The following is a 54,745-nucleotide window of genomic DNA, read 5'->3' as shown; positions in this document are numbered from 1 at the left end:
TCAGGCGCGCAATGTGATGAATCAGCGCATCTCCAACAAGACGACGTTGCAGACCGACATCGGCCGCATCGATGTCGACAGCTGGTTCGTCCACAATTACCTCTATCACCCGATTTTCGTCGTGATCGAGCAGGAGGGCGAGACCTGGGGCTTCTCGCCCAAGCTCACAACGCAATTGGAGATCGCCGGCCATAAGGACGAGCTCGTCGTCGGCGGCCGCATCTGGGGCGGCGGCTCCACCGATAATTGGTTCGTCAACTACAACGGAATGAAACTCAATCCCGGGGGAGGATCGTGGACCAATTGGGTCGCGATGAGCAATCCGGGCAGCGATCCCCGCATCCGCAACAACAGGATGACCTCGCTCAATCTCGAGGCCTTCTTCGAGAACCGCTTTTATGTGACGCCCGAGCTCGCCATGCTGCTCGGCGCCAAGATCTTCAGCGACGACCGCCGCTATTCGGTGATCGGCGGCATTCCCTTCGAGCCGCTCGCCAATCACTCCGAGCAGAATTATCGCGGGATCGTGCCCAAGGTGGGCCTGATGTTCGAGCCGCAGAAGGATCTGCAATTCTTCGCCGCCTTCACCGGCAGCCGCGACGTTCCCGACTTCGTCGATCTGACGCAGGGCTTCTTCCCGCCGACGGCCGGCTCCAATTTCACGCCGCTCGCCGCGCAGAAGGCGTGGACCGGCGAGATCGGCTCGCGCGGCAAATGGGACCGCTTCGCCTGGGACGTGACCTATTATCACTCCGAGCTTCAGGACGAGCTGCTGAAGTTCAACGCCAATCCCGGCATCGGCATTCCGGCGACCACCTTCAACGCCAAGCGCACCATGCATCAGGGCGTCGAGCTCGCCGCCAGCGTCGATCTTCTGCGCGATGTCACGGCGCCGGGCGCCGGCGATCTCCTGAAGCTGTCGCAGGTGTGGACGTGGAACGACTTCCGCTTCGTCGGCGACGTCAATTATGGCGACAATCCGCTGGCCGGGATCCCGCGCCATGTGCTGCGCACGACGCTCGCCTACAGCCGTCCGGACGGACTCTACGTCGCGCCGGCGGTCGACTGGGTCCCGGAAGGATCTTATGTCGACTACATGCACACGCTGCAGACGCCGGGCTATCTGCTCGTCGGCGCGCAGGCGGGCATGAAGCTGCCCTATGGCTTCTCCATCTACGTCGACGCGCGCAATCTCACCGACCGCCATTACATCAGCGATGTGACGACGATCATCGACGCGCGCGGCTCCACTCCTGCCGCCTTCTATCCAGGCTATGGCCGCTCGGTGTTCGCCGGGCTGAAATGGGCGTTCTGATCACGGCGGCGGATCGTCGAGAGCGCTGCGCTCTCGACGATCGTTTCGCGTCAGGCCGGCGAGGGTTTTTCGTCGAGCGGCGCAGAGTGCGCGGCCTCGTGCTCGCGCTCGGCGCGCGCCTCGGCGATGAGATCGCCGGCGGCGTCGGTCACATTGGCGAGGGTCGTCTCATAGAAGCCGATGCCCGCCTTGATCGCGCCTTTGGCGACCGGACGAAGCGCCCGCCGCACGCCGGGAAACAGAGCCGGTATCACCAGCAGGGCTCCGACGCCGATCGCCACCGGGCCGAGCGCCTCCTCGAAGACATCCTCTAGCAGCGCCATGCTGTCCTCCTTCAGAGTTGTCGTCGATGCGGCATCTATCCATTCGCGACGGAGGTTCAAGGCCGTGCGACGTCACGCGGCGGCGCGAGCGGGGAGACGCCCGCGCTCGAGAAGGAGACGCTGCTTCACGATTTTGCCGCCGACATAGAGAAGCAGCAGCATGGCCGCGGAGGCGGGATTGCCGCGCGCCAGCTTCACGACGAGGAAGAGCATGAGGACGAGAGTGGCGGAGGCGCTTTTCGCGTCGACCCGGCCGCCGCTCCATCGGCGCAGGCTCGCATCGGCCGTCGCGGCGAGAGGAGAAGGACCCGCGCGCGGCGCGAGCTTCTGCGGCTCGCCGATGATCGTCACGATCTCCTCGCGCTTCAACATCTCGAGCACGCCGTCGGAATCGCGCGAATGAATGACGACGCACGACGTCGCCGCATTCACATCGACGCGCATCTGCGGCGCGCCGTGGCGTACACGCTCGCGCAGCGCCTCGAGGGCCGCGCGATCGCGCTTTCCCTGCACGACGAGGCGCAGTCGTTTCGGCGTTTGATGGGCGATGCGACATTCCGTGATCGCGGCCATTGCGCGGAGCCTCCCGACGAGAGCGAACGGACAGATCGAGGATAATGTCGCGTCTCGCGCCTTCAAGGGCGACGAAGGGCCGCGCTTTTCGTGAAAAGCGCCGTCAATAGCGATTCCCCCGTCATTGCGAGCGGAGCGAAGCAATCCAGAGCCGCGGGGCGGCCCCTTCGTCGCTTCGCTCCTCGTAATGACGCCGCCCAAATAGTTGCGGCTTCGCGCGGAGTAGAACTAAAGGCGAGAGAACATCACGCGATCATGCGGATGAGCGCGCCGGCCGAACGGCCGAGCACATGCTTCATCACCTCGCCGGCGACAGCCTCGGCGATGGCCTCCGTCGCCGCCGAGCCCGGAGCGCCGGCGGCGCGGGGAGGGGCGGCGGCGCTCTGCGGCTCGGCGTCGATATAGCCGAGCCGGCGCAGCACCGACCATAGCGCCTCGGTCGCGAAGGCGGCGCGATCGTAGAAGATCGTCACGCTGCCCGAGTGAATGTTGATCGAGGCGGAGTTCACGCCGGCGATCGCGAGCAACTCCGAATGCAGAGGAACGATGGCGCGCGCATGTCCCTTCAATCGCGCGAGGCGGACGCGCAATCGGCCCGGGACGTGATGGAGTTGCAGCACCATGGAAGGGAGGGCTAGCCGGCCCGCGTTGCGGAAGTGTGACGGCTCGAGGACTTCAGAACCTTTCCACCCTGTAGGGCGCCGGATCGGTGAAAGGCTCCTCGCCGGTCATCATTTCGGCGAGCAGTCGTCCGCTGACCGGGCCCAGTGTGAAGCCGTGATGCTGATGGCCGAAATCGAACCAGAGCCCCTCATGGCGCGGCGCCTTGCCGATGATCGGCAGCATGTCCGGGAAGCAGGGCCGGCAGCCCATCCACGGCTTGGGGTCGAGCCGCTCGGCGATCGGAAACAAGGTGCGCGCCAGCTGTTCGTCGCGGTCGACCTGCACGGGGGTCGGCGGCGCGTCGCGGCGGGCGAATTCCGCTCCGGTCGTCAGCCGCACGCCGCGCGTCATCGGCGCCAGCACATAGCCATTGTCGGCGTCGAGCACGGGATGCGAGAGGCGGGCGCCGTCGGCGACGCCGTAATGCATGTGATAGCCGCGCTTCACCGCGAAGGGCAGATCATAGCCGAGCGGACGGAAAATCTGGTCGGACCAGGGACCGAGCGCGACGACGATGTCGCGCGCAATCAGCGCTCCGTCATGCGTCGGCACGCTCCAGCGCCCGTCGCGGGTCTGCTGCAGGGCGCGCACGTCTCCGGCGAGGAAGCGGCCCCCGCGCCGCTGAAACAGCTCCGCATAGGCCTGGGCCACCGCGCTCGGATCGGCCACGGAGGCGGTGTCGAGGAAATGCACGGCGCCCTTCACCGGCGCGAGATCGGGCTCGAGCGCGGCCAGAGCGTCGGCGTCCAGCGTCTCGATGCGCAGGGAGAAGCTGCGCAGCTTTTCGGCGTCGGCTATGCCCTTGGCGAGCGTCTTCTCGCTGCGATAGAGCTTGATCCAGCCGATGCGCCGGACGATGTCGCCGGCTCCAGAGAGCTGGATCAGCGCGTCATGCTCCTCGAGGCAGCGCTCGACCAGCGGCAGCGCGTCGTGCGCGTGGCGCATGGCGCGATCCGGCGCGCTCTCGCGAAAATAGCGCCACAGCCAGGGCGCGACGGCGGGCAGAGCGGAAAAATGATAATGCGCCTGCGGCGAGAGGTTGAGCGCATAGCGGAAGAGATCGCTGAGGTCGCGCGGGAAGAGATAAGGGAAGATCGAGGCGCGCTCGATGAGCCCGGCGTTGCCGAAGCTCGTCTCGAGCCCGGCGGCTCCGTGCCGGTCGACCAGCGCCGCGTCGCGGCCGCGCGCCTGCAGATGCAGCGCGGCCGACACCCCGACCATTCCCGCTCCGAGCACGACGACATCGGCGGTCTGCTGCATGCGACTCTCCAAAGAAGCGGAATGAATGGAATATGGCCGCGGCGCGCCGCAAACGCCAGCCTGGGCTAGGGATCATGCGCAGCAATATTCCGGCCAGAGGCGCCCGTTCCTCCCTCTGGGCAGCGCGGCCCGCGCGCTTTATACGGATATCACGCCCCCGACCACGGAGATCCGATGCTCGCCGCCTTTCGCGCCTTTCTCGACGAAATCTCCGGCGCGCCGGCGCGCCCGCGGCCGTTCGAAGCGTCGGACTATCGGCTCGCCGCCGCGGCCCTGCTGGTGCATCTCGCCTCGATCGACGGCGTCTATGACGCCGGTGAGCAGCGGGCGCTGCATCGGCTCGTCGAGACCCGCTTCGGGCTCGATTCCGCCGAGGCCGGCGCGCTCATCGCCGCCGCCGCCGAGAGCGAGCGCGAGGCCGTCGATCTCTACCGCTTCACCAGCGTGCTGAAGCGCACGCTGGATGAGGACGGCCGCCGCGCCGTCATCTCCATGTTGTGGGAAATGGCCTATGCCGACGGCGAGATTCACGAATTCGAGGAAAATGTGATCTGGCGCGTCGCCGAATTGCTCGGCGTCTCGACGCGCGACCGGGTGGAGCTGCGGCAGGCGGCCAAGGACGCCTCGCGGCCGATCCAGCCCGGGCCGTGGGGGAAATAGCGGCTCGCGTCAGCCAATATGACGTCCCTCGAGAGCGAGCCTGAAGGCTCGCGGTCCAAGCGCGGCTCCTGGATCGCGAGCCTTCGGGCTCGCTTTTCGCCCGGCGCCTGGTCTGACGCAGATTACGGGAGGATAGATTGAGCGAGAACAAAACCGCGATCGTGACCGGCGCCTCGGACGGCATCGGGCTCGAGCTCGCCCGCATCTTCGCCCGCAAGGGCCATCATGTCACTCTGGTCGCCCGTCGCGGCGATCGGCTCGAGACGCTCGCCGCCGAGATCGTCGCCGCCGGCGGCGAGGCGCCGCTCGTCGTTCCGCTCGACCTTTGCGCCGAGGGGGCGGCGGAGCGGCTCGAGGCCGCGCTGGCCGAAGCCGGGCGCTCTGTGGAGTTTCTGGTCAACAACGCCGGCTTCGGCCTCATCGGCCGCGCCGCCGAGCTCGACGCCGCCGAGCAGCTCGCATCCGTCGATCTCAATATTCGCGCGCTGACGGCGCTGACCTTGCGCTTCCTGCCGTCGATCGTCGCGGCGCGGGGCGGCATATTGAACGTCGCCTCGGTCGCCTCCTTCATGCCCGGGCCGGGCTTCGCCGTCTATTACGCCAGCAAGGCCTATGTCCGCTCTTTCAGCGAGGCCCTGGCCGAGGAGCTGAAGGGCGTCGTGCGCGTCACCGCGCTCTGCCCCGGCCCCGTGCGCACGGGATTCCAGGCGCGCGCCGGATTCGATTTCAACGGCGAGATGATGGCGATGCGGCCGGCGCTCTTGCCGGCGAGCGAGGTCGCGCTCCAGGGCTATGAGGCGCTGGCGGCCGGGCGGCGCGTCGTCGTGCCGGGGCTCGTCAACAAATTCTTCGTGCTGACCGGGCGTCTCGCCCCGCGCGCCGTGCTGATGCCGCTGCTGGCGCGGGCGCAGCGGGCGCGCTGACGCTGTTGGACATGCTCTGGAAAAAGGTGAGGGGCCGGGTGAGCAAGCGGGGATCGCGGCGGACGTGCGGTCACTTGCTCTGGATCGACGTGATATAGGTCAGCAGAGCGTCGATCTGCTCGGGCGAGAATTGGAAGCGCGGCATCTCGAGGCCGCCATGGCCGACGACGATGCCCTCGGCCAGCGCCTCCTCGAGATTCTCCAGCGGATATTTGCCGGCGAGCGTGCGGAAGGGCGGCGAGGCCGGGTTGGGACTCTTGCCCGTCTTGCCGATCGCATGACAGCGGCTGCAATTGGCGGCGGCGATCGCTCGGCCGCGCGCGGCCTCGTCGGCCGCAGTCGCCGCGGCGCAGGTGAAGATAGCCAGAAGGACAACGGCGAGGCGCATCATGTCAGGCTCCCTCGAGATCGCGCCGGGCGCGGCCGCGTCCGGCGTCTTGTGAGGTTCTCGCGACGGCCGAGGCGCCGCGCTGCGCCGCGTCACTTCATCGTGGCCATATAGCCGGCCAGAGCCTCGAGCTGCCCATGCGAGAGCGCGACCCGCGCCATTTGCGCATGGCTCTCCACCGCATCGCTGAACATGTCCTCGAGATTGTCGAGCGAGAGGCGTCCGACCATCTCGTGGAAGGGCGGCGCGTCCGGATGCGGGCTGACGCCCAGCGGGCCGACGGCATGACAGCTGCCGCAATAGGAGGCGGCGATCGCCTTGCCTTTGGCGATGAGGCTCTTGGAGGCGAAAGCCGGCGAGGCGGCGGCGACAGTGAACGAGGCGACGAGAATGAGACGAGCAAAACGCATGGGATGAGCTCCTGACGAAAAAGGTCGTCGCCGCTCGCGACGACCGGCTCACCCACGCGCCTGCAGCGGCACCACATTGTGCAGCGTCTGATCGGCGCTCTCGAAGAAGCGCCGCAGATTGCGCGCCGCTTGGCGGATGCGCTGCTCGTTCTCGACCAGCGCGAGACGCAGGTAGCCTTCGCCATGTTCGCCGAATCCGACCCCCGGCGCAACCGCGACATCGGCCTTCTCGATGAGCAGCTTCGAGAAGTCGAGGCTGGTCATGCCCGCAAAGCGCTCTGGGATCGGCGCCCAGACGAACATCGAGGCGTCGGGCGCCGGAATGCGCCAGCCCGCCTGCGCGAAGCTCTCCACCATCACGTCGCGGCGCTTCTTATAGGTGGCGCGCATCTCCTTGATGCAATCGTCCGGCCCGTTCAGCGCCGCGGTCGCGGCGACCTGGATCGGCGTGAAGGCGCCATAGTCGAGATAGCTCTTCACCCGCGCCAGCGCCGCGCAGAGCCGCTCATTGCCGACCGCGAAGCCGATGCGCCAGCCGGCCATCGAATAGGTCTTCGACAGCGACGAGAATTCGACGGCGATGTCGATCGCGCCTGGAACCTGCAGGATTGACGGCGGCGGATTGTCGTCGAAATAGACCTCGGCATAGGCGATGTCGGAGAGCACGAAGATGTCGTGCTTCTTGGCGAAGGCGACGAGGTCCTCGTAGAAATCGAGGGAGGCGACCGTCGCCGTCGGATTGGCCGGATAGCACACGACGATGGCGATGGGCTTCGGGATCGAATGCGCGACCGCCTTCTCCAGCCAGGAGAACAGCTGCGGCGTCGGGTCGGCCGGCACCGAGCGGATGACGCCGCCGGCCATCAGAAAGCCGAAGGCGTGAATGGGATAGGAAGGGTTGGGCGCGAGCACGACGTCGCCCGGCGCGGTGATCGCCTGCGCCATATTGGCGAAGCCCTCCTTGGAGCCGAGCGTCGCGACGATCTGCGTCTCCGGATCGAGCTTCACGCCGAAGCGGCGCTCGTAATAGCCGGCCTGGGCGCGGCGCAGTCCCACAATGCCCTTGGACGCCGAATAGCGATCCGTGCGCGGGCGGCCGGCGGTCTCCACCAGCTTCTCGATCACATGGCGCGGCGCGGGAAGATCGGGATTGCCCATGCCGAGGTCGATGATGTCGGCCCCGGCGGCGCGCGCCTTGGCCTTGAGCCGATTGACCTGCTCGAAGACATAAGGGGGAAGGCGCTTGATGCGATGGAAATCCGACATGGGGCGTCGATCCGCTCGGGGTTGCCTGGAGAAGCGCCGCTCGGCGCTCCGGGGATGAAACGAATCCTAGCGGCCGCCTCGGGCCGAAAGGGCGATGATGGCGCGAAAGCCTTTCGAAATAGCTAGAGCGCTTTCCGATGGAGCGGAATCGTTCGATCGATCAGAATTCGCTCGAACGAAAGAATTCTAGAGCGCTATCCGATCCAATGGATCGGATAGCGCTCTAGGGCCGCCTCGCCGCGCCGTCGCGCGATTTCGTCGGCGCGTCGGGCGTCTTGACGCGCGCGGCGCGGGCCCTCGCGGCGGCGGCGGCGGCCTCGAGCTCCTTCTGCATGGCGTCGGCTTCGGCGCGAACGGTTTTGAGGTCGGGTCGCGTCACTTTTGGTCCCAGAGGCGTGTAGTCGAGATCGGCCGGGCGCGAGCGCTCGACGAAATCGACGCGCGGCGGCGGCGCGTTGCGCAGCCCGACGCCCTCGAAGAAGCGGCCGATCGTCGCGCCGACAGAGGACGACGCGTCCTCGGCGCGCGTGGGCGCGGCGAGCAGCAGGGCGATCGGCGCAAGCGCGAAAATTCGTCTCATAGGGGCGGGCTCCAGCGGCGCGTTTCGTCATAGAGCGACAATGCGGTTTTGATAAGTGCGGCGAGACGGCGCGCGTCGGCGCTCGCGGCCGACCTTCCGTCGCGCCCGACCTTCACTCGCGGCTATGCCGCGCTTAAGTATTGAAGGAACGGATTTCCTGCCCGGAGCGGCTTTCCGTACCTCTGCGGGATATGCTCTAAGGAAGATGACGAGAGGCGGCCGGGCGAAAGCCGCCGCGGCGACAGGACGAGGACATGACCGCAGGACGCCGCTCAACGGCCGGAGCCAAACGGCGGCCGCCCCATTTGCGAGATGCGGCGGAGACCAAACTCGTGGTCGAGGAGCCGCCGCCGGCTGAGAATGCGGATGTTTCGCTGCTGGAAGCGCCGCGCGTGAACGGCGCACGCGTGGCCGCCGCCGCTCCGGCGCAAAAGAAAAAGACCGGCAAGGTTAGGGCAAAGCCGCGGGCGCCGGTCCAAGAGCCGCCGGTCCAAGAGCCGCCGGTCCGAGAGCCGACGGCGGAAGCGCCGCGCGAGGCCATGATCGCCATCGCCACGCCGCCCGCCGCCCCGACGGCGGAGGAGCGCCGGCTCGAGCTACAGGCCGCGGCCGCTCTGGTCGCCGGCGCCGCCGCCGAATTGACCGAGGCGCAGCGCCGCAGCCTGATGGGACAATTGCAGGCGCTGGAGCCGGCGCCGCCGGCGCCTGCGCCCGTCCTGACGCCCGCCGCTCCGCCCGAGATTCCGGCTGCGCCGCAACGCAAGCCGGCGCGCGACTATCAAGCCGGCGCGGCCGAATCGACCGCGCATGATTTCGAGATCATCGCCGAAAATCTGGCCCGGCTCGTCGACCAGGGCCGTAAGGCGCTCGCCGCCGCGGTGGGCGGCATGGAGCCGGGCGACACGCGCAGCGAATTGGCGAGTAATGTCGCCGACGCGACCAAGACGCTCGGCGCCGTCGCCGAGCGCTGGATGGCCAAGCCCGAGCAGGCGGTGGCGGCGCAGGCCGATCTCCTGACCGGCCTCAGCGCGATCTGGAGCCAGACCCTGCGCCGCTTCTCCGGCGCCGATGTGCCGCCAGTGGTGCCGGCGGACCCCAGCGACAAGCGCTTTTCCGCGCCCGAATGGCGCGACAATCCCTTCTTCGATTGCCTGCGCCAATCCTATGCGCTGACGACGCATTGGGCGAGCGAGGCGGTCGAGCGCACCGACGGGCTCGATCCGCAGACGAAATCCAAGGCGGCCTTCTACACGCGCCTCATCGCCAGCGCTTTGTCGCCGTCCAATTTCGTGGCCACCAATCCCGAGCTGCTGCGTGCGACGCTCGATGCGCGCGGCGAAAATCTCGTGCGCGGCATGAAGATGCTGACCGAGGATCTCTCCGCCGGGCGCGGTATGTTGAAGCTGCGCCAGAGCGACGAGAGCAAGTTCGAGCTCGGCGTCGACATGGCGTCGACGCCCGGCAAGGTCGTCTACCGCACGCCGGTGATGGAGCTCATCCAATATGCGCCGTCGACGGAGACGGTCTATGAGCGCCCGCTGCTGATCGTGCCGCCCTGGATCAATAAATTCTACGTGCTCGATCTCAATCGCGAGAAGAGCTTCGTGCGCTGGGCGACCGGCAAGGGCCTCACCGTCTTCGTGGTCTCCTGGGTCAATCCCGACGAGAGCCAGGCGGACAAGGGCTTCGACGCTTACATGAAGGAGGGCGTGCTGGCCGCGCTCGACGCGGTGCAGAAGGCGACCGGAGCGCCGCATGTCGCCGCCGCGGGCTATTGCGTCGGCGGCACCATGCTCGCCGCGACCCTCGCCTATCTGGCCGAGAAGGGCGACGACCGCATCGACAGCGTGACCTTTCTGGCGACGCAGGTCGATTTCACCGACGCCGGCGACATGCAGGTGTTCATCGACGAGGCGCGGCTCGCCGCGCTCGACGAGGCCATGTCTCGCACCGGCTATCTCGAAGGCGTCAAAATGGCGACGACCTTCAACATGCTGCGGCCGAACGAATTGTTCTGGACCTATTTCGTCAACAATTACATGAAGGGCGTCGAGCCCGCGGCTTTCGACCTGCTCACCTGGAACTCCGACTGCACGCGCATCCCGCGCGCCAATCATCTCTTCTATCTGCGCTATTGCTACATCGAGAACGCGCTGTCGCAAGGCCGCATGGTGATCGACGGCGTGACGCTCAATCTGCGCAAGGTGAAGATCCCGATCTATGAGCTGGCGGCGAAGGAAGACCACATCGCGCCGGCGCGCTCGGTGTTCACGGGCGCCAAATATTTCGGCGGCGAGGTGCGCTATGTGCTCGCCGGCGCCGGCCATATCGCCGGCGTCGTCAATCCGCCCGACAAGCACAAATATCAATATTGGACCGGCGGCCCGCCGATGGGCGCCTATGAGGATTGGGTGAAGGCGGCCAAGGAGAGCAAGGGCTCCTGGTGGGACGACTGGCACGACTGGATCACGTCGCAGGCGCCGGAGCAGGTCGCTGCGCGCATTCCCGGCGAGGGCGGATTGAAGGCGCTGTGCGACGCGCCGGGAGACTATGTGCGCGTGAGGGCGTGAGGGGCTGTTGATTTTCAGCGTCGTCGCCGCCTCGGTCCGAAGCTTTCGAGCATAACCGCCCAGCCCCTCACCTCACCTCTCTCCGCAAGCGGGGAGAGGAGGCTGCGGGCGCTGGCGCCTCTGTCCGAAATGTGCGAGAGGGCGGGTCCTATTTCGCCAGCACGGTCGCGACGCGCGTGCGGATCTGGTCGGCGATCACCTTGGCGTCCCTGATCTCGCTGTCGCGCGCGGCGCGGACATTGGCGAGACGATTGCTGAAGCGGTCATAGGACGCCACGCCGAAGGCGACGCCCTCGGTAATGACTTTCTCGTCGGCGATCGAGATCAATTTGTAGTCGGCGTCGATGATGACGGTCGCCGAGGTGGCGCGGCCGGTGACGGTGTCGAGAATCGGCGTCTGCACCCGCTCCTTCAGCTCGACGAACAGCCGATAGCGCGGCGCGACCTCAGAGCCCGTGCCGTTGAAGGCGAAGATCAGCTCATTGCGCACATAATGGCCGGCGCGCTCTGGAATGGGCGCGACATCGACCGCCTGCAGCTCCGCCGCCAGCGGCGCGCCGGCGCCGATCGGCCCGTAGAGCGGCCGAATCTCGTTGCAGGCGGAGAGAAAGAGCGCGAGCGCGGCGCAGAGAACTGCGCGGCGCCGGCAGGCCGTTGAGTCAGACGACGACATTGACGATCCTCTTGGGCACGAGGATGAATTTCTTCAGCGGCTTGCCGTCCATGGCGCGGACCACGGCCTCTTGGCTCAGCGCCTCCTCGCGGATGACGGATTCGGGAGCGTCATGGGCGACGACGAGCTCCGCGCGCTTCTTGCCATTGACCTGCACCGGCAGCACGATCGTCTCCAGCGCGACCAGCGCCGGATCGGCGACCGGCCAGGGCGTCTCGACGAGGAGCGTCGCATGGCCGAGATCGCGCCAGCATTCCTCGGCCACATGCGGCGTCATCGGCGCGATGAGCAGGGCGAGCGTCTCGGCAGCTTCTCTGAAAGCGAAGGCGAGATCATCGGCGACCGGCGTCGCCTCGATCTTGTCGAGCGCCGATGTCAGCTCATTGGCGAATTCACGAATGCGGGCGATCGCCGTGTTGAAGCGCAGGCGCTCGATATTGTCGCCGACCGCGGCGATGGCGCGATGCGTCGCCTTGCGAATGTCGAGCGCCGCGGCGCCGAATTCCGCCGGCGCGCGCGCGCCGAGCGGCGCCGCGACATTGGCGAGCTCGCCGGCGAGGCGCCAGACGCGATGCACGAAGCGCGAGGCGCCCTGCACGCCCTCTTCCGACCACACCACATCGCGATCGGGAGGCGAATCGGAGAGCACGAACAGGCGCGCGGTGTCGGCGCCATAGCTCGCGATGATGTCGTCCGGGTCGACCGTGTTGCGCTTCGACTTCGACATCTTCTCGATCGAGCCGATCTCGACCTCCTCGCCGGTCTCGATCAGAAAGGCGCGGCGGCCCTTGTCATTGGCCTCGAAGCGCAGCTCGGTCGGCGCGATCCATTTGCCCGAGGCGGCGCGATAGGTCTCATGCACCACCATGCCTTGCGTGAAGAGGCCCGCGAAAGGCTCGGCGACGCCGCCATGTCCCGAGTCGCGCATGGCGCGCGAGAAGAAGCGCGAATAGAGAAGATGCAGGATCGCATGCTCGATTCCGCCGATATATTGATCGACCGGCAGCCAGCGCGCGAGCTGCTCAGGATCGGCCGGCGCCGCCTCGTTGTGCGGATCGGCAAAGCGCGCGTAATACCAGGACGAGTCCACGAAAGTGTCCATCGTGTCGGTCTCGCGCCGCGCCGCCGCGCCGCACTTCGGACAGGCGACATGCTTCCATGTCGGATGATGGTCGAGCGGATTGCCCGGCCGATCGAAGGTCACATCCTCCGGCAGCTTCACCGGCAGATCCGCGTCCGGCACGGGCACGACGCCGCAATCGGGGCAATGGATGATCGGTATCGGACAGCCCCAATAGCGCTGCCGTGAGACGCCCCAGTCGCGCAGCTTGTAATTGATCTTGCGCTCGCCCTGCGGACGGCCGTGCAGCTGCGCCGTCTCGAGACGCTTGGCCGCCTCCTCCTTCGCCTGCGCGACGGTCATTCCATCGAGGAAGCGCGAATTGACGAGAACGCCCTCGCCGTCGAAAGCCGTCTCGCCGATGACGAGGCTCGCCGGATCGACGCCCTCGGGGCAGACCACAGGCGTCGCGCCGAGGCCATAGGCGCGCGAGAAGTCGAGGTCGCGCTGGTCATGCGCCGGACAGCCGAAGATCGCGCCCGTGCCGTAATCCATCAGAATGAAATTGGCGACATAGACCGGCAGCGTCCAAGCGGGATCGAAGGGATGAACGACCTTTAGGCCGGTGTCGTAGCCCTTCTTCTCGGCGGTCTCGATCGCCGCGACCGAGGTGCCGATGTGGCGGCATTCTTCGGCGAATGCGGCGAGCGCCGGATCGCTCTCGGCGGCCTTGCGTGCGAGCGGATGGTCCGGCGCGAGCGCGACGAATTTGGCGCCGAACAGAGTGTCCGGCCGCGTGGTGAACACCTCGATCTCGCCCGCGGGATCATTGGCGAGGGCGAAGCGGACCAGCAGCCCTTCCGAGCGGCCGATCCAATTGCGCTGCATCAGCCGCACCTTCTCCGGCCAGCGCTCGAGCGTATCCAGGGACCCGAGGAGGTCATCGGCATATTTGCCGATGCGCAGGAACCATTGGGTCAGCTCGCGCTGCTCGACCAGCGCGCCGGAACGCCAGCCGCGCCCGTCGACCACCTGCTCATTGGCGAGCACGGTCATGTCGACGGGGTCCCAATTGACCTTGGACTGCTTGCGGTCGACGAGCCCGTGCGCGAGAAAATCGAGGAATAGTTTTTGTTGATGCTTGTAATAGGCCGGGTCGCAAGTGGCGATCTCGCGCGACCAGTCGAGCGAGAGGCCCATGGATTTCAGTTGAGTCCGCATCGAGGCGATATTGGCGTAGGTCCATTTCGCCGGATGCGAGCCGCTCTGCTGGGCCGCGTTCTCGGCCGGCAGGCCGAAGGCGTCCCAGCCCATCGGATGCAGCACGTCGAAGCCCTTGGCGCGCTTGTAGCGGGCGATGACGTCGCCCATCGAATAATTACGCACATGACCGACATGGATGCGTCCCGACGGATAGGGAAACATCTCCAGCACGTAATATTTCGGCTTTTGCGGATCGCCGCAGGCGAAGGCTCGCCGCTCCTCCCAGAGCGCACGCCATTTGGGCTCGGCCGCGGCGAATTCGTAGCGTTCAGGTCTCATGGGCGGAAGGCGGGTCCTGCTCGAAAAATCGGGGTTTCGCCTGTAATGCAGGGCGTCGCTCCGCTTGTCAAAGCAAGACGGCGCCGGGCCGGCCGAATCGGCCTATGTTGAGGCGCGCCCGCGCGGGGCCCGAAGCCGGAGGCCGCCATGATCTACGATCTTCTCATCGTCGGAGGCGGGGTCAATGGCTGCGCCATCGCCCGCGACGCCGCTGGGCGCGGCCTTCGCGTTCTCCTCGTCGAGCAGACGGATCTCGCCGCCGCGACCTCCTCGGCCTCGACCAAGCTGATCCATGGCGGGCTGCGCTATCTCGAGCAATATGAGTTCCGTCTCGTCCATGAGGCGCTGGCCGAGCGCGAGCTGCTGCTCGCCGCCGCGCCGCATATCATCCGACCGCTGCAATTCATCCTGCCGCACGAGCCCTCGGTGCGCCCGGCCTGGCTGGTGCGGCTCGGGCTCTACCTCTATGATCATCTGGCGCGGCGAAAGCGCATTCCCGGCTCGCGAGCCGTCACTCTGGCTGGCTCGGCGTTCGGCGCGCCGCTCGCGGGCGCCTATCGTCTCGGTTTCTCCTATTATGACTGCCGGGTCGATGATACGCGCCTCGTCGTGCTGGAGGCGATCGATGCGCGCGAGCGCGGCGCGGAGCTGCGCATCGGCGCCAAGCTCGTCGGCGCGCGCCGCGACGGCGACGTCTGGCGCGCCTCGATCTCCGGCGCCGACGGCCGGATCGAGAGCGTCGGCGCTCGCGCGCTCGTCAACGCCTCGGGTCCCTGGGTGCAGGAGACGCTGACGCAGCGGCTCGATTTGCGTTCCACGAAGCATGTGCGGTTGGTCAAAGGCTCGCATATCGTGACGCGCCGGCTCTATGCCGGCGATCACGCCTATCTGCTGCAGCGGCCGGACAAGCGCATCGTCTTCGCGATTCCGTTCGAAACGGATTTCACGTTGATCGGCACCACCGACGTTCCCTTCTCGGGCGCGCCGGGGCCGGTCGCCATCGACGCCGAGGAGACGGATTATCTCCTCGACAGCATCCGTCATTTCTTCCGCGTCGAGATCGGCCGCGGGGATGTCGTCTGGAGCTATTCGGGCCTGAGGCCGCTCTTCGACGATGGCGCGCTGAAAGCGTCGGTCGTCACGCGCGACTACGCCTTCGATCTCGCGCGGGCGGAGGGCGCGCCGGCGCTGTCGGTGTTCGGCGGCAAGATCACCACGGCGCGTCGGCTCGCCGAACATGCGCTGGAGACGCTCGCGCCCTTCTTTCCGCGGCTCGGCCCCGCCTGGACGGCGCAGGCGACGCTTCCCGGCGGCGATCTCGGCCCCGGCGGCTTCGACGCTTTTCTCGCCGAGGTGACGCGCGCCAAGCCGTTTCTGCCGCCGTCGCTGGCGCGCCGCCTCGCCGGCGCCTATGGGACGCGGCTCTGGCGTTTCCTGGAACAGGCGCGATCAATGGACGATCTCGGCGAAGATCACGGCTGCGGCCTCACCGAGGCGGAGCTCGCTTTTCTTCGCGCCGAGGAATGGGCGCGCTCGGCCGAGGATGTGCTGTGGCGAAGGTCGAAGCTCGGCCTGCGCCTCGACGGCGCGCAGCAGGCGCGGCTGGGGCGCTGCTTCTGATTTACTGGCGCTTTCGACCTTGCGGCATCGCTTCTGACGCACTTCATCGATAGTCAATCGGCAGGTCGCGGGTTCGAGCCCCGCCGCCTCCACCATTTATGGGGGTGTAGCTCAGTCGGAAGAGCAGCCGCTTGATTTTCATCCAAACGGCTCGGCTTTTTTGCCGAGCCGTTCTTTTTTCGGATAGTGGCCTACGTCCCCGGATTGCTGACCATGTGATGGCAACTACTTCGTGTCGCCTTGCTTCGGAGGCTTTTTTTGCGAAGGCCAGGGCGCTTCAGAGCGTTCACTGAGGTGCGATTGCGCGAATTCGAGCGGCAGGTCCAGGTTCCAGGTCGATTTCACCTGCAACCCCGCCAGCTTCGCGAATGCGACTTGCCGGCTGTCATCGGAATAGAAGATCGTAGCCGACCGAGAGACGGCTATTGCGACGATCGCTCTGTCCATCTTCACATGCTGCCAGTCGCCCGTCTGCCCGGATCGCTTGTCGCCCGCCAGCTTTGCGCTGCGAATGATCCTTCCTAATTCGAACGCGGCCGGACCGTCGAATGGCGCGAGCTCTATGCATGCAAACTCCAACAGCGCGCTGAAATAGGCCTCGACCGAAGCGCTTATGCACAGCGCCTCCGCGAGGGCGGGCGTGGGAATGAGGAGCGTTCCGTTCGTGCGTGAGAGGTCGTCGATCAGTGCTTCGATTCTGTGTCTGCAATAGGGAATCGGCTGGCCGGTCGCCGGGTTCGGCCTTGCGATCGCCGCCGGATTGAGCAGCAGCGTGAGAAATGTATTGTCTATTGCTGCGATCAAGCGGCGCCGTCCCGCTCGTCGAGCCGCGTCCACTCCGTCAGAGGATCGTCCGGCCAGTCGACCTCTATGCTCCTCAAGGCGTCGATGGCGTCGCGCAAAGAAACGTCCTTGACCGGACTGACGCTTTGAATGTGGAGAGATTGGCAAGACCACTCGCCGCTCGTGGCGCGTCGCCACGCGCCACGGCCTTGGACCCGAACCGTCTCCAAGAAAAAGCCCCGCAATGTCGCGCCGAGGATACGATCGGCGGTGCAGGCTACGTAGCTGCTTCCGCCTCTCGGTCGAATACGCGCTCTGATTCCGCCGGAAGGCTCTTCGGAAAGAGCATAGAGCTTGCCCGTGACGGTCGCCTGATCGACGAAGCCGAAGGCGGCTTCCGTCACGCCGCCCCTTCCAGGGAATCGCAAAATAGACGTTGCGCCAAAGCTTATTCGGGCGACGCCTTTGTCTTCGCCGACCATTTCGTTGATGCGACGGGCGGCGTGCATCGCGTCCGGGGGCGCACGACGATCGCGCACGGCATAGATACGGGCCTGGACCTTGTGAGACGCGCCGCCGAGCGGCAGCTTCGCCACGATCTTCGTGCAGGCTTTCTCGACTCGATCGAAATGAACGGATTCGAACTCGCCGAACAGGATGGCGAGGAGCCGCATATATTCGGCTAGGCGCGCCATAGGAATTTCGTCGGGGGAGCGCCCTTCCAAAATCCAGCAAATTTCATGGTCGGCGCGCATTCCGATGATCCGACATTTACCCGAACTCGGGTGGCCCGTCTCAGATCGAGAACATTTGGATAACACTAAAGTTGCGCTCTGTCCTTTCTTTCAGGCGCGCCGACTGAACCTCGCCAATTTGTGCCAGGTGAAGGCCGCGACCGGCTCGGCCGCGAGGCCCGCCGCCTGCGCCTGAGACGCGAGCGTCGCAAAGGTCTCGGGCAGGTCGTTGGCGGTCAGATGCGCGCAGGTCGCCTCGCGCTCCTCCTCGGTCAGCAGGCCCCAATCGCTGCGCAACCAAGACGTGTAGCGACCGAAATAAATGGGCAGCGTTTCGTCCTCCTCGCGCATCACATCGGTGAGCAGCAGCAGGCCGCGCGGGGTGAGCCGGGCGGCGGCGAGGCGGAAGAACTCGGCCTTACGCTCGGTCGGCAGATGATGCAGCGCGAAGCTCGTGTGGATGAGGTCGAAGCGCTCGTCGCCTTCGGCGAGCGCTGTCAGCAAATCCTCGCGGCGCAGCTCGGCGGGGCAGGGAAGCGCTTTCGCATTCTCCGCGGCGAGGCCGAGCGCGGTCTCGGAGAGATCGACGCCGACATAGCGCGAGGGCGCAAGGCGCGCGAGCCGCGGCGCGAAGGTCGAGGCGTCGCCGCAGCCGAGATCGAGCACCGAGAAACCGCTATCGCCGAAGGCGGCGCGCAGCGTCTCCTCGATGCGCGCGCCGATCTCGCGGTGATACATGTAATTGGCGTCCACGATCTTGCGGTAGGTGCGCCAAGCGGAGAAGAATGCGTCTGTGGCGGAATCGGACATGGCCTTCTCGAGGTTTCTTCACGCGAGATTCGCCCTCATAGCATGATTTGCCGGCGCGTCACGCCGAGGACGCCGGAAGCTTCGGCATATTCTCGTCGCAAAGCTGTGGCCGAGTGCGGGCGATGAGATGATGCGGAAAGGGGAGAGAATGGCGGAGAAGCCGCGCATGGACCGTCCGACCTTCACCGACAAGGAGGCGCTGCTCTATCATTCGCGCGGCCGGCCTGGAAAGATCGCCGTCGTCCCGACCAAGCCGATGTCGACGCAGCGCGATCTCTCGCTCGCCTATTCGCCCGGCGTCGCCGCGCCGGTGCTGGCGATCGCCGAGAACCCGTCGCTCGCCTATGACTATACCGCCAAGGGCAATCTCGTCGCCGTCATCACCAATGGCACGGCGATTCTCGGCCTCGGCAATCTCGGCGCGCTCGCGGCGAAGCCCGTGATGGAGGGCAAGGCGACTTTGTTCAAGCGCTTCGCCGATATCGATTCGATCGATCTCGAGATCGACGCGCAGGATGTCGAGCAGTTCATCGCCGCGGTGCGCTATCTCGGCCCCTCCTTCGGCGGCATAAACCTCGAGGACATCAAGGCGCCGGAGTGCTTCATCATCGAGGAGCGCCTGCGCGAATTGATGGACATTCCGGTCTTCCACGACGACCAGCACGGCACCGCGATCATCTCCGCCGCCGGCCTCATCAACGCGCTGCATCTCACCGGCCGCGACATCGCCGATACGAAGCTCGTCTGCAACGGCGCCGGCGCCGCGGGCATCGCCTGCCTCGATCTCGTCAAGGCGCTGGGCTTCGCGCCGCAGAATGTCGTGCTCTGCGACACCAAGGGCGTCGTCTATCGCGGCCGCGTCGAAGGCATGAATCAATGGAAGAGCGCGCATGCGGTCGACACGAGCGCGCGCACGCTCGCCGAGGCGCTGGAGGGCGCCGACATTTTCTTCGGCCTGTCGGTGAAAGGCGCGCTGACGCCGGACATGATGACGACGATGGCGGCGAATCCGATCGTCTTCGCCTTGGCCAATCCCGATCCGGAGATCACGCCGGAGGACGCGCTCGCCGCGCGGCCCGACGCCATCGTCGCCACCGGGCGCTCCGACTATTCGAATCAGATCAATAATGTCCTGGGCTTCCCTTACATCTTCCGCGGCGCGCTCGACGTGCGCGCCAAGACGATCAACATGGAGATGAAGATCGCCGCGGTCCATGCGCTCGCCGAGCTCGCGCGCGAGGATGTGCCGGACGAGGTCGCCAACGCCTATCAGGGCGCGCGGCCGCGTTTCGGCCGCGATTATCTCATCCCCGCGCCTTTCGATCCGCGTCTCGTCTCGGTCGTGCCGCCGGCGGTGGCGCGCGCGGCGATGGACTCGGGCGTGGCGCAACGGCCGATCGTCGACATGAACGCTTATCGCGCCGAGCTGACGGCGCGGCGCGATCCGGTCGCCGCGCTGATGCATACGATCTACGATCGCGTGCGGCGCGATCCCAAGCGCGTCGTCTTCGCCGAGGGCGAGGAGGAGCAGGTCATTCGCGCCGCGCTCTCCTTCGTCGCGCAGGGGCTCGGCCGCGCGATACTGGTCGGCCGCGAGGAGAGGGTGGCGCAGACGGCGCGGAGCGCCGGTCTCGAGCTCGGCGAGATGATCGAGGTGCATAACGCGCGGCTTTCCTCGCGCAATGGCGTCTATGCGCAATTTCTGTTCGAGCGCCTGCAGCGCAAGGGATTCCTGTTCCGCGACTGCCAAAGGCTCATCAACAACGACCGCAATCATTTCGCCGCGGCGATGGTGGCGCAGGGCGACGCCGACGCGATGGTGACCGGCGTCACGCGCAATTTCTCCACCGCGCTCGAGGATGTGCGCCATGTCGTCGATCAGAAGCCGGGACATCGGCTGATCGGCGCGTCGCTGGTGCTGGCGCGCGGCCGCATCGTCGTCGTCGCCGACACGGCGATCACCGAAATGCCGGAGGCGGGCGAGCTCGCTGACATTGCTATCGAGGCGGCGGGGCTGGCGCGGCGCATCGGCCTCGAGCCGCGCGTCGCTCTTCTCGCCTTCTCGACCTTCGGCTATCCGCCGGGCGAGCGCACCGCGCGCGTGCATGAAGCCGTGCGCGTGCTCGATTCGCGCCGCGTCGATTTCGAATATGAGGGCGAGATGGGAGCGGACATCGCGCTCAATCGGCAAGCGATGGCCGCCTATCCTTTCGCGCGCCTCTCCGACACGGCTAATGTGCTGGTGATGCCGGCGTTCCATTCGGCGGCGATCTCGACGAAGATGGTGCAGGAGCTGGGCGGCGCCACGGTGCTCGGGCCGCTGGTGGTCGGGCTCGACAAGGCGATTCAGATCGTCCAGCTCGGCGCCACCGACGCCGAGATCGTGAACATGGCGGCGCTGGCGGCCTTCGGCGTCGGGGGGTAGAAGCGCGACGACGCTGCTTTTTTCGGCGCGGCCGAAGCGATGCTCCGGCCGCTCTGCTCGGTCATGGGTCGAGGTCATTGCGACGCGACCCATGGCGATTGTCCACGAAGCTCAGCGCCAGTACCGCCCGTCGTGGCGCCGGGGATAGACGCGTCCGCGGTTATAGGGGTAGCCGTAACCACTGCGGTGCTCCCAGCGACCGCGGCCCGGCCTGTAACCGCCGTAGCCGCTGCGGTGCTCCCAGCGGCCGGCGCTGCCGTAGATGGGGCCGCGCGGACCGCGACCGCCACCATATGACGGGCCGCCTCCGGGCCATTTCCCGCCGGACCCGGCCTGCTTGCCCGGCCAGCCCCCGCCGGACTGCCCGCTCTGCTTGCCCGGCCAATTCCCGCCAGACTTTCCGCCCTGGTCGTTCGATCCTTGCGTGCCGGTCTTTTCGGTCTTGCCCGATCCGGGCCATGCGCCGCCACCGGCTTTCGAAGAGCCGGGGACGTTCTTGCCCGGCGCCGGAACCGTGCCGGTCCCGCCGTAGCCATCGCCCCAGCCATAAGCCCCGACCGGGAAAGCCAGGGCCGCGGCCAATGCTGCGACCAGAGAGAGCTTCTGCTTCATCGACAACTCTCCTACATCCGAGGATTCCCCGAACTCTGCGTGAATTCCGAGGCGCTCGGCTCATCTAGGCCAGCTCTCGCGCAGGGCAATGCGCGCCCTCGGCGCTGCTAAAGCCTGCAAAACGTTTATTTTCTCGGAGCGCGCCATTTGTCGACGCCCGCGATTCGGCATCCTGCTCGCGCCGACGGCGTCGCGTCGGGCGCGGTTTTTTGGCCTTGATGGTAAGGTAATACTGCCTTACCTTGCTTGTCTTGAAAACCAGAGAGGCGCGCTATGACGACGCTCACGGTCACGAGCAAAGGGCAGGTCACTTTGCGCAAGGAGCTGCTCGAGCATTTGGGTGTAGAGCCTGGCGAGAAGATCCTCGTGGACAAGCTTCCCGATGGTCGGATCGAAGTGCGAGCGATCCGGCCGACCGGCAGAATTTCGGACATCTTCGATTTCCTGAAACGCGAGAACGGACCATCGCTATCCATCGAAGAGATGAACGAGATCATCGAGCAAGGCTGGGCCGGCAAGAGATGAAGGCGACGGCGGACACCAATGTGCTCATCCGCGCGATCACGGGTGATGACGCGAAACAAAGCAAGCACGCCAAAGATGCGCTGGCCGGCGCCGATGTCATCGCTCTGACGTCGCCCACTCTGTGCGAACTCGTCTGGGTTCTGGCGAGGGGCTACAGGGTCCCGTCCTCCGATATCTGCGAAGCCATCCGCCGTCTCATGAACACGGCGAATGTCGCGATGAATCGACCTGCGGTGGAGATGGGTCTCGCTGTTCTCGAAGCCGGCGGCGATTTCGCCGATGGAGTGATCGCCCATGAAGGACGCCGCCTCGGTGGCGAGGTCTTTCTCTCCTTCGACAAGAAAGCGACCGAGCTGCTGGAAGCGAGAGGCGCTCGCGTGCGTCTGCTGTCATAATGGGGTCGAGCTCTCGGGCGAAACGCCTCGCGTCGCCATCGTCGCCCGACGTCACATATGCGCTGCGACGGCGAGCGAGGTGAGCGCCGAGGCCGGCGCGTCCTCGCCGAAGAGGTCGACCGCGGCGTCGCGCGCGTTCTCGGCGCTGTCGAACACCCGCCCCTCGAGCGCGCGAAAGGATCGCTTGGCCGCATAGAAGCGATAGCCGTCGTCCTCGCGCGTCACCAATCCGACCGGCTCCACTCCGAGCTCGAGGATATAGGCGTCGGACATGGAGTCCTCCTGTTCTCGTTCTCGCCGCGCGGGCGATTTCTTTTCAAACCTTGTGCGAAGCGATGGTCCGCCGCTTCGCTCATGTCGTCAAATGAAATGATTTTCATAAACGGGACGTTCGCCCCGATGTCACGCGCGTGTCGCCTGTCGCTGGTTTGTGAGCGTGTTCTTCGTTCTCAGGAGTTTCTCCATGACCTCCCTGGCAAGCAGCGTCGATCTCGCCGAAGATCGCGAGGGGCATGATCCCAAGCCGAAGCTGGATCATCCGCTCGATATTCGCGCGCTTCTCGTCTTCCTCGCGGTGATCGCGCTCGGCCTCGCCTTCACCGCCTGGAGCATTTATCAGGACCTTCTCGAATCCGGCGCGCCGGTGACGACCTTTCTGCCTTTCGTGCTGCTCGGCGTCGCGCTCTTCATCGCGCTCGGCTTCGAGTTCGTGAACGGCTTCCACGACACCGCCAATGCGGTGGCGACCGTGATCTACACCCACTCCATGCCGGCGCCGGTCGCCGTCGTCTGGTCGGGCTTCTTCAATTTCCTCGGCGTGCTGTTCTCGACCGGCGCGGTCGCTTTCGGCATCGTGTCGCTGCTGCCGGTGGAGCTGATCCTGCAGGTCGGCTCGCAGGCGGGCTTCGCCATGGTGTTCGCTCTGCTCATCGCGGCGATCATGTGGAATCTCGGCACCTGGTGGCTCGGCCTGCCGGCCTCCTCCTCGCACACGCTGATCGGCTCGATCATCGGCGTCGGCATCGCCAACGCGCTCATGCGCGGCCGCGATGGAACCTCCGGCGTCGATTGGGGCAAGGCCATCGATATCGGCTATGCGCTGCTGCTGTCGCCGGTGGTCGGCTTCGTCTCCGCGGCGCTGCTGCTGCTCGCGCTGAAATTTACGGTGCGCAAGCCGGAGCTGTATCAGGAGCCCAAGGGTCAGGCGGCGCCGCCCTGGTGGATTCGCGGTCTGCTGGTGCTCACCTGCACCGGCGTCTCCTTCGCTCATGGCTCCAACGATGGTCAGAAGGGCATGGGCCTCATCATGCTGATCCTGATCGGCACGGTGCCCACTTCCTACGCCCTCAACCGCGCGCTGCCGCCGAGTCATATGGCGGCCTTCTCCAAGGCGTCGCACGAGGCCTCCGAGGTCGTCGAGACGAAGGCGGCTGGTTATAATGTGCTCGGCGATCCGCGCCCGGCGGTGACCAATTATGTCGCGCAGCATCAGTTGAACGAAGGAACCTATCCGTCGCTCGCCGTGCTGATCCGCGACATCGCGAATCAGATCGAGACCTATGGCTCGATCTCGAAGATTCCCTTCGCCGCCGTCGGCAACACCCGCAACGACATCTACCTCGCCTCCGAGGCGCTGCGCTTCCTCGCCAAGGACAAGGCGGCGGAACTCTCCGACGCCGACAAGAAAGTGCTGAAGGAGTATAAGGATCAGATCGATCAGGCGACGAAGTTCATTCCGCTGTGGGTGAAGATCGCCGTCGCCATCGCGCTCGGCCTCGGCACCATGATCGGCTGGAGGCGCATCGTCGTCACCGTCGGCGAGAAGATCGGCAAGCAGCATCTCACCTATGGTCAGGGCGCTTCGGCCGAGCTCGTCGCCATGGGCACGATCGCCGCCGCCGACATGTACGGAATGCCGGTGTCGACCACCCATGTGCTGTCCTCCGGCGTCGCCGGAACCATGGCGGCCAATGGGGCCGGCGTGCAGATGGCGACGATCCAGAAGCTGCTGATGGCCTGGGTGCTGACGCTGCCGGCCGCGATCACGCTGTCGGCGTCGCTCTACTTCCTGCTGCGCCAGGTCATGTAAGGCCGGGGGCGGCTCTCCGCCGCTCCCCATTTCCGGTCTTTCTCGTTGGTGGCGCTGCCGGTTCGGCGGGGCAAAATCGGCGTTCGCTCCTGTCGAAGGAGCATCGATTCTTGTCGGAGGCTCGGCCGATTATGAAAGTCGGCGTCTCGCAGTCGCGAAATGGCGCATTTGGGTCTATTGTCCCGCCCACGGAAGGAGGCTGCCCATGAGCGCCAAAGAGCCCATTGAAGAAGACATCACGCAAACGACGGCCAGCTTCGCCCTGTACAGCGCCTACAGATTGATCGTCGTCGTCGCATTGGCGGGAATTCCGCTGGACGAGAGCCGGTTGCGGGACCTCGAGACCGAGGCGCTCATCGACGCAGCCGAGGTCATGGAGGACATGCGACCCAAAGCCAGCCGGGAGGCGATCTCCAGCGGCTTGTCGGTGGCCCGGGAGTTGTTCGAGAAATATCGAAGCTGGCGCAACAGCGCCTGATCTTTTCCGGCGAGGCGGCGGGCCGCCGCCTCACGGCTCATTCTTGCGAAGTCCGTCGACCTTCGCGGGCTCAATGCGAGATGGAAAAGCTCTCGTCGCCGCTCCCGTGCGACGACGCTTGCGCCGCCGTTCCGCCGCCATTGAGCGACAAGCCACGTACATTCTTCAGCTCGACGGTGATTCCCGAATCGGCCGCGGCCTTGATGAAGTCCTGCAGCGTTTCCAGAATATCCTGATCGATGAAGGACGCTTTGGCGCCGTCGACGATCAGATAGCCATTTTCCTCGACGCGCGCGAGATAGCCGCGCAGCAGCGCCTTATTGAGAAAGGATACATCCTTCTGCAGTCGCAGCAGATAATTATTGCCGTCGCGCGTGAGGGTGATGGCCTCATGATAATTGGCGCGCAGCACGAAGAACAGGCCGACCGCCATGCCGATCGCCATGCCGAGCAGCAGATCGGTAGCCAGGATCGCCACCACGGTGACGACGAAGGGCGCGAACTGATCGAAGCCTTTCTCATAGACGCTCTTGAACAGAGTGGGCTTGGCCAGCTTATAGCCGGTCAAGAGCAAGATGGAGGCGAGGCAGGCGAGCGGGATGAGATTGAGCACGGAGGCCAGGAACATCGCGCTCATGAGCAGCAGAACGCCATGCACGAAGCTCGACACCTTGGTGTGGGCGCCGGCGTCGATATTGGCCGAAGCGCGGACGATGACGGCGGTCATCGGGAGGCCGCCCAGCATTCCGCTGACGATATTGCCGACGCCCTGCGCCTTCAGCTCCTGATTGGTCGACGCCGTGCGCTTCAGCGGATCGAGCTTGTCGATCGCTTCTAGGCTGAGCAGCGTCTCGAGGCTGGCGATCAGCGCCAGAGTGGCTGCCGTCACATAGGTCGACGGATTGGCGAGCGCGCCGAAATCGGGAAAGGTGAGCTTTCGTCCGAACTCGATCGGTCCGAAGATCGCCGGCAGATTCACGATATGCTGAGAGGCGATCGCCAGCGACGGCGTCAGATGCGAGGCGATGAAATTATAGGCGACGCCGAAGGTCACGGCCACGAGCGGGCCGGGCAGCAGCGCGAGGCGCTTGCGGCTCTTGACGATCTGCGACTCCCACAAGATCATGATCGCGAGCGAGCCCAGGCTGACGAGGACGGCGCCGGGGGAAACGGCGCCGAGCGCGTCCATGATGCTCTGCAGCGACATGCTGCTGTCGGTCTCCACGAAGGAGAGATCGCTCTCGGCCTCCGCGTCATAGCCGACGGCGTGCGGCAGCTGCTTCATGATGAGGATGAGGCCGATGGCCGCCAGCATGCCCTTGATGACCGCCGAGGGGAAGAAGGCGCCGATGACGCCGGCCTTCAGATAGCCCATGGCGAGCTGAAGCACGCCCGCCAGCACCACGGCGACGAGCAGTTGCTCGAGCCCGCCGAGCTTCTCGATCGCCGCCGCGACGATGACCGTGAGACCCGCCGCCGGCCCGGAGACGGCGAGCTGAGAACCGCTCAGGATCGAGACGACGACCCCTCCGACAATTCCCGAGACGACGCCCGCCATGGGCGGGGCGCCGGAGGCGAGAGCAATGCCCAGGCAGAGCGGCACGGCGACCAGAAACACGACGAGGCCGGCGGGAATGTCATGGTCGAGGTAGCGGAGATAATAGCCGAAATGTTTCTGCAGCACGCGCGTCTCTCCTAAAAGTCGATCAGCTGGCGCGATCAGGTCACGTCTGCGCGTCGTCCTGCTGATAGATGACGTCGATCTCGCTGCCGGGCGGCAAAACGATCAGCTGCTTGAGGACGCCGTCGTGCAGCGCATAGACCCAGCCATGCAGCGTCGGGCGCTGATCATGCTTCCAGGCGTTCTGGATGATGGACATGTGAGAAAGGTTGCGGACCTGCTCGATGACGTTCAGCTCGACCAGCCGGTCGGCCTTTTGCTTCTCGGTCGGCTGGGATTCGATCTCCTCGCGATGCAGCCGATACACGTCCTTGATGTGCATCAGCCATTTGTTGACGAGGGTGAGCTCGGGCTTCTGCCGTTCGAGCGCGGCGCGCACGCCGCCGCAATTGTAATGTCCGCAGACGATGACATGGCCGACCTTCAGCACATCGACGGCGTATTGGATGACGCTGAGGCAGTTGAAATCGGTGGCGATCACCTGATTGGCGATATTGCGATGCGCGAAGATCACGCCGGGCTCGGCGTTGATGATGATGTCGGCGGGAACGCGGCTGTCGGAGCAGCCGATCCAGAGAAACTCAGGTCTCTGATCCGCTGCGAGCCGCTCGAAGTAATCTGGCTCCTTCAGCTTTTTTTCTTGCGCCCACGCTTTATTCTCCAGCAGGAGCTTTTCATATGGTTGCATCGAACCCGCGTTCCCGTTGATCCCGCGCCGTAACGGGAGCCGCTCGAAGATATGGTGAGCGCGTGACGACGCGGCGACATGCGTCGATCGACACTTCGCGCCGCTCGCCCCGGCGCGCCTGCATTCGACTTCGCTTCGGCGCGCGGCGCAATCAACCTAGTCACGGCCTAGATTATCCGCAAGAGTCCAAGATCGCATTTTCCAAGGGGGCCAGAGCTTTCCCCCGGCGCTGGCTCCTGCCGTCAAAAGCGTGATTGCCGCCGCATTGTCACTCAGCTAGAACAAAGGCATAATGCAAATGGAGCGCGGCCGTGCAACGGGTCACCCTGACCATAGACGACGATCTGATGGCGTGCCTCGATCGCTACATGGAGGCCAGTGGACATCAGAACCGCTCGGAGGCCGTGCGCGACCTCGTGCGCGCCGGACTGCTCGAGCGGCCCCGGTCCGAGGACGGCGACCGCCCCTGCATCGGCGCGCTCGTCTATCTCTACGACCATGACACGCGGCAATTGTCGAAACGGCTGACGAGCGATCATCACAGCCACGCCGACCTCTCCATCGCCACGCTGCATGTGCATGTCGACGCCGAAACCTGCCTCGAGGTGTCGCTGCTGCGCGGCGCCAAATCCGAGGTCGAGCATTTCGCCAGCCATGTGATCGGCGAGCGCGGCGTGCGCTACGGCCAGCTGGTCGTCGCTCCGGCCGAGGCGCATGCTCCCGCGGCGGGCCATGGCGCGCAGGTTCACAGCCACGGCCACAGCCACGACTGACCCGGATCGCTGTTGCCGATATGCAACAACTGCGGCTATTTCTTACGTGGCCTTGACGTCACGCCCGATCGTATGATGAAAATATAAAAAAATCATACGTCGGGGGGACGCAATGAGCGTTGGGCTTCGTTCAGGCATTTCGGCGCTGGCCATGACGGCCGCGCTGCTCGGAGGCTCGGCCGTCGCGCAAGAGGCCCTGCCGGATATCGATATCGCGGCGGCGACGCCGGCCGCCGCCGCGGCGCGCGCGAAAATCGAACAGAAGCAGCCGGTGAGGATCGAGGCCGCCAGCGAGACCGTCTTCAGCGGCCAGGCCGTCAACGCCGTTCCTTTCGCCCGCCCGGGCGAGGCGCTCGAGATCGTGCCCGGCCTCTCGGTCACGCAGCACAGCGGCGAGGGCAAGGCCAATCAATATTTTCTGCGCGGCTTCCAGCTCGATCACGGCACCGATTTCTCGCTCACCTTGGACGGAATGCCGATCAACATGCGCACCCATGGCCATGGCCAGGGCTACGCCGACGCCAATTTCCTGATCCCAGAGCTTCTCTCCTCGGTCGTCGGGCGCAAGGGCCCTTATTACGCCGACAAAGGCGACTTCTCCTCGGCCGGCGCCGTCGACATGCAATATATCGACAAGCTCGATTCCGGCTTGTTCCGGGCGACGGGCGGCAGCTTCGCCTATGGCCGGCTGCTCGGGATCAAATCCTATGACGTTCATGGCGGCAGCCTGCTGACGGCGATCGAATCGAGCGTCTATGACGGCCCCTGGACGCGGCCCGATGAGACGCGCAAGATCAACGGCGTGATGCGTTGGTCGCACGGCACGCAGGAGGACGGCGTGTCGATCACCGGCATGGCCTACGCCAATCGCTGGTATTCGACCGATCAGATTCCCGAGCGCGCCGTCTATAGCGGCCAGCTTCCCCTCTGGGGCAATGTCGATCGCACCGACGGCGGCGACGCGAGCCGCTTCAGCCTGTCGGCGCGCTGGAGTCAGGTCGACGGCGCCCATTCCTCGCGCGTCGAAGCCTACGCCATCCGCTCGACGCTCGATCTTTATAATAATTTCACCTATTTCCTGTCCAACCCCGATCTCGGCGACCAGTTCCGCCAATTCGACCGGCGCACCGTGCTCGGCGTCAACGCCCAGCACGCCTATAAATACGAGCTCGCCGGCCTGCCGGTCGAATCGCGCATCGGCCTGCAGAGCCGCTACGACAATATTCGTCTCGGCCTCCAGGACACCTACCATCGCACGCCCTACGACACGGTCTCCAATAATCAGGTCGCGGAGGGCAATGTCAGCCTGTGGACCGATACGACCGTCCATTTCGCTCCCTGGCTGCGCGCCACCGGCGGCGTGCGCTTCGACTATTTCGCCGCCAGCGTCGGCAGCCTCCAAGATGCGCTCTCCGCGCCCAAGGACGAGTTCGGCAATCCGATCTTGACGGGGCCCGCGAACAGCGGCTCCTCGAGCGGGACCATGGGCAGCCCCAAATTCGGCCTCGTCCTCGGGCCGTTCGAGCGGACGGAGTTCTACCTCAACTTCGGCGAAGGCTACCATTCGACCGACGCGCGCGGCACCGTCACGCATCTCGCTCCTTCGGACGGGTCGGCGGCGTCGCCCATCCCTCTGCTCGTCAAGCAGCGCGGCGCCGAGGTCGGCGCGAAGACCTCGCGATTCGTCGACGGACTCGAAACCTCGGTCGCTCTCTGGTGGCTGGACAATGATTCGGAAAATCAGTTCGAAGGCGATTCTGGCAGCACGATCTATGGTCGTCCGAGCCGACGCTACGGCATCGAGATCATCAATCACTACGCGCCCGCGTCCTGGTTGCGAGCCGAAGGCAGCGTGTCGCTCTCGCATGCGCGTTATCGCGGCTATGACAGCGAGACGGCGGCCAACTACGCCGCTCTCGTCGCTTCCGGCGCCGCCGGCTATGGGGCTCTGATCGGCAATGCGCCGGGCAATTACCTCGACAATGCGCCCAATATCATCGCCATGGGTCAAGTCGAGGTCGGCGAGGCGTTGGGCCCCTTCGCGGCGCTGCGCTATCGCTACCTCGGCGAGCGTCCTCTGACCGAGGACGGTCAGATCAAATCGCCGGCGACCGGCACGCTGAACCTGCGTGTCGGCTATCGCTTCGACAATGGCTACAGCATTCAGGCGGACGCTTTCAACATCACCAATTCCCGCTCGGACATGATCACTTACGGTTATGGCTCACTGCTGCCGACGGATAAGCTCTACGGCCTCTGCAAGGCGGGCCTCGTGTCGAGCAATGTCTGCGCGGTCGGCGTGATGGACCGGCACTTCAAGCCCATGGAGCCTCCGGCCGTGCGCGTGACGATCAGCGGCCCGCTGCCATTCTGACGGAACAGGGCGGCATTGCGAGGAGCGAAGCGGCGAAGCAATCCAGAACCCGCCCGCCGCTCTGGATTGGCTTCGCGTTGCTCGCAATGACGCCCCAGCGTCCGTTTCAGCCCCGTCAATCGGCTGAATTCACGCCGCCGGTCGTGAAAGCGCCGGCCGCCTTGGGCGGCGTGACGACTTCCGCTCGGGTCCAGTCGATCGGCTCCAGCTCCGCCCAGTCGGGATCGGAGGCGACAGCAGCGTCGATCTCTTCGTCGGTCATGTCGGGAATGGCCACTGGCCTCACTCCTCGGCATCCGTCGAGAGAACCACCTCGTCCGGCAGGCCCGCCATCGGGCTCTTCTCGAGATCGATGCGCGCGAGACGGGCGAAGCCGCCGTCGCCTTCGAGCACGATCACGGCTTCGGCCGGCATGTCTTTGAGAGCTTCGATCAGCTGCGCGACTGTCATCGGATCGCCTTCGTCATAGGATCATCCGCCGCGACATGCGAAGCGGGCGCCAAGCTCAATTCCCCGAGAACGCGTCCAGCAGCAGCTTGCCGTTGAGCGCGATGATGGCCACGGCGATGACGGCGGCGACGGCAGTGGTGGCGCGTGGCGCGGTCAGCTCGCCCATCATGCGCCGCGAGGCGGTGAACCAGACGAGCGGCGCGACCGCGAAAGGAAGGGTGAGGCTCAGCACCACCTGGCTCAGCACCAGCAGCCGCGCCGTCGCGGCTTCGCCGGCGATGAGCGTGACGGCGACGGCCGGCAGGATGGCGATGAGCCGGGTGACCAGCCGGCGCAGGGCCGGCCGCATGCGGATATGGACGAAGCCCTCCATCACGATCTGGCCGGCGAGGGTCGCCGTCACCGTGGAGTTGAGCCCGCAGGCGATCAGCGCCACGGCGAACAGCTTCGCCGCGATCGGCGCGCCGAGCAGCGGCGCGATCAGCCGATAGGCCTCGCCGAGCTCGGCGACCTCGGTATGGCCGGTGGCGTGGAAGGCTGCCGCCGCCAGCACCAGGATCGAGCCGTTGATGACGAGCGCGATCATCAGAGCGAGGGTGCTGTCGAGCACGGCGAAATCGATCGCCTCGCGCTTCTCGTCCAGCGAGGCGCCGACGGCGCGCGTCTGCACGATATAAGAGTGCAGAAAGAGATTATGCGGCATCACCGTCGCGCCGAGAATGCCGAGGCCGATATAGAGCATCTCCGGATTTTCGAAGAAGGCTCGGCTCGGGACGAGCCCTTCCGCGATCGCCGCCAGGCTGGGCTCGGCGAGCGCCAGCTGCGCGCCGAAGGAGAGGGCGATGACGCCGAGCATCGCCACGACGAACAGCTCGATCTTGCGAAAACCGGCGCGCTCGAAGGCGAGCACGAGGAAGGTGTCGAGCAGCGTCACCACAACGCCGGCGGCGAGCGGCAGGCCGAACAGCAATTGCAGGCCGATCGCCGTGCCGATCACCTCGGCGAGGTCGGTGGCGAGAATGCCCGCCTCGGCGAGCAGCCACAGCGCGAAATTGGCGTGGCGCGGAAAGCGCGCGCGGCAGGCGGAGGCGAGATCGAGCCCGGCGCCGAGGCCGAGCCGCGCCGTCAGCGATTGCAGCACGATCGCCATCAGGCTCGACAGCACGGCGACGAACAGCAGCGACGTTCCGAATTTCGAGCCGCCGGCGAGCGCCGTCGCCCAATTGCCCGGATCCATATAGCCGGTGGCGACGAGATAGCCGGGGCCGAAGAAAATGAACAGCCGGCGCAGTCCGGCGGTGTCGCGCGGCACGCTCACGGATCGGCGCATGTCGCCTCTGGTCGCGGCGAATGCTCCGTCGAGGTGGGGAGTGGCGGCGGACTGCATCGACTGTTCGGCTCCGTCGGACGCTCGGCGAATGGCGGCGGGCCGGCGGGCGCCTGCGCCGACTCGGGTGCGAAATATAGGTCGACCGCGTCGTCAGCGCCAGCAGCTCGAGCGCGCCGCGCGCCGTAGAGCCGTCGGCCGAACGCGGCCGGCGCCGGAAGGCGCAGCGCTTAGCCGCGCGCGCAGCAATCCGGACGAAAACATCCGGCGCCGCCACGAAATTTGTGACCTTGTTGCAACACTCGCCGAGATAAGTTTTCGCGCGCGGCGATAACGGCGCGACGCCCCTTTTCAGCCATAAACGCTGCGCTAATCTCGGCGCCGTCACAAGGTCATCGAGGACGCGTAGACGACTTCCGGAGCGCTCGACGCATCGGAGGACAGGCGCGCTCGTTTCGATGGCCGTCGCATCCTTTGGGAGGCGACGCCCTGAAAATGCGTTCGAGTGCGTCGTCTGCGGGCGGCTGCCGTGTCAGAAAGTCGAAGCCGGATATGATGGCGTTTCTTCATCGGATTGCGTCGACGGCGCGGCCCGGCGGGCGTCGCGGGATGCGGGGAGCCGCGTTCGGCTGCTCCCTCGCCTGCCTCTTTCTCATCGGCTCGCGCGCGCTCGCCTTCGACGCGTCGGAGCCGCGCAATGTCGCCGCGGTCGCCGCGCCGCTGCCGATGTTCAAGGATCCGCGCGCGGCGCTGCGCATCGGCCTCGAGAATTATCACGCCGGCAACACGAAGAAGTCGCTGGAGGCGTTGCGCTACGCCGCCGACGGCGGAGAATCGCTCGCGCAATGGAAGCTCGGCCGCATGTATGCGGACGGCGACGGCGTCGTGCGCGACGACGCCAAGGCCTATTCCTATTTCTCCAAGCTCGTGGAGCATTTCGCCGAGGACGAGCCGAGCCCGCGCGAGCGGCTGATGGCGGCCGGCGCCTTCGTCGCCGTCGGCGTCTATTATCTCGAGGGCATCGCCGCGGCGCAGATCGCGCCCGACGTCGGCCACGCCTTCGATCTCTTCCGCTACGCCGCCACCTATTTCGGCAACGCCGATGCGCAATATAATCTCGCGCGCATGTATCTCGACGGCAATGGCGTCGCCAAGGATGCGCGCCAGGCCGCGAACTGGCTCGATCTCTCCGCCCGCAAGGGCCACGCCCCGTCGCAGGCGCTGCTCGGCCATCTCTTGTTCAACGGCGAGGCCGGCGGCCCGCCGCAGCGGGCGCGCGGCCTCATGTATCTGACGCTGGCGCGCGAGGCCGCCGGCGACCGGCCCACCGATCAATGGATCGTCGATCTGCACGCCGCCGCTCTGTCCCGCGCCGCCGACGCCGATCGTCGGGCGGCCGTCGCCATGCTCGAATTCTACCTCGCCCACCGCGACTGAGCGCGCTACCATGACGCAAGCCCAACCGAGCCGCGCCATCCGCGTCTCGGGAGCGATCGCGCGCGCCCTCGCTCGCGTCTGAGGCGGCTCTGCGAAATCTCGTCGCGCGCGCTCATGCCACATTGTATCGGCCGAAGAGTTGGTGTAGGCTTCACGCCGATGCGGCGCATCGAGTAACAACAAATAACACACCAAAATTCGGAGGATCGTCACATGTCAACCATCGGACACAGCAGCTCGGAAATCGGCAAGACCGTTCTGTGGATGGTCGGAATTGTCGCCTTCGTCATCATCATGCTGACGAAGGTTCCGGACTGGATTTCTCCGGCGGGCACCAACGGAACGGGCAATGGCACCGATCCGGGCGTCGGCCGCACCGTGAAGATGATTCAGTAACGACGATCCTTCGCCTATCCGACTGCGGCTTCCTTGCTGAAGCCCACGGCTTGGCGTTGATCGCCGACTTGTAAAAGTCGACACTCGATCCGCCTCCTCCGCCTCGTTGTCGCGACAATGGGGCGGAGCGAGGAGGAATCCGACGCCCGCCGAGCGAGCCTTCGAGGCGCGCAGTGAATGCGGCGATCGGACCATATACCCACCCCACCAGTGATCTGTTTCGAGAGCGAGCCTGAAGGCTCGCGGTCCCTGGCCGCATCTGGACTGCGAGCCTTCAGGCTCGCTCTTTGTGCACTCATGCTCTGATGCGCGCCGGAGAGAGCCTTGGCTCCGATCAGAATTCGAGCGCGGCGGCGAAGCGCACGCCGGGAAGCGCGGCGATCCGCGCCATTGCTCGTTCCGGCGCCGGCTCATCGACGCCGACGAGAGCCCGCGCCGAGCCGCCGGGTCGATCGCGACCGAGAGCGCAGGTCGCGATATTGACGCCCGCCTCGCCCAAGAGACCGGCGAAGAGCCCCATGAAGCCGGGCCTGTCCTCGTTGGACACGAAGATCATGCGCGGCGCGAACGCCGTCTCCAGCCGGACGCCATCGATGGCGACGATGCGCGGCTCGTCGTCGTGGAACACGGTTCCCGCGAGCGAGCGCTCTCCCTCTTTCGTCCAGGCCGTCAACGTGATCAGCGACTCGTAGTCTCCGCTCGCGCTGCGCGTCACCTCGTCGACGACGACGCCACGCTCTTTGGCGATCACCGGCGCCGAGACCATGTTCGTCTCCGAGAGAATCGGCCGCAGCAGACCGGCGAGGGCGGCGGCGGTGAGCGCCTTCACATTGCGCGCGGCGGCGGCGCCCTCGTAGATGATCGACACATGCTCGAAGGACCCACGCGCGGTCTGGCCGACAAAAGCGCCGAGCCGCTCGGCGAGAGCGATATAGGGCGCGAGGCGTGGCGCTTCTTCCGCATTGACCGAAGGGAAATTGACCGCGTCGACAATCTCGCCGCGCGTCAAGAAATCGGCGATGCGTTGGGCGATCTGCAACGCGACCTTCTCCTGCGCCTCGACCGTCGAGGCGCCGAGATGCGGCGTGCAGACGACATTCTCTCGTGCGAACAGCGGATTGTCGCCCGCCGGCTCGATCTCGAACACATCGAGCGCGGCGCCGGCCACATGGCCCGCATCGAGCGCCGCGGCGAGCGCCGCCTCGTCGACGAGCCCGCCGCGCGCGCAATTGACGATGCGCGCGCCGCGCTTCATGCGCGCGATGCTCTCCGCGTTCAGAATATGGCGCGTTCGCGCGGTCAGCGGCGTATGCAGCGTCACGATGTCGGCGCGCGCGAGCAGAGCTTCGAGCGCGACCGGCTCGACGCCGAGCTCCTCGGCGCGCTCGGGGGTGAGAAAGGGATCAAAGGCGATGACGCGCATCGCGAGGCCGAGCGCCCGCGTCGCGACATTGGCGCCGACATTGCCGCAGCCGATCACGCCGAGCGTCTTGCCCGCGAGCTCGACCCCCATGAAGCGGCTCTTCTCCCATTTGCCGGCGCGGGTGGAGGCGTCGGCGGCGGGAATTTGCCGAGCGAGCGCCATCATCAGCGCGATCGTATGCTCGGCGGTGGTGACGGAATTGCCATAAGGCGTGTTCATGACGACGACGCCGTGCGCCGTCGCCGCGCCGACATCGACATTGTCGACGCCGACGCCGGCGCGGCCGACGACCCGCAGCCGGCCGGCCCGCGCCAGGAGATCGGCGTCGACCCGCGTCGCCGACCTTATCGCCAGCGCGTCATAGTCGCCGATGGCGTCGAGGAGATGGGCGCGGTCCCGGCCGAGGTCGGGCCGGAAATCCGCCTCCAGCCCATGCGCGGCGAAAATCTGCAGCGCGGAAGGCGACAGCGAATCGGAGACGAGCACGCGCGGCGCCATGGCGGCCTCCCTGCGGCGCGAGGCCGCGCACCGCGAGCAAACCCGCGGCGACCCGCCCCCCGATCGCGTCACACCCGCGTCGTCCCCACTATCAGAATCGCGATCGACTCGCCGGCTTTCAAGCCGCCTTGGCCATTTGCGAGCGCGCCTCGGCATAGGCCCAGTCGATCCAGCGGGTCAGCGCCGTGACATCGCTGGTCTCGACGGTCGCGCCGCACCAGATGCGCAGGCCGGGCGGCGCGTCGCGATAGGCGCCGAAGTCGAAGCCGGCCCCCTCCTTCTCGATCAGCGCGACGATCTCCTTGGCGAGCGCCCATTGCGCGTCGCGCGAGAGAGCGGCCACCGCCGGCTCGCCGAAGACGAGGCAGACGCCGGTGTTGGAGCGCGTCGCCGCATCCTGGGCGAGATGGGTGAAAGCGGGGGTCGTCTCCACCCAGGCGGAAACGGCGGCGGCGTTGGCGTTCGCCCGCGCGAACAGCGCGTCGAGCCCGCCGATCGACTTCGCCCATTTCAGCGCGTCGAGATAATCCTCGACGCAGAGAAGCGAAGGCGTGTTGATGGTCTCGCCCTCGAAAATGCTCTCATTGAGCTTGCCGTTCTTGGTGAGGCGGAAAATCTTCGGCAAGGGCCAAGCGGGCGTGTAGCTCTCCAGCCGCTCGACGGCGCGCGGCGAGAGGATGAGCATGCCATGCGCCGCCTCGCCGCCCAGCACCTTCTGCCAGGAATAAGTGACGACATCGAGCTTGGCGAAATCGAGCGGCTGCGCGAAAGCGGCCGAGGTCGCGTCGCAGATGGTGAGGCCCTTGCGATCGGCCGGGATAAAATCGGCGTTCGGCACGCGCACGCCGGCGGTGGTGCCGTTCCAGGCGAAGACGAAATCGTTGTCGAAGTCGATTCTGCTCATGTCGGGCAATTCGCCGAAGGGCGCGACGAAGCTGCGCGCGCCGCCGGGCTTCAGCTGCTCGATGATATCGGTGACCCAATCGCCGCTGAAGCTCTCCCAGGCGGCGACGTCGACGCCGCGCGCGCCGATCAGCGACCACAGCGCCATCTCGACGGCGCCGGTGTCGGAGGCGGGGACGATGGCGATGCGGTGGTCCGCCGGGACGCGCAGCACCTCGCGAGTGAGGTCGATCGCTTCCTTCAGCTTGCCCTTGCCCGCGGGAGCGCGATGCGAGCGGCCGAGCGCCGCGCCAGCGAGATTCTCCAGCCGCCAGCCCGGATGCTTGGAGCAGGGGCCGGAGGAAAAACGCGGATTAGCCGGCTTCACGCCGGGCTTTTCGATTGCCATTTCAGTGATGCCTCCCCGGGCGCAGAATTTTTCGAGCCTGCGCTACGCGCAACACGCCTTCGCGTCAAGCCGGAGGGTAGAGGCGCATGGCCGCGGCCCGAGCGGCCGCTCCCATTTGCATTCCGTCCCCGCTTCCACCACTCTCCCGCCATGCGTAACCGCAGCCGTCTCCGCGCCTTGCTGTCCGGCCTTCTCGCCGTCGCCCTCGCGGCGCCCGTTCGCGCGGAGGACGGCCCCAATGTCTCCATCATCCGCGACGCCGAGATCGAGCAATTGCTGCGCGATTACACCAAGCCCGTGCTCGAGGCCGCCGGAATCCACACCGGCGCGGCGAGGATCATCCTCGTCGGCGATCGCTCCTTCAACGCCTTCGTCGCCGACGGGCAGAAAATCTTCGTCAATGTCGGGGCGCTGATCGAGGCCAAGACGCCCAATGAGATCATCGGCGTGCTCGCTCATGAGAGCGGCCATATCGCCGGGGGCCATCTCGCGCGCGGCCGCCAGGAACTGGCCCGCGCCGCCATTCTCTCCGTCGCCGGAATGCTGGCCAGCGCCGGCGCCATATTCGCCGCCCGCGGCGCCTTCTCGCGCCCCAATGCTTCTGTCGGCATGGATTCGGGCGGCGCCGTCGGCATTCTGATGGGCCCGCAGGAGGCGGTGAAGCGCTCGCTGCTCGCCTATCAGCGCGGCGAGGAGCAGGCCGCCGACCGCATGGCGGTGCGCTTCCTCACCGCGACGCGTCAATCGGCCAAGGGCATGCTGGAGACGTTCAACCGCTTCGCCAGCGAGACCCTGTTCAAATCGTCGACCATCGATCCCTATCTGCAGTCGCATCCGCTGCCCAATGAGCGCATCTCCAATCTGCGCCAGGCGGCCGAGCAATCGCCTTTTTTCGAGACGCAAGACCCGCCGGCGCTACAGGCGCGGCATGATCTGATGCGCGCCAAGCTCATCGGCTTCACCGGCGATGTCGGCGAGGTGGGGCGTCGCTATCCCGTCTCCGATCTGTCGCTGCCGGCGCGCTATGCGCGGGTCATCGCCGACAATCGCTTCGGCCGGCTGGACGAGGCGCTCGCCGGCGCCGATGCGTTGATCGCGGCGCAGCCGAAGAACCCTTATTTCTGGGAGCTGAAGGGGCAGTTTCTGCTGGAGGCCGGGCGGGCCGCGCAAGCGATCGCGCCGCTGCGCAAGGCGGCCGGGCTCGCCGGACCGAACGCCACGCCGATCCGCGTGCTGCTCGGCCATGCGCTGGTCGCCTCGGACAACCCCGCTTATACCGACGAGGCGATCAAGGTGCTGGCCAACGCCACGCAGCGCGACGAGGATTCATCCGAGGCCTGGGAGTTTCTCTCCATGGCCTATTTCCGCAAGGGCGACGGCGCCAAGGCGCAGCTCGCGGCGGCGGAAGGGCTGTTCGTCGCCGGCAAATATATAGAGGCGCGCACCCAGGCCTCGCGCGCGCAGACGCAGTTCAAGGAAGGTTCGCCCGGCTGGCTGAAGGCCGATGATATTCTGACCTATCGCCCGCCGGGAAGCGAGTAATGCCCTCAGAAGGGCATGCCGACGCCCATGCCGCCGTTGGAGTTCATATTGACCGGCGCCTTGCCGAAGCGGGGCGAGTCGTCGCGCTTTTCTTTCGGCTTCGGCGGGGATTTGCCGGGCGACCAGCCCTCGAGCTCGCCGAACTGCCGGTTCTCGCCCTTGGCGTTCGGCGCGTTTTTGCCATTCGCGGCGCCGCTGTCGGCGGCGGCGCTCTGCGGCTTCGCTTTCTTGCCCTTGGAATGGGCCGGGGCGCCGAGCGCGCTGGTGTCGAGCGTCCAGTCCTGCGCCGAGACGGCGGTCGAGACGCTCGCCAGAGCGAGCACGGCGACGAATGTTACATGCGGGCGCAATCGCATGATGACGACTCCACGAGAATGTCCTGCTCGCGGGAACATGACTCCTCGCGTCAGGAAACACAAGCTGCGCCTGCCCGCGAAGGTTTCTGCACTGCGTCGCGAGCGTGGCGGCGATGCGGCGCTCACTCCTTCTTCGTGTCCTGGGCGATGGCCAAATTCTTCAGCTCGGCGATCGCCGTGCCCGGCCGCAGTCCCTTGGGACAGGCGTTGGAGCAGTTGAGAATGGTGTGGCACCGATAGAGGCGGAAGGCGTCGTCGACATAAGCGACGCGGGTTTCGGTCGCCTCGTCACGCGAATCCGCCACCCAGCGCTGCGCCTGCAGCAGCGCCGCCGGGCCGAGGAAGCGGTCGGAATTCCACCAATAGCTCGGACAGGAGGTCGAACAGCAGGCGCAGAGGATGCACTCATAGAGCCCGTCCAGCTTGTGGCGGTCCTGAGGCGATTGCAGCCGCTCCTTCTCGGGATCGGGGCTCGAAGCTTGCAGCCAGGGCTCGATGGCGGCGTGCTGGGCGTAGAAATCGGTGAGGTCGGGCACGAGGTCCTTCACCACCGGCATATGCGGCAGCGGATAGATTTTGATCGCGCCCTCGATCTCGTCCATGCCCTTGGTGCAGGCGAGCGTGTTGAGCCCGTCGATGTTCATCGAGCAGGAGCCGCAAATGCCCTCGCGGCAGGAGCGGCGGAAGGTCAGCGTCGGGTCGATCCTGTTCTTGATCCACAGGATCGCGTCCAGCACCATCGGCCCGCAATCGTCGAGATCGACGAAATAAGTGTCTATGCGCGGATTCGCGGAGGTGTCCGGATCGAAGCGATAGATGCGGAATTCTCTGAGCCGCGTCGCGCCTTCCGGCGCCGGCCACACCTTGCCCTCGACCGGGCGGGAGTTTTGGGGAAGGACGAATTCGACCATGTTTGAAGCTCACCTTCCGCGGGGTTCACATTGGTTCGTGCGAATCGAGGACGCGGTCGATCGAAACGACGCGCTCGGCATAGGCCGTGCCCGCGCACTTTCTAGCAAGCCGCGCATCGGCTGTCGCCAGTCGGACGCCTCTTTGCTCTGCGGCGGCGAGATAGACGCAATCATAGACAGGATGCTCGAGATCGAGCCCGATTTCCAGCGCGCGGTTCATGAAACGAGTCGAAGGCTCGAGCGCGTCGAAGAAGCTGGATAGTGAACGCAGCGCCTGTGCAGCTTGTGATCCGTCGATCTCTTTGCGGCGGTTCTTTTTCCACAGCACATTCGCCACCTCGATCTCGATGAGGTCGGGCGCAAACAATATCGGCGCCTTCAGCAACAGAGACGTCGCATGCTCGTGACCGGGCTCCGCCACCAGCCATTTGACCGCGACTGAGGCGTCGACGACAAGAATCACCGGTCGCGATCCTCTCGCAGCAATTCAACGCTGTCGGTCTGAGGAATGTCCTTCGGGGTCATCGCCGCGATACGCTTCGCGAGGAGATAGCGGTCCTCGGGGCAAAGAGGCGCAGCGAGGGCGCTCTGGAGAAGCGCCGCCGCCTCCTCTTCAAGCGTCCTCTGATGCAGGGCCGCTCGCTCCTCGATCCTCGTGACCATCTCGTCGCTGATGGTTCGGATGGTGATCGCGTTCACGATGACACGCTCCCGAGTTCAAGCCGTCATGCGGCGCGGCTCAATAAACCCGCGCCTTCGGCTCTATATAAGCCACCTCATCGGACAGAGTGTAGCTGTGGACCGGGCGATAATCGAGCGCCACCGTCTTGCCCGCATCGTCGATCGAGGCCAGCGTGTGCTTCATCCAATCGGCGTCGTCGCGGTTCGGGAAATCCTCGCGGGCGTGGGCGCCGCGGGATTCGGTGCGGTTCTTCGCCGAGTCCATCGTCACCACCGCCTGGACCAGCAGATTGTCGAGTTCCAATGTCTCGACGAGATCGGTGTTCCAGATCAGCGAGCGGTCGGTGATCTTCAGATCGGCGCTCTCGCGCCAGACCGCGTGGATCGCCTGCGAGCCTTCCTCCAGCACCTCGCCGGCGCGATAGACGGCGCAATGCGATTGCATCACGCGCTGCATCTTCAGCCGCAGCTCGGCGGTCGGCGTGCCGCCGGCGGCGTGGCGGAACTTGTCGAGCCGCGACAGAGCGAGATCGGCGGAATCGGCCGGCAGCTCCGGCTGCGCCTCGCCCGGCTTCACCACCTCGGCGGCGCGATGTCCCGCGGCGCGGCCGAAGACGATGAGATCGACCAGCGAGTTGGAGCCGAGGCGATTGGCGCCATGGACGGAGACGCAGGCCGCCTCGCCGATCGCCATCAGGCCCGGCACCACGACATCTGGATCGTCGCCGACGCGGCGCAGAACCTCGCCGTGAAAATTCGTCGGTATGCCGCCCATGTTGTAATGCACGGTCGGCAGCACCGGAATGGGCTCGCGCGTCACATCGACGCCGGCGAAAATTTTGGCGCTCTCGGAGATGCCCGGCAGGCGCTCGTGCAGGATCGCCGGATCCAAATGCTCGAGATGCAGATGGATGTGGTCCTGCAGCTTGCCGACGCCGCGGCCCTCTCTGATCTCCACCGTCATCGCGCGCGAGACCATGTCGCGCGGCGCGAGATCCTTCACCGACGGCGCATAACGCTCCATGAAGCGCTCGCCCTCGCTATTGGTGAGATAGCCGCCCTCGCCGCGCGCGCCCTCGGTGATGAGGCAGCCGGCGCCATAGATGCCGGTCGGATGGAATTGCACGAACTCCATGTCCTGCAACGGCAGGCCGGCGCGCAGAACCATGCCGCCGCCGTCGCCCGTGCAGGTGTGCGCCGAGGTCGCGGAAAGAAAAGCGCGGCCATAGCCGCCGGTGGCGAGCACGGTGAGCCCGGCGCGGAAGCGATGAATGGTTCCGTCGTCGAGCTTCAGGCACATGACGCCGCGCGTGGCGCCGGATTGATCCATGATGAGGTCGATGGCGAAATATTCGACGAAGAAGCGCGCGTCATGGCGCAGCGCCTGGCCATAGAGCGTATGCAGCATCGCATGGCCGGTGCGGTCGGCGGCGGCGCAGGTGCGCTGCGCGGGCGGGCCCTTGCCGAAATCCGTGGTCATGCCGCCGAAGGGGCGCTGATAGATGCGGCCGTCCTGCGTGCGCGAGAAGGGCACGCCCCAATGCTCGAGCTCATAGACCGCTTCCGGCGCGTTGCGGCACAAATATTCGATCGCGTCCTGGTCCCCGAGCCAGTCGGAGCCCTTGACGGTGTCGTACATGTGCCACTTCCAATCGTCCGGGCCCATATTGCCGAGCGCCGCGGCGACGCCGCCCTGCGCTGCGACCGTATGCGAGCGGGTCGGGAAGACCTTGGTGACGCAGGCGACGCTCAAGCCCGCCTCGACGCAGCCGACGACCGCGCGCAGCCCCGCGCCGCCCGCGCCGACCACCACCACATCGAATGTGTGGTCGATGATCGGATAGGCCCTGCCGCCGATGTGCGCCGTCGTCGTCTCGCCATTTGCAGACATTTTTTTCCTCGTCGAAAGAAGGACGCCTCGGCGAAAATAAAGGGCGCGCCGCGTTCAGCGCGGCGCGGCGATGATCATGATCGACAGCGTCCAGCTCGCAGCGATGGCGACCGTCAGCCATTTGTTGATCTGCAGAGCTCTGGCCTTCAGCGCTTCGTCATGGACATAGTCCTCGACGATGGTCTCCATGCCGAGCCGCGCGTGATAGGAGGCGATGCAGATGAAGGCGATCAGCGTGATCGCCGGAAGCGGCCGGCCGAGATGCGCGCGCGCCGCCTCATAGCTCTGGCCGGAGAGATTGGCGATGAACCAGACCGACAAGAGCCCGAGCGGCGCCAGCGCGCGGGCGCTGTGCCGCATCGCCAGCGCATGCAGCGAGCCGGAGCGATCGGATGTGAAGGCGGCGCCTTTGCCGCTGCGCCCGCTCTCGAACATGGCTTTCCTCCATAGGGGCCGCGCGTGGCGGATGAAGAATGGGTGTGACGCGGCCCGTCCGCTCAGGAGAGCGCGACGGCGATCCACAGGCCGAGGGTGAGCGCGACGCCGCCGCCGAGCGTCGCCTTGGCGAGCAGCTCGCGGCCGGGGCCGTCGAGATAGAGGCCGCGATCCCAGATCGCATGGCGCACGCCGCCGAGCAGATGGTGGAACAGCGCCCAGCTGAACAGAAACAGGAAGGCGCGGCCGATGAGCGAATTGGCGATCCACGCAACGGTGGAGAAGGCCGAAGGCCCGAGCGCGAGGCCGAGCAGATAGAGCGCGAGCAGGATCGCGCCGGCGTAGAGCGCCGCGCCGCTGATGCGGTGCGCGATCGACATCGCCATGGTGATGATCGGCTTATAGACGGAAAGATGTGGAGAAAGCGGCCGCGCGGCGGCGAGCCTTTCGCTCACGGGATCGGCCTTCGCCATGCTCGTCCTCTCTTTCCCAAGTCCCCGCTGAGAGATAATTCAATCGCGCCGCCCCTGCAACAACGCATTCGCGAAGCAGGGGAAAGCCTTCGTCGGCAAGCTGTATCGGATGCGCTGCGCAAAGGGCCTGCGCGAATCTTTTTGCGGCGCCGCAACGTCTTTTGAGTCAAAATGCGTTCCCATCGCCGCCCGATCTGTTAACATATCTGAGCCGACGTCGCGTAGAGGCCAGCAGGCGCAGGCGAACGGTCCGAGGAGCGTCGATATTTTTCGACGCCTCGGCCTAGAGTGCGAGTTGCGTTTCATATTGACGAATGCGTCGGACCGTCGGGCAATTTTTTCCCGGCGGCAGGCGGCCTGTCGGCCTCGATGATTACTTTTTCGTCCACTCATCTCGAGAGCGATCTATGAATTACGGTGAAACCATCCATATCTGCGGCATCGATCCCGTCGTTCGGACCTCCCTGAAATCCATATTGGAAAAGACCGATTATCGCGTCCGGCTGCATGACGACGCCGGGCGTTTCTTCGAAGCCGTCGAGCCCGAGGCCCGCGGCTGCGTCCTCGCTTATGTCGACATGCCCGATCTGATCGGCCTCGATTTTCTCGAGACCGCCAAGGAGCATCGGATCGAGCTGCCCATCATCGTGATCACCGGGCAGGCGAATGTGCGCGGCGCGATCCAGGTGATGAAGGAGGGCGCCTATGATCTGCTCGAGCTGCCGCTGAGCGAGGAGAAGCTGGTGGCGGCCGTGCAGCAGGCGATGACGCGACGCGCCGACTTCCGCGCCTATCGGGGACGACCGCGCCTGACGCCCGGCCGTCTCAGCACGCTCACCAGCCGCGAGAACGACGTGCTCGCCGGCCTCGTCGAAGGCAAGCTCAACAAGGTGATCGCGCATGAGCTCGGCATCAGCGCGCGCACGGTGGAGACGCATCGCTCGCATATCATGACCAAGATGCGCGTGAAGAGCGTCGCCGATCTGGTGCGCATCTCGCTCGGCGCCCCGCGGCACGATCCGAGCCGGATGGTGCCGCCAGCCGCGCGTCAGATGTCGGTGGAAATCTCCGACAGCCGCCGCTGATCCCGGGGGAAGGCCGGAAGAACGAGAAAAAGCTCCGGAGCGTGGTCGCGGTCCGCATGGCGCATGCAATACGGCCATGCGGACGCCACGCTCCGGCGCTACAATATGGTCCATGCGAATCGATCGATCGGCGAGAGCGCCTACGAACGAATCCGTCCCGGCGCGGGCGGTCGCGACGCTCTGCGTCGATCTCGCGGCGCTGGTCGCCAATTGGCGCCTTCTCGCGGCGCGGGCGCCCGGCGCCGATTGCGCCGCCGTGGTCAAGGCGGACGCCTATGGGATCGGCCTGGAGCCGGCGACGCGCGCGCTCGCGGCCGCCGGCTGCCGCACATTTTTCGTCGCAACGGCCGGGGAGGGCGAGCGTCTGCGCGCGGTCGCGCCCCGCGCCATCGTCTATGTGCTCGAGGGGCTGCCCCAGGGAGGCGCCTTCACGCTCGCCGCGGCGCGCCTGCGCCCGGTCCTCGCCTCGCTCGAGGAGATCGGCGAATGGGGCGCCTTCGGCCGCTCGATCGGCCGGCGCCTGCCCGCCGCGCTGCAGCTCGACACCGGCATGAACCGTCTCGGCCTCTCGCCGCGCGAGGCGCCCGCCGCCGCGGCGGCGGCGCAGGACATCGAGCTGACGCTGGTGATGAGCCATTTCATCTGCGCGCAATGGCCGGACGACCCGCGCAATGCGCGGCAGATCGCCGCCTTCGAGGCGGCTCTCGGCTGCTTTCCCGGCGCGCCGGCCTCGCTGTGCAATTCCTCCGGCGTTTTTCTCAGCGAGAAGCCGCATCACGACCTGCTGCGTCCCGGCTATGCGCTCTATGGCGGCAATCCGACGCCTCTTTGCCCCAATCCCATGCGGCCGGTGGTGCGGCTGGAGGCGAGCGTCCTCGCCGTGCGGGAGATCGCCGCCGGCGAGACCGTCGGCTATGACGGCGTGTGGACTGCGGCCCGCCCGACCCGGCTGGCGACGCTCGGGCTCGGCTATGGCGACGGCCTGCCGGCGGGCGCTTCCTCCGGCCCGGGGCGCGCCGGCGCCGAGGCGGTCATCGGCGGCTATCGCTGTCCCCTGGTCGGGCGCGTGTCGATGGATTTCGTCATGCTCGACGTGACCGACATTCCCGAAGCCATCGTCCATCGCGGCGCGAGCGCCGAAATTCTCGGCGAGACGATCGGGGTGGACGAGCTGGCGGCGCGCAGCGGCACCATCGGCTATGAGATTTTGACCCGGCTCGGCCGGCGGTATGAGCGGCGCTATATCGGCGGCTGAGGAGACTCAGGCGCCGTCGGGCGAAGGCGCGTCACGGCCGAGGATCAGCGGAACGCTCGCCTCGATCGGCGCCGCGCTCCTCGATCCTCTGATTGAGTCCGCCCTGAACAGAATTAACGATGCTTTGCGTTTCCTGCAGCGCGTCGACGCGCACATCGGCGCGCATGAGCTTCAGCTCGACCTCGAGGCTGCGCAGGCGCTGGTTCAGGGCGTTGATCGCATCGGCGAGCTTCTTCTGCGCTTCTTGCAAGGATTTTATATTCTCGATGACTTGCAGATGCTCGGCGAGCTCCTTCGCCGCTTGGGCGATCTAGTCACGTCCCAGCATGCTTCGACAAAGCTCCAGCGACAGAACGGCTGATATAATCGAGATGCGCCTGCGGGGAATCGAGTCGTTCCGCGCAGACCAAGGCAATCGCTTCGGTCTTGATAAGCTCATAATCGGCGTCGGCGAGCTCGGTCTCGGCCGGCGCGCTCGAAGAACCGGCGAGGACGTAGAAGACGTCGTCCCCCCGTCCGGCTGCACGAAGCCGAAGCCTTTTCCCACGTCGAACCATTTCACCCATTGCGGCGCGACGGCTTTCGTCAAGCCGGCCAGCCTTTTCAGGGCCGCCGCCAGTCCCTCGTCCCGCGCCGCAACGGCGGCGCTCTGTTCGTCGTCGGAGGTTTTGCCTGTGGACATCGGGCGCAGACCCTTTCTGGGATTACGCACAAGCTAATCGCCGAAAGTGAAAATATCCACCGATATTCCGCCGGCCTCGCCCTGCGTGAGCCCTCACGCCTTCTCGAACCACGGCGTCAGCACCGGATAGCCCTCTCCGGCCAAGAGCGCCGCGGTCTCGTAGAGCGGCAGGCCGACCACGGAGGAATAAGAGCCGATGAGCCGCACCGCGAAAGCGCCGGCGAGGCCCTGAATGGCGTAGCCGCCCGCCTTGCCGCGCCATTCGCCGGAGGCGAGATAGGCGTCGATCTCGGTCGCCGAGAGGCGCTTGAAGCGCAGCCGCGTCTCCACGAGGCGACGGCGCTCGGCGCGGCGCGGCGTCAGCAGAGTGACGCCGGTGAACACCCGATGCTGGCGTCCCGAGAGCAGCCGCAGGCAGTCCTCGGCCTGCTCGACATCCTCGCATTTGGGCAGGATGCGACGGCCGACGGCGACGACCGTGTCGGCGGCGAGGATATAGCAGCCCTCGAGCTCGGGCTTGTAGGCGATCAGCTTGACGGCGGCGGCGGCCTTCTCGCCGGAAAGGCGCTGGGCCACGCTGCGCGGCAGCTCGTTGCGCTGCGGAGTCTCGTCGATGGCGGTGGGCAGCAGAGCGTCGACCTCGAGGCCGATCTGCTGCAGCAGGGCGAGCCGCCGGGGAGAGGCGGAAGCGAGGGCCAGAAGCGGCCGCGCGGCGGTCGGATGGGACGTCACGGCGATCGGCTCCGCGCCCTAATGGCAATCATTTGAAACGATAAGTGATGCGCCCTTTGGTCAGATCATAGGGCGTCATCGCGACCAGCACCTTGTCGCCGGTGAGCACGCGGATGCGGTTTTTCCGCATCTTGCCGGCGGTATGGGCGATGATCTCGTGATCATTCTCGAGCTTGACCCGAAACGTCGCGCTCGGCAGCAGCTCGACGACGACACCGGGAAACTCCAGCAGTTCTTCCTTGGCCATGTGGTTCCTTCTTACGAGGCTCGCAGGCGTCGCGCGACCCTCCATAAGCGAAAGGCCCGCAACCGCGGGCGCAGCTCAGATATGGGATCGGAATCGGGATGCGCAAATCCGCGCGGGACCCTAAACGAGAAAGCGTGAATTGTGAACCTTCGTGCGAGGCCGCGGCGAAGAAACGCCCGCGGCCCCAGTCTCGCCCGGCTCCGCCGGGAGAATGGCGGTTTGCGTCGGTCGGCTTCGAGAGCCGAAAGCCCGCCGCCTCTCCGGCGCAGCAGGGGACCAGCGCGTTCCCCTTTCCCGGTCGCGAGCCGATCGACTATTGCCGGCTCCGCGCCAATAGACAAAAGCGAGGCCTCCCCGCGTGAAGAGAGAAGACTATCCCTATGTCGCCGGGCTGCGCGCCGTCGCGATCGCCGCCGTCGTCGCCTTTCACCTCGCGCCGGACACGGCGCCCGGCGGCTATGCGGGCGTCGACGCCTTCTTCGTCATATCCGGCTTCATCGTCTCGGGCTCCCTGCACAAATACGGCTTCGCCGGCGTCGGCGACTTCCTGCGCTTTTTTTACGCACGTCGATTTCGTCGCATCGTTCCGGCTCTCGCCGTCATGCTCTCGACGAGCTTCCTCCTCGCCGCGGTGTTCGTCCCGAACATGATGTTCGGCAGCAATATGCGCGCTGTGGCGACTGCGGCCTGCTTCGGCCTCTCCAATTTCGTTCTCGCGCGTGGAGCCGATTATTTCGGCACGGACGCCGCGCTGGACGCGTTCACGCACACATGGTCGCTCGGCGTCGAGGAGCAGTTCTATCTTATTTTTCCTGCGCTCTTCTTGCTCATGCGCCGATGGGCCGGCGCGACTCCTCTGCTGCTCGCCCTCGTTCTCCTGTCCTTCGCCTCGGGCTTCGAGCAGCGTGAAGGCGTCTTCTATTCGAGCCTCGCGCGCTTCTGGGAGCTCGGCGCCGGCGTCCTCGCTTACCGGATCGCGGCGGCGAAAGGATTGTTCGATCCCTTCGCCGACGCGGGCGCCGAGCGCATGCCGCTCACCGCGGCGGGGGTCGCGTTCCTGGCCTATGGCTTCTTCGTCTCGAAGCCCGAGAGCTTTCCGACGCCGGGCGCGCTCGCTCCGGTTCTCGGAATCTTGTGCCTCATCGGCGCGCTGCATGCGCGCAGGCCGACGAGCCTCGTCGGCCGGGCGCTCGTCAGCGGCCCCGCGCTTCGGCTCGGCGCGCTCTCTTATTCGCTCTATCTCTGGCACTGGCCGGTCATCGTGCTCTTCCGATGGACCGTCGGCGTCGACACGCCCGCGATGAAATTCGCCGCTCTCGCCATCGCCGTCGCGGCGGCGCTCGCCTCCTATCATTTCGTCGAGCAGCCCTGTCGCTACGGCCCATGGCTGCGCTCCGAGCGCCGCGCCATCGCGCTGTCGCTGGCGGCGCTCGCTGCGACATGGGGCGCGGTCACGCTGATGCGCATGGCGACCCCATGGCTGTCGGCGAGCGTCGTGGCGCGACATGCGCAAGACTGGCATCCGCAATTCGATACGGCAATATCTGAAGGCGCGTGCTCCGTCGCGATCGAGAAAGTCCGCGACGGCGAGGAGATCGTCGAGCGCATGACTCGCGTCGGCTGCGGTCCGTCCGAGTCGCGGACGTTGCACATCGTCGGCGACAGCCACGCCTGGGCCTATCACGCTTTCGCGGAGCTCTACGCGCTGAGAACCGGCGTGCGCGTCGTGCTGCGCTATGCGTCGGGCTGCGCGCTTCTGCATACGCTGCCCATCTCGGCCGATTGCCGCCGCCGGCTGCCGCGCTGGGCCGCCGCGCTCGCCGCCGATGCGTCGACGTCGGACGCGATCTTTCTGCCGGGGCTGCGCATATTGCGATATCGGCTGAACGGCGTCGACGCGCTCGCGCCGCAGACGCCGGATCTCGCGGAGCAGATGCGGGCTTCGAACGCGGTCGAGGATGCGCGCGCGGCGCTGCGCATTCTCGACCGGCCCGGACTGCATATTCTGGTCGAGGCGCCGAAGCCGGCGCACAGGACCACCGCCTTTCGCTGCGCAGATTGGTTCGACCGAAATAATCCGGCTTGCGCCGAAGGCGACCGCGTCGCGCGCGAGGAGGAGGAGGCGCATCGGCGTCCGGCGATGGAGATGCTCGCGAGCCTGAAGGCGGAATTTCCGCGGATCGAGATTTTCGATCCGCTGCCGGTCCTCTGCGAGGCGCAGGAGTGCGCTCTGCGGCGCGACGGGAAGCCGCTGTTCTTCGACGGCGATCACATCTCCGGCTTCGCCAATCTCGTGCTGCTGCAGCCGATCGGCGAAGCGCTCGCGCGCTTCGGCTTCCCGAGACCCGAAGCGCCCTGACGCGCCGCGCGTCGGCGCTCAGCCGAAGAGCAGCTGCGACTTCACCAGCATATAGGCGGCGACCGCGAAGACGACGACGGCGAAGGCGATGGTCAGCTGTCCCGTCTTCTTCGACATGCGCCGCGCCGTGGCGACGCCGAACAGAGTGCCGACGCCGCCGCTGCCGATGAGCACGAGAGCCAGGAACCAGTCGACGAGGCCGGAGGCCGCATAATTGAACGCCGTCGTCAGGCCGAAAATGGTGACGGCGACGAGCGAGGTGCCGACGGCGTTGATCATCGGCATGCCGGTGGAGCCGACGAGGCCCGGCACCACCAGCACGCCGCCGCCTATGCCGAAGAAGCCCGAGAACAGCCCGGTCACGAAGCCGGTGGCGCCGACTTTGGGCGCGTGCTCGAAAGTGCATTCGACCGCGGCGTCGCCCGATTTTCCGCGCCCGCGCAGCATCAGCACGCCGGTCAGGATCATCACGAAAGAAAAGAGGAAGAGCAGCTTCTGTCCGTCGAAGCTCTTGCCGAGAGTGGAGCCGACCGCGGCGCCGATGGTTCCCGCGGCGGCATACATGCCGCCGCAGCGCCATTTCACCGAGCCGGCGCGCGCATGATTGACGAGGCTGAAGGCGGCGTTGACGGCGACCGCGAAGGCGCTCGTTCCGATCGCGACATGCGGATCGGTCACGCCGACCACATAGACGAGCAACGGCACGGCCAGCACAGAGCCGCCGCCGCCGATGAGGCCAAGCGTGAAGCCGATGCCGCCGCCGCAGGCCGCGGCGATCACATATTGGACGAGCTCCAGGGTCACGCGTCCCTCGTCATTCGGCGGGTTGCGAGGAGGTCTCGAGCATGTGCGGCGCGCACAGCCATTCCTGGCCCTCGAGCATCATGTTCCAATAGATCGGCGGCAGCAGCCGCTCCTTCAGGAACCACGCCGCGCGCGACGGCTTGGTTCCGTCGATCAGCCATCCGGGGAAGCTCGGCAGCAGCTTGCCGCCATAGCCGAACTCGGCCAGCACGATCTTGCCGCGCTCGACGGTGAGCGGGCAGGAGCCATAGCCGTCATAGCCGACATGCGGCTGCTTCCCGTCGAGAACCGAAAGCACATTGATGGCGATCACCGGCGCCTGCTTGCGCGCGGCCGCGGCGGTCTTGGCGTTGGTGGTCGCAACGCCGTCGCCGAGCGCGAAGATGTTCGGATAGCGCGTGTGGCGCAGCGTCGTCGGATCGACGGCGATGAATCCGGTCTCGCCGGCGAGCGGGCTCGTCGCGATGAACTCCGGCGCCTTCTGCGGCGGCACGGCGTGCAGCATGGCGAACTCGCGCTCGACGCGCTGCTTGTTTCCGTCGGCGTCCTTTTCCTCGAAAGTCGCCACCTTCGCCGCGCCGTCGACGGCGACGAGCTTCGATTCGAAGCAGAGATTTATGCCGTAGCGCTCGACATATTTCATCAGCGCCGGAACATAGGCGGGCACGCCGAACAGAACCGCGCCGGCGTTGTGGAACTCGACCTCGATATTGCTCAGCACGCCGGCTCGGCGCCAGGTGTCGCAGGAGAGATACATCGCCTTTTGCGGCGCGCCGGCGCATTTGATCGGCATGGGCGGCTGCGTGAACAGCGCGCGGCCCTTTTGCAGCGACGTCGCCAGCTGATGCGTGTAGGGCGCGAGATCGGCGCGGTAATTGGAGGTGACGCCATTCTTGCCGAGCGTCTCGACGAGGCCGGGAATGGCTTCCCAATCGAGCTTGATGCCGGGCGAGGCGACGAGCGCGCGATAGCGCAGACGCGAGCCGTCGGCGAGAACGACCTCATTGGAGTCGGGCGCGAATTCGGCGACCGCCTGCTTCACCCATTTGGCTCTGCTCGGCATCACCGAGGCCATCGGCCGCCGCGTCGTCTCGGGCGTGAACACGCCGGCGCCGACGAGGGTGAATCCCGGCTGATAATAATGAGTCTCCGCCGGCTCGACGATGGCGATCGCGAGCGAGGGGCGGCGCTTCAGCAGGCTCGCCGCCGCCGCTATGCCGCCGCTGCCGCCGCCGACGATCACGACGTCATAGTCTCCGGGTCCGGCCCCGCGCTCGGCGGCGCGCGCGAGAATGCGCGCCTTCAGCGGCTCGAGGTCGACGCCGGCGCCTTTCGCCGCGGCGAGAACCGCGGCGGCGCCGAGCGTCCTCGCCTGAGAGAGCGCCCACAGCGCGCTGGCGCGGCGCCCCGTCTTGCAATAGCCGAGAACGTTTCCGCGCGTTCCCGCCAGCGCCGCGGCGAACGCGTCGACGGCGTCGTCGCGAAGATCGGCCATGGTCGCCGGAACATGCGTCGCGGTCATCCCCTGCGCCTCCGCCCAGCCGGCGACATCGGCGAAGCTCGGCTGGCCGGGCTCCTCATTGTCGGGCCGGCAATCGACGACATGGCGAAAGCCCTCGCGCGCAGCGCGGACGACATCATCCTGCGTGAGTTGCGGCGAAACGGAAAAGTCCGGAGTGAGCGCGATGAAGCCCATGACGAGTTCTCTCTTTGGAAGTCGAAGCGATGCGTCAGCGACGCGCGCAGGTGGAGACGCCCAGCAGGCTGTAGGCGGGGCAGGTGGAGAAGAGGCTGGTGAGCAGCGCGATGAGCGCGACGATTCCGAGCACGATGGCGAGCGTTCCGCTCAGATGGCCGAGCGCATAGGCGATGGCGATCGCGACGACGACGAGAAGGCGAAGGAGGCGATCGATCATTCCGACATTCTTGGACATGACGTCACTCTTTTCGTTGGACGAGGTTCAGCGGCCGATGAGCCGTTGCAGAAACATTCCGAGCGCCATGGCGAGGACGAAGGGGATGGCGCTCATGGGAGCGAGCGCGAGATCGGCGAGCGCCGGTCCAGGACAGAGGCCGGCTAGTCCCCAGCCGACGCCGAACAGCGCCGCGCCGATGACGAGGCGCGCGTCGATCGGATCCGTCGGCGGCAGATCGAATGCCGTTTCGACGAGCGGACGGTCCATGCGGCGACGAATACGCCAGGCGATCGCCATGGGGACGAGCGCGCCGATCATCACAAAGGCGAGCGTCGGATCGAAGTCGCCGAAGAGATCGAGAAAGCCGCGCACGCGCGCCGGATTCGCCATGCCCGACACGGCGAGGCCCGCGCCGAACACGAGGCCGCAAAAGAGCCCGAGGAAAGAGGAGCGCGTCACCATGCGAGCCCCGCCGCATTCATCGCCGCCACGGTCGCAAAGCCAGCGGTCATGAAGACGGCGGTGGCGACGAGCGAGCGTTTCGAGAGGCGCGACATTCCGCAGACGCCATGGCCGCTGGTGCAGCCCGAGCCGAGCCGGCTTCCATAGCCGACGAGAATGCCGCCGATCAGCAGCATCGTGAGTGACGGAAAGCGCGTCTCGACCGGCCCGCAGGCGAGCGCGATCAGCAGCGCGCCGAGGGGCAGACCGATCACGAAGCCGGCGGCGAGGCCATCCGGGCCGCAGGCTTTGGTCATGTGAAGCGCGCGGGCGAGCAGGCCGCTGACGCCGGCGACGCGGCCGGCGCCGAGGAGGACGACCGCCGCAGCGGCGCCGATCATCAGCCCGCCCGCGAGCCCCTGAACGATGGACTGCGCCAGCGACATCAGAGCAGATCCAGCGGCAGCTTCAGATAGCGGGTTCCATTGTCCTCGGCCGGCGGCAGCCGTCCGCCGCGCACATTCACTTGCACGGACGGCAGGATCAGATGCGGCAGGTCGAGCGTCTTGTCGCGCGCGGTGCGCATGGCGACGAAGGCCTCCTCGTCGACGCCGTCATGGACATGGACATTCTTCGTCCGCTCATCGCCGACGGTCGTCTCCCAGAGGAAGTGGTCGCGGCCGGGCGCCTTATAGTCGTGGCAGAGGAACAGCCGCGTCTCGGCCGGCAGCGACAACAGCCGGCGGATCGAGCGATAGAGCCCGCGGGCGTCGCCGCCGGGGAAGTCGGCGCGGGCGGTGCCATAGTCCGGCATGAACAGAGTGTCGCCGATGAAGGCGGCGTCGCCGATCACGAAAGCGACGTCGGCCGGCGTATGGCCGGGGACATGCAGTGTGGTCACCGGAATCTCGCCGACCGCGAATGTGTCGCCATCTCCGAACAATTGATCGAACTGCGAGCCGTCGCGGGCGAATTCCGTCCCGAAGTTGAACAATTTGCCGAAGACGGTCTGGACCGTGGTGATCTCGCGGCCGATCGCGAGCTTGCCGCCGAGCTTCTGCTGCAGATAGGGCGCGGCGGAGAGGTGGTCGGCGTGGGCGTGCGTCTCGAGCAGCCAGTCGATTTTCAGGCTTTCACGCTTTACGTAATCGATGATTTCATCTGCGCCTCTGGTCGCGGTGCGGCCGGAGGCGTAGTCGAAGTTCAGGACGCTATCGACAATGGCGCCGCGACGGGTCGCAGGGTCGAACGCCAGATGGGTGGCGGTGAAGGTCGGCTCGTCGAAGAAGGTGACGACCTGAATCAGAGGTCGCGTCTTTGCGGCGAGGACCTGCTCGGTGGCGCGCTGGAGCGCTGCATCGGTCATTTTGCGAACCCCTTCATATTCATAATTACACAAACTATGTAATCGTATAAGATCATTGTGTCAAGCGCCGAAACGGAGCAGAGAGAACCCATGGAAAAAGAACCAATTCCGGCTTCCCCGGGGGGCTGCAGGGGATTGCGCATCGGCGATTCCGCCCCGGTCTTCCGCGCCCGCTCCACCAGGGGCGAGGTGCGGCTCGACCAGTTCCGCGGCCGCTGGCTGGTCTTCTTCTCGCATCCGGCGGATTTCACGCCCGTCTGCACCAGCGAGTTCGTCGCCCTCGCCCGCGCCGCGCCGCGCTTCGAGGCGATCGGCTGCGCCCTGCTCGGCCTCTCGGTCGACAGCCTCTATTCGCATCTCGCCTGGGTGCGGGCGATCCGCGACATTTTCGGCGTGACCGTGCCCTTCCCCATCGTCGAGGATCCGTCGATGGCGATCGGCCGCGCTTATGGGATGCTGGACGAGACCGCGCAGGATTCCTCGGCGATGCGCGCCACATATTACATCGACCCGCTCGGGGTCGTGCGGGCGCTGACCTGGTATCCGCTGACCGT

57 protein-coding genes (2 of these 57 running past the window's edge) are annotated in these 54,745 nt (G+C 66.2%); 20 read left to right on the top strand and 37 right to left on the bottom strand.

The window, feature by feature from the left end; genetic code table 11:
• A protein-coding gene (locus CQW49_RS11030) for a TonB-dependent receptor family protein (protein WP_003609848.1) crosses the window boundary here: on the top strand, positions 1-1,315 show its 3' portion. Its footprint begins 881 nt before the window's first position; only the last 1,315 of its 2,196 coding nucleotides appear in the window; the start codon falls outside the window, past its left edge; its stop codon occupies positions 1,313-1,315.
• Between the two features lie 50 nt (positions 1,316-1,365).
• Here the strand turns inward: CQW49_RS11030 and CQW49_RS11025 are convergent, their stop codons facing one another.
• The 4 genes from CQW49_RS11025 to CQW49_RS11010 form a co-directional block, all read right to left on the bottom strand.
• The gene (locus tag CQW49_RS11025) at positions 1,366-1,638 is read right to left on the bottom strand and encodes a DUF5132 domain-containing protein (protein WP_003609850.1); all 273 of its coding nucleotides are present in this window, start codon (positions 1,636-1,638) and stop codon (positions 1,366-1,368) included.
• Positions 1,639-1,710: 72 nt separating this feature from the next.
• Positions 1,711-2,211, bottom strand: coding sequence for a hypothetical protein (locus CQW49_RS11020; protein ID WP_003609852.1), 501 nt, complete (start codon positions 2,209-2,211; stop codon positions 1,711-1,713).
• Positions 2,212-2,456: 245 nt separating this feature from the next.
• Complete coding sequence (locus tag CQW49_RS11015) at positions 2,457-2,834, bottom strand: HMA2 domain-containing protein (RefSeq protein ID WP_003609854.1); 378 nt, start codon at positions 2,832-2,834, stop codon at positions 2,457-2,459.
• A gap of 52 nt (positions 2,835-2,886) precedes the next feature.
• Positions 2,887-4,134, bottom strand: coding sequence for an NAD(P)/FAD-dependent oxidoreductase (locus CQW49_RS11010; protein WP_003609856.1), 1,248 nt, complete (start codon positions 4,132-4,134; stop codon positions 2,887-2,889).
• Between the two features lie 174 nt (positions 4,135-4,308).
• Here CQW49_RS11010 and CQW49_RS11005 point away from each other — a divergent pair, with 174 nt between their 5' ends.
• Positions 4,309-4,794, top strand: coding sequence for a tellurite resistance TerB family protein (locus CQW49_RS11005; protein WP_003609858.1), 486 nt, complete (start codon positions 4,309-4,311; stop codon positions 4,792-4,794).
• A gap of 137 nt (positions 4,795-4,931) precedes the next feature.
• Entirely contained in the window at positions 4,932-5,717 is a 786-nt protein-coding gene (locus tag CQW49_RS11000) for an SDR family NAD(P)-dependent oxidoreductase (protein WP_003609859.1), read from the top strand.
• A 70-nt stretch (positions 5,718-5,787) separates the two neighbouring features.
• Here CQW49_RS11000 and CQW49_RS10995 read toward each other — a convergent pair whose 3' ends face one another.
• From CQW49_RS10995 to CQW49_RS10980, 4 genes are all read right to left on the bottom strand, one after another.
• On the bottom strand, positions 5,788-6,108 hold the full coding sequence (locus CQW49_RS10995) for a c-type cytochrome (RefSeq protein ID WP_003609860.1): 321 nt from the start codon (positions 6,106-6,108) through the stop codon (positions 5,788-5,790).
• A gap of 89 nt (positions 6,109-6,197) precedes the next feature.
• Positions 6,198-6,515, bottom strand: a complete 318-nt coding sequence (locus CQW49_RS10990; protein ID WP_003609863.1) for a c-type cytochrome — start codon at positions 6,513-6,515, stop codon at positions 6,198-6,200.
• Between the two features lie 48 nt (positions 6,516-6,563).
• Positions 6,564-7,781 (bottom strand): LL-diaminopimelate aminotransferase, encoded by a 1,218-nt coding sequence (locus tag CQW49_RS10985; RefSeq protein WP_003609865.1) that lies wholly within the window; start codon positions 7,779-7,781, stop codon positions 6,564-6,566.
• A 223-nt stretch (positions 7,782-8,004) separates the two neighbouring features.
• Positions 8,005-8,361, bottom strand: coding sequence for a hypothetical protein (locus CQW49_RS10980; protein ID WP_003609866.1), 357 nt, complete (start codon positions 8,359-8,361; stop codon positions 8,005-8,007).
• Between the two features lie 254 nt (positions 8,362-8,615).
• Here CQW49_RS10980 and CQW49_RS10975 point away from each other — a divergent pair, with 254 nt between their 5' ends.
• On the top strand, positions 8,616-10,931 hold the full coding sequence (locus CQW49_RS10975) for a PHA/PHB synthase family protein (RefSeq protein ID WP_003609868.1): 2,316 nt from the start codon (positions 8,616-8,618) through the stop codon (positions 10,929-10,931).
• A gap of 148 nt (positions 10,932-11,079) precedes the next feature.
• Here the strand turns inward: CQW49_RS10975 and CQW49_RS10970 are convergent, their stop codons facing one another.
• Positions 11,080-11,604 carry an LPS assembly lipoprotein LptE gene (locus CQW49_RS10970; RefSeq protein WP_003609870.1) on the bottom strand — a complete coding sequence of 175 codons (525 nt, stop codon included), beginning with the start codon at positions 11,602-11,604 and terminating at the stop codon, positions 11,080-11,082.
• Positions 11,591-14,206 (bottom strand): leucine--tRNA ligase, encoded by a 2,616-nt coding sequence (gene leuS / locus CQW49_RS10965; RefSeq protein WP_003609872.1) that lies wholly within the window; start codon positions 14,204-14,206, stop codon positions 11,591-11,593. The genes CQW49_RS10970 and leuS overlap by 14 nt, the downstream gene beginning before the upstream one ends.
• A gap of 147 nt (positions 14,207-14,353) precedes the next feature.
• Between leuS and CQW49_RS10960 the strand changes: the two genes are divergently transcribed.
• Entirely contained in the window at positions 14,354-15,826 is a 1,473-nt protein-coding gene (locus CQW49_RS10960) for a glycerol-3-phosphate dehydrogenase (protein WP_003609874.1), read from the top strand.
• 225 nt (positions 15,827-16,051) lie between these two features.
• On the opposite strand, the gene CQW49_RS10955 is transcribed toward CQW49_RS10960, so the two are convergent.
• The 3 genes from CQW49_RS10955 to CQW49_RS10945 form a co-directional block, all read right to left on the bottom strand.
• A complete protein-coding gene (locus CQW49_RS10955; protein WP_003609877.1) occupies positions 16,052-16,630 on the bottom strand; it encodes a type II toxin-antitoxin system VapC family toxin in 579 nt (192 codons plus the stop codon).
• Positions 16,627-17,205, bottom strand: coding sequence for a hypothetical protein (locus tag CQW49_RS10950; RefSeq protein WP_155931278.1), 579 nt, complete (start codon positions 17,203-17,205; stop codon positions 16,627-16,629). Before CQW49_RS10950 ends, CQW49_RS10955 begins: the two co-directional genes overlap by 4 nt.
• Before the next feature lie 249 nt (positions 17,206-17,454).
• Complete coding sequence (locus CQW49_RS10945; RefSeq protein WP_003609879.1) at positions 17,455-18,153, bottom strand: class I SAM-dependent methyltransferase; 699 nt, start codon at positions 18,151-18,153, stop codon at positions 17,455-17,457.
• Positions 18,154-18,301: 148 nt separating this feature from the next.
• Here CQW49_RS10945 and CQW49_RS10940 point away from each other — a divergent pair, with 148 nt between their 5' ends.
• Entirely contained in the window at positions 18,302-20,578 is a 2,277-nt protein-coding gene (locus tag CQW49_RS10940) for an NADP-dependent malic enzyme (protein WP_024749773.1), read from the top strand.
• A gap of 111 nt (positions 20,579-20,689) precedes the next feature.
• Here the strand turns inward: CQW49_RS10940 and CQW49_RS24555 are convergent, their stop codons facing one another.
• Positions 20,690-21,190: a hypothetical protein gene (locus CQW49_RS24555; RefSeq protein WP_003609881.1), complete on the bottom strand. Its 501-nt coding sequence runs from the start codon at positions 21,188-21,190 to the stop codon at positions 20,690-20,692.
• 273 nt (positions 21,191-21,463) lie between these two features.
• Here CQW49_RS24555 and CQW49_RS10935 point away from each other — a divergent pair, with 273 nt between their 5' ends.
• Both CQW49_RS10935 and CQW49_RS10930 read left to right on the top strand, forming a co-directional pair.
• A complete protein-coding gene (locus CQW49_RS10935; RefSeq protein ID WP_003609882.1) occupies positions 21,464-21,715 on the top strand; it encodes an AbrB/MazE/SpoVT family DNA-binding domain-containing protein in 252 nt (83 codons plus the stop codon).
• Entirely contained in the window at positions 21,712-22,110 is a 399-nt protein-coding gene (locus CQW49_RS10930) for a type II toxin-antitoxin system VapC family toxin (protein ID WP_003609883.1), read from the top strand. The genes CQW49_RS10935 and CQW49_RS10930 overlap by 4 nt, the downstream gene beginning before the upstream one ends.
• Before the next feature lie 51 nt (positions 22,111-22,161).
• On the opposite strand, the gene CQW49_RS10925 is transcribed toward CQW49_RS10930, so the two are convergent.
• The gene (locus CQW49_RS10925) at positions 22,162-22,383 is read right to left on the bottom strand and encodes a hypothetical protein (RefSeq protein ID WP_003609884.1); all 222 of its coding nucleotides are present in this window, start codon (positions 22,381-22,383) and stop codon (positions 22,162-22,164) included.
• Positions 22,384-22,573: 190 nt separating this feature from the next.
• On the opposite strand from CQW49_RS10925, the gene CQW49_RS10920 reads away from it, so the two are divergent.
• Both CQW49_RS10920 and CQW49_RS10915 read left to right on the top strand, forming a co-directional pair.
• The gene (locus tag CQW49_RS10920) at positions 22,574-24,199 is read left to right on the top strand and encodes an inorganic phosphate transporter (protein ID WP_003609885.1); all 1,626 of its coding nucleotides are present in this window, start codon (positions 22,574-22,576) and stop codon (positions 24,197-24,199) included.
• Between the two features lie 205 nt (positions 24,200-24,404).
• Positions 24,405-24,677, top strand: a complete 273-nt coding sequence (locus CQW49_RS10915) for a hypothetical protein (protein WP_003609886.1) — start codon at positions 24,405-24,407, stop codon at positions 24,675-24,677.
• 70 nt (positions 24,678-24,747) lie between these two features.
• On the opposite strand, the gene CQW49_RS10910 is transcribed toward CQW49_RS10915, so the two are convergent.
• Entirely contained in the window at positions 24,748-26,361 is a 1,614-nt protein-coding gene (locus tag CQW49_RS10910; RefSeq protein ID WP_003609887.1) for a SulP family inorganic anion transporter, read from the bottom strand.
• A gap of 40 nt (positions 26,362-26,401) precedes the next feature.
• Positions 26,402-27,046: a carbonate dehydratase gene (gene can, locus CQW49_RS10905; RefSeq protein WP_003609888.1), complete on the bottom strand. Its 645-nt coding sequence runs from the start codon at positions 27,044-27,046 to the stop codon at positions 26,402-26,404.
• A 311-nt stretch (positions 27,047-27,357) separates the two neighbouring features.
• Between can and nikR the strand changes: the two genes are divergently transcribed.
• Positions 27,358-27,819 carry a nickel-responsive transcriptional regulator NikR gene (gene nikR / locus CQW49_RS10900; protein WP_003609889.1) on the top strand — a complete coding sequence of 154 codons (462 nt, stop codon included), beginning with the start codon at positions 27,358-27,360 and terminating at the stop codon, positions 27,817-27,819.
• 112 nt (positions 27,820-27,931) lie between these two features.
• Positions 27,932-30,193 carry a TonB-dependent receptor gene (locus CQW49_RS10895; RefSeq protein ID WP_003609890.1) on the top strand — a complete coding sequence of 754 codons (2,262 nt, stop codon included), beginning with the start codon at positions 27,932-27,934 and terminating at the stop codon, positions 30,191-30,193.
• A 115-nt stretch (positions 30,194-30,308) separates the two neighbouring features.
• Here the strand turns inward: CQW49_RS10895 and CQW49_RS24550 are convergent, their stop codons facing one another.
• From CQW49_RS24550 to CQW49_RS10890, 3 genes are read right to left on the bottom strand one after another with little or no spacing between them, the layout of a single operon-like run.
• Complete coding sequence (locus tag CQW49_RS24550) at positions 30,309-30,470, bottom strand: hypothetical protein (RefSeq protein ID WP_003609891.1); 162 nt, start codon at positions 30,468-30,470, stop codon at positions 30,309-30,311.
• Positions 30,471-30,475: 5 nt separating this feature from the next.
• Complete coding sequence (locus CQW49_RS25120) at positions 30,476-30,643, bottom strand: hypothetical protein (RefSeq protein WP_003609894.1); 168 nt, start codon at positions 30,641-30,643, stop codon at positions 30,476-30,478.
• Positions 30,644-30,698: 55 nt separating this feature from the next.
• Positions 30,699-32,030: an Nramp family divalent metal transporter gene (locus tag CQW49_RS10890; protein ID WP_003609896.1), complete on the bottom strand. Its 1,332-nt coding sequence runs from the start codon at positions 32,028-32,030 to the stop codon at positions 30,699-30,701.
• 549 nt (positions 32,031-32,579) lie between these two features.
• On the opposite strand from CQW49_RS10890, the gene CQW49_RS10885 reads away from it, so the two are divergent.
• Both CQW49_RS10885 and CQW49_RS10880 read left to right on the top strand, forming a co-directional pair.
• Entirely contained in the window at positions 32,580-33,407 is an 828-nt protein-coding gene (locus tag CQW49_RS10885; RefSeq protein WP_003609899.1) for a tetratricopeptide repeat protein, read from the top strand.
• Between the two features lie 213 nt (positions 33,408-33,620).
• Positions 33,621-33,803 (top strand): hypothetical protein, encoded by a 183-nt coding sequence (locus tag CQW49_RS10880; RefSeq protein WP_003609901.1) that lies wholly within the window; start codon positions 33,621-33,623, stop codon positions 33,801-33,803.
• Positions 33,804-34,137: 334 nt separating this feature from the next.
• Here the strand turns inward: CQW49_RS10880 and serA are convergent, their stop codons facing one another.
• Both serA and CQW49_RS10870 read right to left on the bottom strand, forming a co-directional pair.
• Complete coding sequence (gene serA / locus CQW49_RS10875; protein WP_003609903.1) at positions 34,138-35,724, bottom strand: phosphoglycerate dehydrogenase; 1,587 nt, start codon at positions 35,722-35,724, stop codon at positions 34,138-34,140.
• A gap of 118 nt (positions 35,725-35,842) precedes the next feature.
• A complete protein-coding gene (locus tag CQW49_RS10870; RefSeq protein WP_003609906.1) occupies positions 35,843-37,015 on the bottom strand; it encodes a phosphoserine transaminase in 1,173 nt (390 codons plus the stop codon).
• Positions 37,016-37,165: 150 nt separating this feature from the next.
• On the opposite strand from CQW49_RS10870, the gene CQW49_RS10865 reads away from it, so the two are divergent.
• Positions 37,166-38,557 (top strand): M48 family metalloprotease, encoded by a 1,392-nt coding sequence (locus CQW49_RS10865; RefSeq protein ID WP_003609908.1) that lies wholly within the window; start codon positions 37,166-37,168, stop codon positions 38,555-38,557.
• Between the two features lie 5 nt (positions 38,558-38,562).
• On the opposite strand, the gene CQW49_RS25115 is transcribed toward CQW49_RS10865, so the two are convergent.
• From CQW49_RS25115 to sdhC, 7 genes are all read right to left on the bottom strand, one after another.
• Positions 38,563-38,913, bottom strand: coding sequence for a hypothetical protein (locus tag CQW49_RS25115; RefSeq protein ID WP_003609910.1), 351 nt, complete (start codon positions 38,911-38,913; stop codon positions 38,563-38,565).
• A 122-nt stretch (positions 38,914-39,035) separates the two neighbouring features.
• Entirely contained in the window at positions 39,036-39,824 is a 789-nt protein-coding gene (locus CQW49_RS10855) for a succinate dehydrogenase iron-sulfur subunit (RefSeq protein ID WP_003609912.1), read from the bottom strand.
• Positions 39,825-39,849: 25 nt separating this feature from the next.
• A complete protein-coding gene (locus CQW49_RS10850; protein WP_003609914.1) occupies positions 39,850-40,287 on the bottom strand; it encodes a type II toxin-antitoxin system VapC family toxin in 438 nt (145 codons plus the stop codon).
• Positions 40,284-40,523, bottom strand: coding sequence for a FitA-like ribbon-helix-helix domain-containing protein (locus CQW49_RS10845; RefSeq protein WP_003609916.1), 240 nt, complete (start codon positions 40,521-40,523; stop codon positions 40,284-40,286). Before CQW49_RS10845 ends, CQW49_RS10850 begins: the two co-directional genes overlap by 4 nt.
• A 40-nt stretch (positions 40,524-40,563) precedes the next feature.
• Complete coding sequence (gene sdhA / locus CQW49_RS10840; RefSeq protein WP_003609917.1) at positions 40,564-42,396, bottom strand: succinate dehydrogenase flavoprotein subunit; 1,833 nt, start codon at positions 42,394-42,396, stop codon at positions 40,564-40,566.
• A 54-nt stretch (positions 42,397-42,450) separates the two neighbouring features.
• Positions 42,451-42,831, bottom strand: coding sequence for a succinate dehydrogenase, hydrophobic membrane anchor protein (sdhD, locus tag CQW49_RS10835; RefSeq protein ID WP_003609918.1), 381 nt, complete (start codon positions 42,829-42,831; stop codon positions 42,451-42,453).
• Positions 42,832-42,893: 62 nt separating this feature from the next.
• Positions 42,894-43,304, bottom strand: a complete 411-nt coding sequence (gene sdhC, locus CQW49_RS10830; protein ID WP_003609919.1) for a succinate dehydrogenase, cytochrome b556 subunit — start codon at positions 43,302-43,304, stop codon at positions 42,894-42,896.
• 407 nt (positions 43,305-43,711) lie between these two features.
• On the opposite strand from sdhC, the gene CQW49_RS10825 reads away from it, so the two are divergent.
• The 3 genes from CQW49_RS10825 (at position 43,712) to CQW49_RS10815 (ending at position 46,005) form a co-directional block, all read left to right on the top strand.
• On the top strand, positions 43,712-44,389 hold the full coding sequence (locus CQW49_RS10825) for a response regulator transcription factor (protein ID WP_003609920.1): 678 nt from the start codon (positions 43,712-43,714) through the stop codon (positions 44,387-44,389).
• A 112-nt stretch (positions 44,390-44,501) separates the two neighbouring features.
• Positions 44,502-45,644: an alanine racemase gene (alr, locus tag CQW49_RS10820; protein ID WP_003609921.1), complete on the top strand. Its 1,143-nt coding sequence runs from the start codon at positions 44,502-44,504 to the stop codon at positions 45,642-45,644.
• Positions 45,619-46,005 carry a hypothetical protein gene (locus tag CQW49_RS10815; protein WP_024749774.1) on the top strand — a complete coding sequence of 129 codons (387 nt, stop codon included), beginning with the start codon at positions 45,619-45,621 and terminating at the stop codon, positions 46,003-46,005. Before alr ends, CQW49_RS10815 begins: the two co-directional genes overlap by 26 nt.
• Before the next feature lie 414 nt (positions 46,006-46,419).
• On the opposite strand, the gene CQW49_RS10805 is transcribed toward CQW49_RS10815, so the two are convergent.
• Together CQW49_RS10805 and infA are read right to left on the bottom strand one after the other, a co-directional pair.
• Positions 46,420-47,058 (bottom strand): Maf-like protein, encoded by a 639-nt coding sequence (locus tag CQW49_RS10805; RefSeq protein ID WP_003609923.1) that lies wholly within the window; start codon positions 47,056-47,058, stop codon positions 46,420-46,422.
• Positions 47,059-47,086: 28 nt separating this feature from the next.
• Positions 47,087-47,305, bottom strand: a complete 219-nt coding sequence (gene infA / locus CQW49_RS10800; RefSeq protein WP_003609924.1) for a translation initiation factor IF-1 — start codon at positions 47,303-47,305, stop codon at positions 47,087-47,089.
• A gap of 358 nt (positions 47,306-47,663) precedes the next feature.
• On the opposite strand from infA, the gene CQW49_RS10795 reads away from it, so the two are divergent.
• Positions 47,664-49,664, top strand: coding sequence for an acyltransferase family protein (locus CQW49_RS10795; protein WP_003609925.1), 2,001 nt, complete (start codon positions 47,664-47,666; stop codon positions 49,662-49,664).
• Between the two features lie 18 nt (positions 49,665-49,682).
• On the opposite strand, the gene CQW49_RS10790 is transcribed toward CQW49_RS10795, so the two are convergent.
• Genes CQW49_RS10790 through CQW49_RS10765 form a run of 6 tightly spaced genes read right to left on the bottom strand, consistent with a single transcriptional unit; the run spans position 49,683 to position 54,191 of the window.
• Positions 49,683-50,468 (bottom strand): sulfite exporter TauE/SafE family protein, encoded by a 786-nt coding sequence (locus CQW49_RS10790; RefSeq protein WP_003609926.1) that lies wholly within the window; start codon positions 50,466-50,468, stop codon positions 49,683-49,685.
• Positions 50,469-50,478: 10 nt separating this feature from the next.
• Positions 50,479-52,164, bottom strand: coding sequence for a bifunctional protein tyrosine phosphatase family protein/NAD(P)/FAD-dependent oxidoreductase (locus tag CQW49_RS10785; protein ID WP_003609928.1), 1,686 nt, complete (start codon positions 52,162-52,164; stop codon positions 50,479-50,481).
• A gap of 34 nt (positions 52,165-52,198) precedes the next feature.
• On the bottom strand, positions 52,199-52,402 hold the full coding sequence (locus CQW49_RS10780; RefSeq protein ID WP_003609930.1) for a YgaP family membrane protein: 204 nt from the start codon (positions 52,400-52,402) through the stop codon (positions 52,199-52,201).
• 27 nt (positions 52,403-52,429) lie between these two features.
• Entirely contained in the window at positions 52,430-52,846 is a 417-nt protein-coding gene (locus tag CQW49_RS10775; RefSeq protein ID WP_003609932.1) for a DUF6691 family protein, read from the bottom strand.
• Positions 52,840-53,271 carry a YeeE/YedE family protein gene (locus tag CQW49_RS10770; RefSeq protein ID WP_003609933.1) on the bottom strand — a complete coding sequence of 144 codons (432 nt, stop codon included), beginning with the start codon at positions 53,269-53,271 and terminating at the stop codon, positions 52,840-52,842. Before CQW49_RS10770 ends, CQW49_RS10775 begins: the two co-directional genes overlap by 7 nt.
• Positions 53,271-54,191, bottom strand: coding sequence for an MBL fold metallo-hydrolase (locus CQW49_RS10765; protein WP_003609936.1), 921 nt, complete (start codon positions 54,189-54,191; stop codon positions 53,271-53,273). Before CQW49_RS10765 ends, CQW49_RS10770 begins: the two co-directional genes overlap by 1 nt.
• Positions 54,192-54,281: 90 nt before the next feature.
• Between CQW49_RS10765 and CQW49_RS10760 the strand changes: the two genes are divergently transcribed.
• Positions 54,282-54,745 carry the 5' portion of a peroxiredoxin gene (locus CQW49_RS10760; protein ID WP_003609938.1) on the top strand. It continues 190 nt past the right edge of the window, so the window shows 464 of its 654 coding nt (coding positions 1-464); it begins with the start codon at positions 54,282-54,284; its stop codon lies off the right edge, out of view.

It is taken from the genome of Methylosinus trichosporium OB3b, assembly GCF_002752655.1.
GTDB lineage: Bacteria > Pseudomonadota > Alphaproteobacteria > Rhizobiales > Beijerinckiaceae > Methylosinus > Methylosinus trichosporium.
Note: the sequence above shows the minus strand (reverse complement) of the source record. Positions and strands in the feature narration are given on the sequence as shown.

Excerpts from the sequence above, each read along its gene's own strand:
- CQW49_RS11005 (WP_003609858.1), top strand. The coding sequence starts at position 4,309 with ATGCTCGCCGCCTTTCGCGCCTTTCTCGACGAAATCTCCGGCGCGCCG.
- CQW49_RS25115 (WP_003609910.1), bottom strand. The coding sequence starts at position 38,913 with ATGCGATTGCGCCCGCATGTAACATTCGTCGCCGTGCTCGCTCTGGCG.
- CQW49_RS11010 (WP_003609856.1), bottom strand. The coding sequence starts at position 4,134 with ATGCAGCAGACCGCCGATGTCGTCGTGCTCGGAGCGGGAATGGTCGGG.
- CQW49_RS10990 (WP_003609863.1), bottom strand. The coding sequence starts at position 6,515 with ATGCGTTTTGCTCGTCTCATTCTCGTCGCCTCGTTCACTGTCGCCGCC.
- CQW49_RS10815 (WP_024749774.1), top strand. The coding sequence starts at position 45,619 with ATGAGCGGCGCTATATCGGCGGCTGAGGAGACTCAGGCGCCGTCGGGC.
- CQW49_RS10890 (WP_003609896.1), bottom strand. The coding sequence starts at position 32,030 with ATGCAGTCCGCCGCCACTCCCCACCTCGACGGAGCATTCGCCGCGACC.
- CQW49_RS10960 (WP_003609874.1), top strand. The coding sequence starts at position 14,354 with ATGATCTACGATCTTCTCATCGTCGGAGGCGGGGTCAATGGCTGCGCC.
- can (WP_003609888.1), bottom strand. The coding sequence starts at position 27,046 with ATGCAACCATATGAAAAGCTCCTGCTGGAGAATAAAGCGTGGGCGCAA.
- CQW49_RS10945 (WP_003609879.1), bottom strand. The coding sequence starts at position 18,153 with ATGTCCGATTCCGCCACAGACGCATTCTTCTCCGCTTGGCGCACCTAC.
- serA (WP_003609903.1), bottom strand. The coding sequence starts at position 35,724 with ATGGCGCCGCGCGTGCTCGTCTCCGATTCGCTGTCGCCTTCCGCGCTG.
- CQW49_RS10765 (WP_003609936.1), bottom strand. The coding sequence starts at position 54,191 with ATGACCGATGCAGCGCTCCAGCGCGCCACCGAGCAGGTCCTCGCCGCA.
- CQW49_RS10920 (WP_003609885.1), top strand. The coding sequence starts at position 22,574 with ATGACCTCCCTGGCAAGCAGCGTCGATCTCGCCGAAGATCGCGAGGGG.
- CQW49_RS11025 (WP_003609850.1), bottom strand. The coding sequence starts at position 1,638 with ATGGCGCTGCTAGAGGATGTCTTCGAGGAGGCGCTCGGCCCGGTGGCG.
- sdhD (WP_003609918.1), bottom strand. The coding sequence starts at position 42,831 with ATGTTCGAGAGCGGGCGCAGCGGCAAAGGCGCCGCCTTCACATCCGAT.
- CQW49_RS10930 (WP_003609883.1), top strand. The coding sequence starts at position 21,712 with ATGAAGGCGACGGCGGACACCAATGTGCTCATCCGCGCGATCACGGGT.
- alr (WP_003609921.1), top strand. The coding sequence starts at position 44,502 with ATGCGAATCGATCGATCGGCGAGAGCGCCTACGAACGAATCCGTCCCG.
- CQW49_RS10885 (WP_003609899.1), top strand. The coding sequence starts at position 32,580 with ATGCGGGGAGCCGCGTTCGGCTGCTCCCTCGCCTGCCTCTTTCTCATC.
- CQW49_RS11015 (WP_003609854.1), bottom strand. The coding sequence starts at position 2,834 with ATGGTGCTGCAACTCCATCACGTCCCGGGCCGATTGCGCGTCCGCCTC.
- CQW49_RS10915 (WP_003609886.1), top strand. The coding sequence starts at position 24,405 with ATGAGCGCCAAAGAGCCCATTGAAGAAGACATCACGCAAACGACGGCC.
- CQW49_RS10880 (WP_003609901.1), top strand. The coding sequence starts at position 33,621 with ATGTCAACCATCGGACACAGCAGCTCGGAAATCGGCAAGACCGTTCTG.
- CQW49_RS24555 (WP_003609881.1), bottom strand. The coding sequence starts at position 21,190 with ATGAAGCAGAAGCTCTCTCTGGTCGCAGCATTGGCCGCGGCCCTGGCT.
- sdhA (WP_003609917.1), bottom strand. The coding sequence starts at position 42,396 with ATGTCTGCAAATGGCGAGACGACGACGGCGCACATCGGCGGCAGGGCC.
- CQW49_RS10870 (WP_003609906.1), bottom strand. The coding sequence starts at position 37,015 with ATGGCAATCGAAAAGCCCGGCGTGAAGCCGGCTAATCCGCGTTTTTCC.
- infA (WP_003609924.1), bottom strand. The coding sequence starts at position 47,305 with ATGGCCAAGGAAGAACTGCTGGAGTTTCCCGGTGTCGTCGTCGAGCTG.
- CQW49_RS10985 (WP_003609865.1), bottom strand. The coding sequence starts at position 7,781 with ATGTCGGATTTCCATCGCATCAAGCGCCTTCCCCCTTATGTCTTCGAG.
- CQW49_RS10780 (WP_003609930.1), bottom strand. The coding sequence starts at position 52,402 with ATGTCCAAGAATGTCGGAATGATCGATCGCCTCCTTCGCCTTCTCGTC.
- CQW49_RS10865 (WP_003609908.1), top strand. The coding sequence starts at position 37,166 with ATGCGTAACCGCAGCCGTCTCCGCGCCTTGCTGTCCGGCCTTCTCGCC.
- CQW49_RS10785 (WP_003609928.1), bottom strand. The coding sequence starts at position 52,164 with ATGGGCTTCATCGCGCTCACTCCGGACTTTTCCGTTTCGCCGCAACTC.
- CQW49_RS10825 (WP_003609920.1), top strand. The coding sequence starts at position 43,712 with ATGAATTACGGTGAAACCATCCATATCTGCGGCATCGATCCCGTCGTT.
- CQW49_RS10970 (WP_003609870.1), bottom strand. The coding sequence starts at position 11,604 with ATGTCGTCGTCTGACTCAACGGCCTGCCGGCGCCGCGCAGTTCTCTGC.
- CQW49_RS10770 (WP_003609933.1), bottom strand. The coding sequence starts at position 53,271 with ATGTCGCTGGCGCAGTCCATCGTTCAGGGGCTCGCGGGCGGGCTGATG.
- CQW49_RS11020 (WP_003609852.1), bottom strand. The coding sequence starts at position 2,211 with ATGGCCGCGATCACGGAATGTCGCATCGCCCATCAAACGCCGAAACGA.
- CQW49_RS10935 (WP_003609882.1), top strand. The coding sequence starts at position 21,464 with ATGACGACGCTCACGGTCACGAGCAAAGGGCAGGTCACTTTGCGCAAG.
- CQW49_RS10895 (WP_003609890.1), top strand. The coding sequence starts at position 27,932 with ATGAGCGTTGGGCTTCGTTCAGGCATTTCGGCGCTGGCCATGACGGCC.
- CQW49_RS10980 (WP_003609866.1), bottom strand. The coding sequence starts at position 8,361 with ATGAGACGAATTTTCGCGCTTGCGCCGATCGCCCTGCTGCTCGCCGCG.
- CQW49_RS10775 (WP_003609932.1), bottom strand. The coding sequence starts at position 52,846 with ATGGTGACGCGCTCCTCTTTCCTCGGGCTCTTTTGCGGCCTCGTGTTC.
- sdhC (WP_003609919.1), bottom strand. The coding sequence starts at position 43,304 with ATGGCGAAGGCCGATCCCGTGAGCGAAAGGCTCGCCGCCGCGCGGCCG.
- CQW49_RS10855 (WP_003609912.1), bottom strand. The coding sequence starts at position 39,824 with ATGGTCGAATTCGTCCTTCCCCAAAACTCCCGCCCGGTCGAGGGCAAG.
- CQW49_RS10940 (WP_024749773.1), top strand. The coding sequence starts at position 18,302 with ATGGCGGAGAAGCCGCGCATGGACCGTCCGACCTTCACCGACAAGGAG.
- CQW49_RS10995 (WP_003609860.1), bottom strand. The coding sequence starts at position 6,108 with ATGATGCGCCTCGCCGTTGTCCTTCTGGCTATCTTCACCTGCGCCGCG.
- CQW49_RS25120 (WP_003609894.1), bottom strand. The coding sequence starts at position 30,643 with ATGACAGTCGCGCAGCTGATCGAAGCTCTCAAAGACATGCCGGCCGAA.
- leuS (WP_003609872.1), bottom strand. The coding sequence starts at position 14,206 with ATGAGACCTGAACGCTACGAATTCGCCGCGGCCGAGCCCAAATGGCGT.
- CQW49_RS10925 (WP_003609884.1), bottom strand. The coding sequence starts at position 22,383 with ATGTCCGACGCCTATATCCTCGAGCTCGGAGTGGAGCCGGTCGGATTG.
- CQW49_RS10975 (WP_003609868.1), top strand. The coding sequence starts at position 8,616 with ATGACCGCAGGACGCCGCTCAACGGCCGGAGCCAAACGGCGGCCGCCC.